Consider the following 56,874-nt stretch of genomic DNA (forward strand, 5'->3'; position numbering starts at 1 on the left):
GCTCGCCGCCGATGCCCTCGATGACCTCCCACAGCCGTTCGGGCGTCGCCTGCGCGTGGCGTTCGCGTTCGTCGGTGTACACCGAACCGCCGGACCAGCCGGGGTCGGTCGGCAGCGGCTCGCTCGGCGCGCCCGGCACGGAGGCGCCCGACCACCGGGTCTCCACGTCGGCGTCCCGGATCTTGTCCAGCGCGAGCTCGACCGCCCGGTCGTAGCCGACGTTCTCGCCGGGCAGCAGGTCGCGGATGTCGTTCTCGCGGCACACCACCTCGTGCACCAGCGACTCGATCAACGGCTTCGCGATCGACCCCGGCACGGGCGTGACCAGGTTGACCCAGTGCGAGGACAGGCCGGGCGTGAGCAGCGGCACGGGCAGCACGCGGCGCCTGGGCAGCCCGGCCACCCGCGCGTACCGGAGCATCATCTCCAGGTAGGTGAGCACGTCCGGCCCGCCGATGTCGAACGTCCGGTTCGCGTCGAGCGTCGTCGCGCCGACGAGGTAGCGCAGGACGTCCCGCACGGCGATCGGCTGGATCCGGTTGTGCACCCAGCGCGGCGTGACCATGACCGGCAGCCGTTCGGTCAGGTACCGCAGCATCTCGAACGACGCCGAGCCGGACCCGATGATCACCGCGGCCTGCAGCACCACGGCGGGCACCGGCGAGGCCAGGAAGACCTCGCCGACCTCCTTGCGGGAGGCGAGGTGCGGCGACAGCGGCACGTTCTCCGGGTGCAGCCCGCCCAGGTACACGATCCGGTGCACGCCGACGCGTTCCGCGGCCCTCGCCACGTTCACGGCGGCCTCGCGGTCGGCGTCCGCGAAGTCCTTCGAGTGCAACGAGTGCACGAGGTAGTGCACGACCTCGACGTCCCGCATGGCCTCGTCGAGGTCGCCGAGCACGTCACCGCGGACGATCTCGACCCGGTCCGCCCACGGCACGTCGCGCAGCTTCTCCGGCGACCGCACCAGGCAGCGCACCCGGTGCCCCTCGGCGAGCAGCCTGGGCACGAGCCGTCCGCCGAGGTACCCGGTCGCACCGGTCACGAGGCATCGCATGCCTCGATCCTGCGGGCTCGGCGGGGAGGTCGCAGATCAGCGCTTCCGCTTGATCACCACGGTGCCGCCGCGCACCGCGCCCCTGAGCTGGAAGTGCGGGTTGCCGACGGCGTTGTGGACCTTGTCCTTCAGCTCGCCCGCGGTGATCTCCACGGCGTTGACGTCGACCGACGACCCGGCGGGCAGCAGCAGCTTCACCGAGCCCAGCGACACGTCGAGGTCGACGGTGACGACCGGCGGCACGTCGGCCGCGGTGAAGTCGAGGTTCGTGCTGCCGAGGGTGTTGCGGATGACGAGCTCGCTCGGCACGATCCAATGTCCTTTGCGGACCGTGGTGCCCATCGTGTTCTTCAGCTCGGTGCGCGCGTGCGCGAGCTCGTTGTTGACCATGCCGGGCAGGTCGAGCAGCACGGCGTTGAGGTCGGCCCTGGTCACGGCGCCCAGCGCGGTGTCGGTGCGGGTGGTGAACTCGTCGAGCGTGAGCATGCCCCTGCCGACCGCCTTGTTCAGCAGGCTGACGACGTGCTCACGTTCCGCGTCGGACACGCGTAAGTCCCTGGGATCGGTCATCTCTGTGCCTCCGGTTCGCTGTCGAGACCGTGCTCAATGGCATAACGCGCCAGCTCCACCCGGTTGTGCAGCTGGAGTTTGCGCAAAGTCGACTGCACGTGGTTCTCGACCGTGCGGTGGGAGATCACCAGGCGGTTCGCGATCTGCCGGGCGGTCAGGCCCTTGGCCACGAGCCGCAGCACCTCGGTCTCCCGTTCGGTGAGCTGGGGCTTCTCCTCCGCGGAGTCGCCGGGCGCGGCGGCCATGCGGCGGTACTCGCCCAGCACCAGTCCGGCGAGACCGGCGGTGAACACGGCGTCTCCGGCGGCGGTGCGGGACACGGCGTCGACCAGTTCCTCCGCGGACGCGGACTTCACCAGGTAGCCGGACGCGCCCGCCTTCACGGCCTGGAGCACGTCGTCGTGCTCACCGGACGCGGACAGCACCAGCACCCGCGTGCCGGGCAGCTCGCCGGTGATCAGCAGGGTGGCGTCCACCCCGGACAGCTCGCCGAGGTTGAGGTCCATCAGCACCACGTCCGGCCGCACGGCCTTCGCGATGCGCACGGCCGAGGCGGCGTCACCGGCGGTCGCCACGACCTCGAAGCCCCGCTCCGCCAGGTCGCGCGCGACGCCTTCGCGCCACATCGGGTGGTCGTCCACGACCATCACCGAGACCGTCATCTTGCCGCCCCCTCCCTGAACACCCGGACCTCCCACTCCGTGCCCTCCCCCGGCCCGGTCTGGAGCTCGAGCGCACCCCCCAGCGCCTCCACCCGACCTTTGATCGACTTCTCGATCCCCATCCTGCCCTCCGCCGCGGCGGAGGCGATGCGACCGTCCGGGATGCCGGGACCATCGTCCCGGACGCTCAGCACGACCTCGTCGCCGAGGTCTTCCAGCAGCACCCACGCCCGCGCGCCCGGACCGGCGTGCTTGTCCACGTTGGACAGCGCCTCGCGGACGAGCGAGGTCAGCTCGCCCGCCGTCGCGGCGGCGAGCATGACCTGCGTGGCGGGGGTGGACACCTGGACCCTGGGCGTGGCGAGGAGCTGCAGGCCCGGCCGCAGGTCGACCTCGCCGTCCACAGTGGAGTCGGCGGGCGCGGCGGCCACCAGGTTGCGCAGGGCCACCTCCTGCTCGCCGGCGAGCTGGGCCAGTTCCGCCGCCTCGCCACCGACCTCCAGGCCGCGCTTGCGCACGCGGGCGAGCACTTGGAGCACGCTGTCGTGGATCGAACGGGCGAGCCGTTCCCGTTCCGCCGTCGCCGCTTCCGCGCGCAACGCCTGGGCGAGCCGCACCGCCGAGCGCCGCGCGGTGGCCGAGGCCATGCCGACGATCATGCCGGCGCCCGCCAGCAGCACGACGTCGCGCAGCAGGTCGAGACTCGGCACGCCCTTCGACAGGTAGGTGAAGAGGCCGACGGTCAGCCCGCCGACGAAACCCGCGGCCGCCCCGCCGAGCGCGCCGAGCGCCACCGCGGGCACGGACGCCCAGATCGTGGTGATCAGCGGGACGTTGAGGGTCAGGAGCTGGTGGTCGGACATGATCAGCGGTGACAGCGACATGAGACCGCAGGTCAGCGCCAAGTCGGCCAGCACGACCGGCCACCGCCTGCCCCACGTCGTGCTGTAGGCGCGGCTGGTGAAGACCGACCACAGCGCCATCACCCCGAGCGTGGTCCACGCGAGCCACGGCCGCTCGTAACCGGGTTGGCCGGACTGGTTCGCGATCACGTTCGCCGCCGCGAACAGGAATGTGACTATGCGTAGCGCGATCGCCCCGCGCCACAGGGGTGTGGCCGGGTCGTCGATCATCTTCGTCACACGTTCGGCAGGCTCGTCGGGCACGCTGTGCTCCTTTCAGGCACCATCCTGCCGCGAGAACGTGTGCTGGCTAACCCCCAGGTGGCCGTCTTCTGCCAAACGGAGGAATGTGCGACGCTCTCCGGGGTCAGGGTGGGGAGGGCGTACAGGTGCGCGACTGGCCGTTGTGGACGTTGCGGCGGCCCGCGCTCTGCTACTGGTTGCTCGTCGACGCCGCCGCGCTGGCCACCGTCGTGTACGCGATCGTCTCCTCGGCGACGCCGTCACCGTCCGAGATCGCCAGGTTCGCCGCCATCGCCGGCACCGCGGGCGCGGTGATCATCGGCAGTTCCATCTACAGCCACCGCATCGGCGAGACCGAGCGCAACCCGTGGGCGGCCCACCTGTCCTACCTGACGGCGGGCATCCTCGCCCTGCCGCCGAACCTGCTGGTGCTGCTGCTGTTCGGACCGGCCCTGCACTGCCTGCTGGAGCAACGCCCGGAGACCTACCGCTGGGTCTACACCCTGAGCGCGACGGCGCTCGCGGTCTTCGTGACCCGCTCCCTGCTCGGCTGGACCGACCCCCGGGCGAACCTGCTGCTCATGGTGATCGGCGCGACCGTCCTGCTGGCCCTGCGCGCGGCCCTGATCTCGTTCGGCATGAAGCTGCGCAGGCCGTCCTCCACCTTCGAGGAGAACGTCGGCGAGCCCATCGACGTCGTGCTCGGCATCGTCGCGGTGTCGATCGGCGGGCTGATGGGCTGCGTGACGGAGACCAACGCCGTGCACGCCCTGATCGCCGGCCCGTCGCTGGCCCTGCTGGAACGGGCGGCCCAGCTCCCGCAGTGGCGCCGCTCGGCCCAGCACGACGCCAAGACCGGCCTCGCCAACGCCGTGCACTGGGACAGCCGGGCCCGCTACGAGCTGGCCAAGGGCGCCGAGCGCACCCGGCCGATGGCCGTGATGCTGCTCGACCTCGACCACTTCAAGAGGGTCAACGACGAGGTGGGCCACCTGGCGGGCGACGCCGCCCTGGCCGCGATCTCCTTGCTGCTGCGCGGCACCGTCCGGCGCGGTGACCTGGTCGGGCGCTTCGGCGGCGAGGAGTTCGTCGTGCTGCTGCCCGACGCCACCCCCGACGAGGCGGAGTCGGTGGCCGAACGGGTGCGCAAGGCCGTGGCCGCGCTCCGGGTGCCCACGATGGCGACCGACGGCAAGCCGCACGAGCTGCACGGCCTCACGGTGTCGATCGGCGTGTCCTGCACGACCCGGTTCGGCTACCAGCTCCCGGACCTGCTCGTCGCGGCCGACGCGGCGTTGCTGGCGGCCAAGGCCTACGGCCGCAACCTCGTCTCGATGGCCTAGCACCGCGGTTTCGCGATCGATTCGGCCTCATCGGCCGGGGTCACGTGTCACGATCACCGCATGGGGGAGACCACCGCGCAGGCGCTCATCACCGTCCACCGCCCCGCCGCCGTGTGGCGCGACCGGGCCCGCGCGTACTGGATCGAGGTCGACGGTGTGCGCGTGGTCCGGATCGGCGCCGACGAGCAGCTCGACCTCCCGGTCCCGCCGGGCGTGCACGACGTCCGTGCCGCGATCGACTGGACCGGCAGCCCGGTCGTGCGCGTCGAGGTGGCTCCCGGCGGCAGGGCGCGGCTGACCGTCCGGCCCGCCGGCAGCTCGCTCCAGTTCTGGCAGGCGTTCACCAGGCGGGGCTACCTGGAGCGCACCGCGGACTAGAGCTCCTGGACCCGGTCGCTCCTGTCGTCCTTCGGGGCCGTGTCCTGCGGGTCGAGCACGTCCACCTTCTCCGGCTCCTGCACGGCGTCCGCCTCCGACACCAGTGACCGGATCCCGGAGTTCAGCACCGCCAGCAACGGCACGGCGAGCAACGCGCCGGCGATGCCGCCCACGACCAAGCCGCCCGCGATCGCGAGCACGACCGCCAGCGGGTGCAGCTTGACCGCCCGGCCCAACAGGATCGGTTGCAACACGTGCGACTCAAGCTGCATCACGCCGATGAGCACGGCCAGCACCACCAGTGCCGCGATCGGGCCGTTGGTCACCAACGCGATCAAGACCGCCACGGCGCCGGTGAACACCGCGCCAATGATCGGGATGAACGCGCCGAGGAACACCAACGCCGACAGCGGCACCACGAGCGGAACACCGATGATCGCCAGTCCGATGCCGACACCGACGGCGTCGACGACCGCGACCGCGGCCGTTGCGCGCACATAGGAAACGAGAGAGCTGAACCCGCGACGACCGGCGACGTCGACGCGCTGACGCACATCGCGGGGCACCGCGCGGGTCACGAAACGCCAGATGCCGTCACCGTCGTGCAAGAAGAAGATGAGGGTGAACAGCGCGAGCAGCAGGCCCGTCAACGCCTCGCCGACCGTCGCGGCCGTGGTGAGCGCGCCGGAGGTGATCTCGGCCTGGTTCTCCTTGATCGTGTTGACGATGTCGTTGAGGTAGTTCTGCAACTGCTGGTCGGACAGGTGCGCGGGCCCGTCCTTGAGCCACTGCTGGATCGTGTCGAGCGACGCCCCGACCTGGGTCTGCAGCTCGGGAAGGCCGCGGGAGAACTCGCTGATCACGAACGTCAGCACGCCGCCGAGCACGCCGATGCCGATGATCATCATCACGGTCACCGCCACACCGCGCGGGACGCGCCACTCCACGAGCTTCGAGACGCCCGGCGACAGCAGGGCGGCGAGCAGCAGGGCGATTGCGACCGGGATCACTATCGACGCGAGGAAGCCCAGCACGTAGGCGACCACGTACAGCGCGGCCACCACGACGACGAACCGCCAGCTCAGCGCGGCACTCACCCGCAGCAGCGAAGGGACGCGGCTGCTGATCTGCGACTCCGGTGTGCTCACAGGACTCACGTTAACTGTTCAGCCCCTCGCCAAGGTGGAAGCTCATTGGGGATGATCCGATTCGTCAGGGGAGGACGAGAGTGATCAAGCCGGAAGACTTGACCGAGGTCGAGCGCCAGGTCGCCGGGGCCTACGCGGGTGGCACCGAGATCGACCTGACCGGGCAGAGCGTGCGCGGCGAGGTCCTCACCGGGTTGCTGACCGGCATGTACCGGGTGCCGCGCAAGGGATTACCCGCCCTGCGCATGCGAAACGCGCGGATCACCGGCAGGTTCGAGCTGGAGGGCACCCGCGTCACGCGGGTCATCGACCTCACCCACTGCGCGTTCGAGGAGTCGCTCGACCTGCGCATGGCGCGGCTGATCGGGCTGCGCCTGCGCGGCACCCGCGTCCCGGGGATCCAGGGCCGCAACCTCCGCGTGTTCAGCGACCTCGTGCTGGAGGCCGGATTCACCTGCACCGGCACCGTCGACCTCACCGACGCCGCCGTCGACGGCACGCTGCGGCTCGCCGGCTCGGTGCTGCGCTCCGGCACCGAGCACGCGCTCCTCGGCGCGCGGCTGCGGGTGAGCGGATCCGTCCAGGCCATCGCGATGCGGGCCAACGGCGAGGTGCGGCTGCGCGGCGCGATGATCGGCGGCAGCGTCCACCTCGGCGGGGCCCGGCTGATCAACACCGGCCGGGACGCGCTGGAGGCGTCCGGGATCGTGGTGTCGGGCAACGTCTTCTGCAACGCCGAGGGCGGCCGGTTCACCGCCGACGGGCGGGTGCTGTTCGACGGCGCGCGCGTCGGCGGGAACCTCGAGTTCACCGGCGCCCGCCTGCACTCCGCGCACCGCGTCGACAACCAGGTCCTGGTCCTGCCGCACGGACTGGCCGACGAGGCGGCGACGCTCGTGGCCGACCGCATCCGGGTCGAGGGCAACGTCGAGCTCGACGACGGCTTCACCAGCACCGGCACGGTCCGGCTGCCGAACGCGAGCATCGGCGGGTACCTGCGCCTGTCCGGTGCGGTGATCGGGCCGCGCGACATCGCCGAGGAGCTCGCGGGCGACGTCACGAACCGCATCCCGGTCGCCATCCACGCGGACGGCATGCAGGTCCGCGGCGACGTCGAGGCGCGCAGCGCGCTCAACGGCGCGGGCGCCCGCTCGTCGCCGTTGCAGACCTACGGCCAGGTCCGGCTGTCGAACGCGACGATCATGGGCAGCGCCAGCATGTCCGGGGTGTCGCTGCACGGGCCCGGCATCGACGTCCTGTTCGCCGACCGCCTCCAGGTCGGCGGCACGCTGTTCCTGCGCGAGCTCAGGGCCAAGGGCTCGGTCCGCCTGCAGAACGCGAACATCGGCTCCACCCTCGACCTGTCCGGGGCCGAGCTGACGCTGCCGCGGCTGCGCGCGAACGGCACGCAGAAGCCGTCGCTCGACGCCCGCGCCATCACGATCGGCAAGGACCTGTTGTGCAGCCGCGGGTTCACCGCGGTCGGCGGCGTGCGGATCAGGCTGGGCGAGGTCGGCAAGATGGCGACGTTCAGCGACTCGCACCTCGGCTCGACCGCCGCGGACATCGCGCTCAACGCGTACGGGCTCACCGTGCACCAGTTCCGCCTGCACATCCCGCAGGGCCAGCAGCCCAAGGGGAAGGTCGTGCTGAGCAGGCTCAAGGCGGTCTCGGTGACCGACGGGCCGGGCCTGTGGGACGCCGAGGGCGGCGTCGCCGTCGACGACTTCACCTTCGAGGGCATCACCGCCGATCCCGACGTGCCGGTGCAGACGCGGCTGAAGTGGCTGCTCAAGGTGCAGCCGGACTTCGCGCCGGGACCGTACGAGCAGCTCGCCGCCGTCTACCAGCAGGGCGGCGAGGAGGAGCTCGCGCAGAAGGTCCAGCTCGAGAAGCAGCGCCGGCGCTACGCCGAGCTCGGCAAGGCCGGCCGGGTCTGGGGCGCGGTGCAGCGGTGGACCGTCGGCTACGGCTACCGGCCGTGGCTCGCGATCTGCTGGCTCGGCGTGTTCTGGCTGGGCGGTGCGCTCTGGTTCAACTGGCACCCGATGGTCAAGCTCAACGCCGACGAGGACCCGGTGTGGAACGCCTGGCTCCTCGCGCTCGACCTGCTGATCCCGATCATCGACTTCGGCCACGACGGGAAGTGGCAGTTCACCGGTGCGTCGCAATGGATCTCGGCGACGCTCGTCGCCGTGGGCTGGGTGCTCGCGTCGACCGCCGCGGCGGGAGCGGCACGGGTGCTCAAGCGGCTGTGACGGCGCCGGTGTTCACACGATGTAGTTAACCGAGCGCTCAGAGCGTGCGTTCGGGGTGGCCGGATGGCAGAGTCGCCGACGTCGACTTGATCAGACGATCGTCGGCGAATCCCTTGAGCGCCACCGAGTAGCGAGGTTCCCGCGTTGTCCTCTGCCGATCTGCGAGCGAAGACGGGAGCGAACGGCATCCGCCGGTTCGCCACCCGAGCGCTGCTCGCCGTCGGTGGTGCGATCGCGGGTACGGCCGTTGCCTGGGCGCTGTCCACGTCTGCGGCCACCGCGGCCGAGACGGTGCCCGCGGGGGACGGGCAGCAGTTCGACGTCGTCACCAAGATCGTCTCCATCGACGAGAAGCTGCCGGTCGTCGTGCCCGCCGCCAACGCGGTGCACAAGATCGATGAAACGCTGCGCGCCGAGCACCAGAAGGCGCGCGAAGCCCTGCCGGAGGTGCAGGTCTCCCAGGCGGTCGAGAAGATCGCCGAGCGGATCCTGCCCCAGGTCACCAGGACCGGTCAGTCCCCGGCCGCCGCCACGGCGCGGTCGGTGGACGTCACGTTCCCCGAGGACGTTCCGGCAGCCACCACCCCCGAGGCCGGACAGTCGCCGGTCACGCGGGTGACCTCGCACCTCACCGGCCCGTCCGGTGCCTCGTGGACGGACCTGCTGGAGCACAACGACCCCGTCGTGCCCTCCGAGCAGCACCCGTCCCTGCCGACCACCCCGTTCCCGAAGCTGCCCGTCCCGGCCCCCGCGCCGGTGCACTGCGCTTCGTGCTCCGACGGGTCTGGTACCGGCAACAGCGGCAAGTCCGCCGCTTTCGCTGCGTCCGGCAACGCCCACGGCACCTCGGTGACGCGCGCTCTCGCGCCGTCCACCGACGAGGTGACCGTGACGCCGGGCAAGCAGCCCGGTATCAACCCCGACTGATCTCAGCGCGCGGTCCGCGGCAGCCACCTCCCCTGGCTGTCCGGAAGTCGACCGTCGCGCTTTTTTTCTGCGCTCCTTCCGGTCGATCACCGCGTGCGACTCCCCCGGTGATGACGCGCCCTCCCCCGCGCGTCACGGCCCCACCCCCGTGAACCCCCCTGACAGCAGGGGAATTTGGAAGGAGACCCAATGCAGACCTGGGCAAAGCGCGGACTTCAGACCGCGTTTGTCACTGGTGGTTTGCTGATGCTCGGTACGGGCATCGCTTCTGCCCAGGAGAACGTCGACCCGGACGCCGCCCCGTCGGCGGTCGACGTCGCGGCTTCTATTCCGGTCAAGGCCGACCAGAACACGATCGGCACCCCGGCCAGGGAACTGAACGTTCCCAAGATTGACCGCACGGTCAGCACGGACCGCGTCACCAGCGCGGTGCCCACCCGCACGGCAGCGCCCGTCGCGAACCCGCTGATCCGCCAGACCGGTGAGCGCCTCAAGGGCACCGCGCTGCAGAACGTGGTGCGGGGCAACAGGATCCAGGGACACCTCGACGTCCCCATCAACATCTGCGGCAACGCGATCGCGGTTCTCGCGGACGCCGAGGCGTCCGGCGACTGCTCGCAGTTCACCCACCGCGACGGCAAGATCGCCACCAACGGCGGGGACCAGGCTCTCGCCGGCAACGTCGTCGCCGCCGGCCACGCCCTCCCGGTCCAGCTCACCGGCAACGCGTTCGGCGTGGGCGGCAACGCCACCACCTCGGGCAAGGCCGAGCAGGTCTCCACGACCGGTGGCGACATCACCACCAGCGGCCGCAAGGGCTCCCTCTCCGGCAACGTCGTCGCCGAGCAGGGCGCGACCCCGGTCCAGGTCACCGGCAACGGTGTGGGCGCGGCCGGCATCGCCGAGGCCAACTCGACCGCCGACACGTTCGCCTCCTCCGAAGGCGACATCACCACCGGTGGCGCCCGGAGCTCGCTCTCCGGCAACGCCGTGCCGGTCCCGGTGGCCCCGCTGTTCGAGGTGAACGGCAACTCGGTCTCCGGTGCGGGCAACTCCACCACCGACTCGGTGCAGACGGGCGCCGCCTACGCCGGCGGCAAGACGGCGACCAGCGGTGACCCCGGAACGCTCGCGGGCAACGTCGCCGCTCCCGCGCTCGCCGGCCCGATCACGGTCGACGACAACGCCGCGGCCGCGGTCGGCAACTCGACCGCCACCAGTGACACGTCCAACGAGTCGATCGCCGGCGGCGAGACCTACACCACCGGTGACGGCTCCACGGCGTCCGGCAACGTCGCCGGGGCACCCATCTCGCTGCCCGTCGCCGCGGGTGGCAACGGCGGGGCCGTCGTCGGCAACGCCCTCACCAACCACGCGAACAAGGCGACGTCGACCGCCGGCGGCAACGTCTTCACCCTGGGCGACAACTCGGTCCTGTCGGGCAACATCGCCGACGTCCCGCCGGCCACCGCCGTGGACGTGTGCGGCAACGGCCTCTCCGCCGCCGGCCAGTCGCTCGGCACGTGCGAGAACGACGTCAAGTCGACCACCGGCGGCTACCAGGGCACGCTCGGCAACGACTCCGTCGGCTCCGGCAACGTGGCGCAGACCCCGCTCGCCGCCCCGGTCGAGGCCTACGCCGTGGCCGGCACGGTCGCGGGCCAGGCCACCGGCACGGCCGACGAGGTCAAGGACGTCCGCTCCAGCGCCAAGCCGAACGCGCAGGACGACCGCGGCACGGTGTCGAGCAACATCGTGACCGCGCCCACCGCCGTCGCGCCGCAGGTCTTCGCGGTCACCGCGGGCGTCGTGGGCAACACCACGTCGGACGCGTCGAACGACACCTCGGTCACCGCGGGCGACGCTCCGGTCGCCTCCGGCAAGAAGAGCTCGGTGGCGGGCAACATCGTCCAGGTCCCGACCTCGACGCCGGCCCAGGTCTTCGGCGACGGCGTCACCGTGGTGGGCAACAACAACACCACGGCCGCCAACGCGACCGACATGAAGGCGGGCGGCGAGGCTCTCACCACCGGTGAGCGCGGCTCCATCGCCGGCAACGTCGTCTCGGCCCCGGTCGCCACCGGCACGCAGGTCGTCGGCTGGGCGGTCGGCGGCGGCAGCAACGTGGACGCCATCGCCACCAACGACCTCGACTCGGTCGCCGGTGGTGACGTCCACAGCAACGGTGACCGCGGTTCGGTCTCCGGCAACCTGGTCGGCGCGCAGCCGGCCGTGTTCCCGGCGGTTCCGGGCGACAGCGTCGCCGCCGGAGGCATCACGAACTCCGACGTGCTGACCGACACCAGGGTCGTCTCCGGTGGGGACAGCGCGTCGACGGCCGACGACGCCTCGGTCTCCGGCAACCTGGCCCACGCTCCCGCCAACGTCGCCGGCGGCGTGTACGCCGACGCGGTGGCGGTCGCGGGTAACGCCTCGACGGTCACCGAGAAGGTGTCGCACACCGAGGCCGGTGGCGACATGGCCACGAACGGCAGCGGCCCGTCGTCCGCCCGCGAGATGACCGTTCCGGTCGAGGGCGTCGCCAAGTTCGCGCGCGTCCCCGTCGAGGTCGTCGGCCAGGCGACCACGCTGGGCACGAGCGACGACGCCCAGCTCACCGGTGAGGAGGAGCCGGGCGCCATCCGCGCCTCGCAGCTCAAGGGTCTCGAGCTGCCCAAGGGCGTCGACCGCCTGCTGAAGGCCAACGAGGTTCCGGCGTTGAACGGCCTCGACAAGCTGCCGATCAACACGCTGCCGAACCCGGCCGCGCTGACCGGCATGGCGGGCCAGCTCCCGCTCTCGGGCCTGCCCATCTCGGGTCTGCCGACGTCGGGTCTGCCCCTCTCGGGCCTGCCCGTCAAGGGGCTGCCGACGAAGGGCCTGCCCACCCAGGCGCTGTCGGTCAAGGGCCTGTCCACCCAGGCGCTGCCCACGAAGGGTCTGCCCACGAAGGGTCTGCCCACGAAGGGTCTGCCCACCAAGGGTGTGCCGACCAAGGGCCTGCCCACCAAGGGGCTGCCGACCAAGGGCCTGCCGACCAAGGGCCTGCCCACCCAGGCGCTGCCCACCAGGGCACTGCCGACCCAGGCGCTGACCGGTGTCGCCAAGAAGCGCTCCGCTCTGCCGCTGAACGGTGGCGTCGCCAGCGTGACCCCGAACGTCCAGGGCCTGCCCCTGGCCCAGGTGCTGAAGGCCGCGCAGGGCCTGGTTCCCGGCGGTGTCACCCCGCGCTCGATGCCGACGGTGCCGTCCCTCCCGGTGACCGCCCCGGCCCTGCCGGTGCCGGTGCAGCTCCCCGCGCTGCCCACCGAGCGTTCGCTGCCCACGCTGCCCGTGGACGGTCCGGCCTCCATCTCGGGTCTCAACCTGAACCCGACCAAGGGCCTGACCCCCTCGCGTGAGCGCGCCCTGCCCGAGGTGCCGCTGAACGCCCCGGCGCTCTCCCTGATCGAGCCGGCCAACCAGTTCGACCGCGTCACCGGCTCGCTGTAACACCCGCTGGTTGTAACACCCTCCTCCGGTAAGAAGCCGAGCCCCGGCGACACGACGGTGTCGCCGGGGCTCGGTGCCGTTTCGAGGTGCCGTTTCACGGGGTCAGCGACGCTCGGCCGTCGCGATCACGTCCTCGGGACCGGTGTCGCCGTCGCTCGTCACCCAGTGGATCCGCGGGCTCTCCCCGACCAGTTCCCTGATCAGCGCCGCGATCGGGGAACCGTCGCCGAAGTCGTGCTCGGCGAGCACGGCCAGCACCGCGTCGTGGTAGCGGGCGACGGTGAAGTCCGGGCGCAGCCCCGTGCGCAGGGCGCGGGCCGCCTCCGGCAGGGAGCCCGGAACGGCGACGAGGACGAGCGTGACCAGGGTGCCGCGCGTGCGGGCGCGGATCAGCGACTGCCCCAGGCGATCCAGCAGCAGCGCGTGTCCGGGCAGGCCCGTGAGCGGGTCGTGCAGCACAGTGCGTGTCTAGCCGAGGCGGTTCTCGTTCACCAGCACCGCCACGTCATCCGAGTGCGTGGACGTCACCCTCCTCGCCGCCGCAGCGGCCAGACCGTCAGTCGCACGCCTTGCTCAGCAGGATGCCGCGCGGCCCGAACCCGGCGCCCGAGTAGAAGGCGAGGGCGTTCTCGTTGCTGGCGAAGATGTTCGCGAAGACGAGCGAGACACCGTGCTCCGCGGCCACCCGTTCCGCAGCCGCGACGAGTGCCGTCCCGACACCCCGGTCCCGGTGACCGTCCAGGACCACGGTGTGGATGTCCGCCGCACGGCGGGGCGTGAGGATCTGGTGGTCCGGCGGATCCGCGAGCGGCACCACCTCCGCCATCCCCACCACTTCGCCGTCCACCTCTGCGACCAGGATCAACGCGTGGCCGACGACGGCCTCGAAGTGCCGCCGCACCGCCGCCTCGTCCGGTACCCGGAAGAGGTCGGGCGCCAGTTCGACGTGCCGTTCCGCGTTGGCGAGGCGCAGCCGGACGAGAGCGGGCACGTCGGCGCGCCCGGCCCGCCTGATCAAGTTCTCCACCCCCTCAGCATGGCCCGGAGCTCGGGGCGGGCACGGCCTTTCTCGGCGGCGCGGCTCGTCGTCCCACCCCGCCCAGGTGTCCATCCGGCGCCGCGAGATGTCGAAGGCGAGGTCGTAGACCGTGCTGCCCAGCAGCAACCGCAACGGCGGCTCGTCACCCGCGACCAGTTCCAGCACCGCCTCGGCGGCCAGCCGCGGTTCGCTGTCGATCGACCCCTCGGCCCACTGCCGTTCGAGCTCCGCGCGCAACGCCTTCACGGGTCCTCCACAGCTCTGAGCCGACCGGGTGCACTCGGGCCGGAACGGTGAGGACGCGGGCACAAGCCCTGGCACGCTCGGGTGCATGACCTCGTTCGTGTGCCGGGTGAACATCGGCGGCACGGTGAAGTCTGTGACGATCACGGTGAAGTCGGCGAAGGGCGAGTACGAGGTGGGCCGGCCCACGAGCTGACCGCTGACCGTGGTCAGTGCTACAGCGTTTCCTCGGATGAGATGAGATCCAGGTGGTACAGCGGTACGAGTACTTCGCCATCGTCACGCCGGCCTGTCCACGACCGGAAGAACCCGGGATCATGCTCCGGCGCTGGGTGGACGAGAACGGGCAGGTGCACGAGGAGTCGTTCGTGTCCGACCTCGCCTGGGTGCCCAGCGCGGTGCTGACCAGTGCCACGTTCAGCAGCTCCGACGTGTACCGGGTGGACGAACAGGCGGCGGTGCGGTTCGAGAACGCGGTGCGCGACCGGGTGCGCCGCGGCGTGACCTTCGACGGTCGGCCGTACTCCTACCTCCTCCTGATCGACACGGGCGACACCGCGGACGATCCGTCCAGGCTGCTCCGCACGTGGACGAGTGCGAACGGCTACCACGAAGAGCAGCAGTACCTGCCCGGCACGGGCTGGCGGGGCAGCTACATCCGCGAAGACTGGCTGCGCGGGCGTTACGACGGCACGTTCCAGCCGATCGACAAGGCCGCCGCCGACCGGATCGTCGAACGCTGGGAGCAACAACGGCGTGCTGAGCAGGGCTGACGGAAGCTGCCCTCAGACCTGGGAGGTGTCGTGCGAATCGGAGAACAGCCCATGCCGCTCGCCGATCCGGTGCGCCGGCTCGCCATGCCGGCCGAAGCGCAACGCGCCTACCTGGAGGCCATCGGCACCGCGCCGTCGGCGGACGAGCTCGCGCTGGAGTTCGACGACGTCCGGCCCCACCTGATGACCCTCGACGCCGAGGCAGTCGCGCTGACCGGACGCATCGACGCCCTGCTCGACGCCATGAGCGGTCCGAGCCCCGTCTGGCACGTCGACGCCCTGGCCGTCTTCCCGCAGTGGGCGTCGCTCCGCGAGCTGGCCGCTGAACTCCTGCGGCTGCTGCCCTTCGACGGCCCGCGCCCGCTGGCCCCGTCCGAACACGCCGTGCTGGAGCGGGTCCTCGCCGTGGAGCTCCCCGGCGCCGCCGCCCTGCGCGCCCAGCTCGGCCACGTCCGCGTCCTGAAGCACTGGTACGAAGGCTCGGCCAGCCTCGACCTCAGCACGGGCGGCCCTGCCGCCGAGGTCGCCGACGGTGTCCTGCCGGTCGACGCCCGGGTGCACGAGGCAGGTGAGCCGGTCGGCGAGATCCTGCTGTGGATCGCAGACGGCCGGCTGTCAGCGATCGAGTACGCCTGGGTGACCGACGAGCCGCCGACGAGGCTGCCGCCCGCGGACCAGGTGACAGCACGGCTCCGGTGACCGGCGCGCCAGGCCTGGCGGTCTGGCCGGTGAGCGGTGGCGCTAGGCCGTTCGGGTCGGCGACCTGGTCTGGCTCGCGTCAGCGAACGTGGTGGCGGAACACACCGTCGTCGAACGTCAGCCACGCACCACTGCCGACCGGGATCACGCCGTACGCGTCCTGGGTGTGCGCGTCGAAGATGCCGAGGTGCGCGCCGGTGCGCACGTCGATCAGATGATGGCGGAACCTCTCCTCGTCATCATCCTCACCACCGGCGACCACAACCGCGGTGTCGGCGTCGAGGTAGCCACCCGCCCACTCCAGCCACGCGTCCTCGTCGTACCCGAGGTCTGCCACACCTACCCGGATGACCACTTCGCCATCCGGGTAAGTGTGGAACGCAACATCGTCCTGTTCGTGGTGGACGGTCATGAATTGGTGACCGTCCACCGCCAACGCCACCAGCACGCGGTTCTTCCACGAGTACGGGGCCACCTCGAGCGTGTCGCCGATGAGCCTGCCGCGGAACAGGGACGACCCGTCCTGCCCCTCGCCCACGTCGAGCAGCACGTCGGTGCCACCGGGATGGACGTGCTGGTGCCCACCGTGACCGGCGGTGTCCAGGTCAGCGCTGGCGATCACCGCCCCGGTAGCCGCGTCCAGCACGTGCCAGGTGTCGTTGCTGTCGTTCCAGTGCCCCATCGCGTCGGGCCGGAAAAGCCACACAGTCTTCCCGTTGAGCGAGAAAACGCACCCCGCCTGGACGTTGCGCGCCTTCTCCTGGAACGTGCCGAACGCACGCCGCCACCGCACCACACCAGCGCGGTCCACACACAGCAGTTCGTTGTCCGTCGTGTAGACCGCGCTTGTGAGGTCCGGCGCGACCGCCTGCTCTCTCGGCGCGACTGCGACGGGGAAGGAGATGCCGCCTGGAGCGAGGATGGCACCACCGCTGTACCTGGCCGGGATGATCATGTCCGCACGGTAGTAGAGCGACTCCGCCTGGACAGCCGAGTTGCACATCGACTGCACAAGCGCAGGTGCGGTGCAGCTCCGTCCGGGAAAGTGCTGCGGGGTTCGCGACCCCGCAGCGGCAGGCTCAGGTCTGGGCCAGGTCGGTGAAGCGGGAGTAGTGCAGCTGGTGCGCCACGGTGATCGTGGCGGTCGGGCCGGCGCGGTGCTTGGCGATGATCAGGTCGGCCTCGCCGGCGCGCGGGTCGTCGCGTTCCCAGGCGTCCGGGCGGTTGATCAGGATGACCATGTCGGCGTCCTGTTCCAGCGAGCCGGACTCGCGGAGGTCGGAGAGCATCGGCCGCTTGTCGGTGCGCTGTTCCGGGCCTCGGTTCAGCTGGGAGATCGCGATGACCGGGACTTCCAGCTCCTTCGCGATCAGCTTCAGTGATCGGGAGAACTCCGAGACCTCCTGCTGGCGCGACTCGGACTTCTTGCCCGACGACATCAGCTGGAGGTAGTCGACGACCATCAGCTTGAGGTCATGGCGCTGCTTGAGGCGACGGGCCTTGGCGCGGATCTCCATCATCGTCAGGTTGGGGCTGTCGTCGACGAACAGCGGTGCCTCGCTGATCTCGCTCATGCGGCGGGCCAGGCGGGTCCAGTCGTCGTCGCTCATCTTGCCGCCGCGCATGTCGCCGAGGCGGATGCGCGCCTCGGCGGAGAGCATGCGCATCACGATCTCGGTGCGGCTCATCTCCAGGCTGAAGATGGCGCTGGTCAGGCCGTGCTTCACCGAGCACGAGCGGGCGAAGTCGAGGCCCAGCGTCGAGTTGTGGGTCGGGATCATCGTCTCGCCCGCGAGGTACAGGTGGTCGTGGTTGTCGACCTCCACGCACCGCACCGGCACGGACGCGACCGGGCGCACCGCCACGACCTCCACCCGGTCGTGGTGGCCCAGGCCGGCCAGCAGCTCGTCCACGTCGCGGCGCAGGCGGGCGAAGCGGCCGTCGATCCGCAACGCCGCCAGCAGCTCCTCGCGCTGGCGGCGCGAGGAGCGCAGGTAGGCGGCGGGGATGTGCGGGTCGTCGGCCAGGCCCAGCTCCTTGGCCACGCGCAGCTCGTCGTCCGTCAGCTCCAGGTCGCCCAGACCGGACAGGAACTGGCCCAGCGCGCGGGGGGACAGCGGCAGCTCGGCCGCGGGCAGCTCCCAGGCGGCGGACATGCGCACGAACATGCGGCACAGGCCGACGCGCTCGAAGAGCTGCGTCGTCGTGCGGATCGCCCAGAAGCCGCCGGTCTCGCTGCGCGACTCCGTGAGCCACTGGTGGTCGGCGTCGGCCACGATCACCGTGCCGTCGGAGAACTCCACCTCGAAGCACGGGCGGCCCGTCATCACCTCGGTGGCGGCGACCACGCGGGTCGGGCGGCCGTCGGCGCCCATCAGGTACGAGCCGACCTCGACGGCGCCCATCGTGGTCCAGCCGGACGGGGTGGGCAGCGGGGTGTCGAGGGCCAGCGCCTTGCCGACACCGGGACGGGCGGCGACGATGATCATCTGGCCGCCGTGCAGGCCGTTGGTCAGCTCGTCGAGGTCGGCGAAGCCGGTGGGGATGCCCTGCGAGATGCCGCCGCGGGACGCGATGGCGTCGATCTCGTCCATCGTCGGCTGGAGCAGGTCCTCCAGCGCCACGTAGTCCTCGGTCGTGCGGCGGTCGGTGACCTCGTAGATCGCGGCCTGCGCGCGGTCGACCACCTCGTCGACGTCCGCGCCCTCGGCACCGTTGTAACCGAGCTGCACGATGCGCGTGCCCGCCTCGACCAGGCGGCGCAGCACGGCCTTCTCGGCCACGATCTCCGCGTAGTAGCCGGCGTTCGCCGCCGTCGGCACCGTCGCGATCAGCGTGTGCAGGTACGGCGCGCCGCCCACGCGCAGCAGCTCGCCGCGCCGTTCGAGCTCGGCGGAGATGGTGATCGGGTCGGCGGGCTCGCCGCGGCCGTACAGGTCGAGGATGCAGTCGTAGATCGCCTGGTGCGCGGGGCGGTAGAAGTCGTTCGGCGCGAGCGCCTCGATGACGTCCGCGATGGCGTCCTTGGACAGCAGCATGCCGCCGAGGACCGACTGCTCGGCGGCGAGGTCCTGGGGCGGCTGACGCTCGAAAGAGGGCTCCGCCATACCCCGGTCGTCCACCAGCGCCACTGCCAAATCACCCCTGCGAAGAGTCGAGAGCCGGTGCCATGTCCCCTAGTTGTACTCCGCGGCACCGACAATTCCGGGCGGCCACGCTGTGCGATGACGTCGCCCGAGTCGCGACGCTAGAGGGACCCGTCCGGAGCAAGCAAACCAGCGTGTGGATCGTCCTGTGGACAACTGGGGGACAACCTGTGGATGGTTGCCCACAGGGACGGAGACGCTGGGGACAACCTGTTGACAACCGGTGGAGTGACGGAAGTAACTCCAGCTCAGGGGCTGTGTACAACTTGTGGAAAAAGTTGTGGGCCACGTCCCCGGCGTGTCGCGTGAAACACCCTCTTCGGCGTGTCGCCAGTGGGGTGGACGTTCCGTTTATCCACAGGAAGTGGACAGCCGGGACTGGTCCGAACGAGCGAAAGCGCCACCCTCCCGGAGCACTCCGGGCAGGCGGCGCTTTCGCGTTCCGAACGAGCCGAGCTCGCTTCCGCGGTGACGCGGCGAGCAGGGCTGACTACTCGGCCGTGGTGACCTCGAGCGGCAGGGCGACGGTGACCTCCGGGTGGAGGCGAACCGTGACCGAGTGCTTGCCGGTGGTCTTGATGTGACCCGGCAGCTCGATCGCGCGCTTGTCCAGCACCGGGCCACCGGCGGACTTGACGGCAGCCGCCACGTCCGACGAGGTGACCGAGCCGAACAGCTTCTTCGAGCCGGCGGCCGCCTTGGCGGTCAGGGTCACGCCACCGAGGCCCTCGAGAGCGGCCTTGATCTCCTTGGCGTGGTCCAGGTCGCGCACGCGGCGGGTGTCCTGCGCGCGGGTGATGACCTGGATCTGCTTCTGCGCACCGCGGGTCGCGACGATCGCGAGACCGCGCGGGAGCAGGTAGTTGCGGCCGTAACCGTCCTTGACCTCGACGATGTCGCCGGGCGCGCCCAGGCCGGAAACGTCAGCGGTGAGGATGAGCTTCATCGTTGAGTCCCCTTTCCTTAGCGAGCGGTCGAGGTGTAGGGCAGCAGGGCCATCTCGCGGGCGTTCTTCACCGCAACGGCGACGTCGCGCTGGTGCTGCGAGCAGTTGCCGGTGACGCGGCGGGCACGGATCTTGCCGCGGTCGGAGATGAACTTCCGCAGCAGCGTCGTGTCCTTGTAGTCGATCAGGTTGGCGCTCTTGTCCTTGCAGAAGGCGCAGACCTTCTTCTTGGGCTTGCGCACAGGCGGCTTGGCCATGTGTCTCTAACTCCTGGAATACGCAGTGATCAGGTTCTGGATGACCGGTGCAGCGGTCTAGAAGGGGGGCTCGTCGGCGAAGCCACCCGAGCCGGCCGGCGGGGCGGAACCCCACGGGTCGTCCGCGGGCGCGCCGCCGCCACGAGACTGCTGACCGCCGCCGCCGCCGAAGCCGCCGCCACCGCCGCCGTCTCCACGGCTGACCTTGTTGACCTTCGCGGTCGCGTAGCGCAGCGAGGGGCCGATCTCGTCGACCTCAAGCTCCACGACGGTGCGCTTCTCGCCTTCCTTCGTCTCGAAGGAACGCTGGCGCAACCGTCCGGAGACGAGCACTCGCGAACCGCGGGTGAGCGACTCGGCCACGTTCTCCGCGACCTGCCGCCACACGTTGCACCGCAGGAACAGCGCTTCGCCGTCCTTCCACTCGCCGGACTGGCGGTCGAAGGTGCGGGGCGTGGAGGCGACCGTGAAGGACGCCACCGCGGCACCGCTCTGGGTGAAGCGGAGTTCCGGGTCGGCGGTCAGGTTTCCGACCACCGTGATCGTCGTCTCGCCAGCCATGTCTTGGGAGCTCCCCTAATCGAGGTTCGTCAGGCCTTGGCGGCCGACTTGGCGGGCTCGCGGCGCAGGACCTTCGTCCGGAGCACCGTCTCCTGCAGACCGAGCTGGCGGTCCAGTTCCTTCACCGCGTCCGGCGTCGAGGTCAGGTCGAGCACCGCGTAAATGCCTTCGGTGTTCTTGTTGATCTCGAAGCTGAGACGGCGCTTGCCCCAGACTTCAACCTTCTCGACGTTGCCGCCCGACGTCTTGATGACGTTGAGGAACGTGTCGAGGGACGGCGCGATCGTGCGCTCGTCGAGACTGGGGTCGAGGATGACCATCACTTCGTAATGACGCATGAGGACCACTCACCTCCTGTGGACTCGCGGCCACGGGCTCTCCGTGGCAGGAGGGTCGTCGCGTCAGCAACTGACAAAGGTTAACAGAGCGCGTCCGGCGGCTACGCAGGGGTGCGGCGGAGCACCCAGGTCCGCACCAGCGCGCCCGTCACCAGCGCCAGCATCAGCACCGCGACCAGCACCGGCGCGCCGACACCGCCGGGACCGCCGAGGCGGGGCAGCGCCGTCGCGCGGCCGGCGGCCTGCACCGAGTCGCCCTCGATGCCGTTGCCGTTGGACGCGCGCGGCACCTGTGAGCCGTAGCGCACGCCGGGCGACGGCGAGTACAGGCCGGGCATCGCGAACGGCAGCGAGCCGTAGCTGAACAGCGGCACGCGGCCGAAGTTCGCGCCGACCGGGTAGAGCGAGAAGTCGCGGTTGCTCGGCGCGCCCGCGCCGACGCCGGGGACACCGGGGGTCACCCCAGGCTGCTGACCGGGCGGGGTGCCCGGCTGCGGCTGGGGCTGCTGGCCGGGCGGCTTCGGCTGACCGGGCAACTGGGGCGTCCGGGCCTGCGAGTTGTCGGCGATCGCCCTGCTGCCGTCCTGGACGGGCGCGGCCACCTGGTTCACGCCGGTCACGACCACCTCGCACCCGCTGCTCAGCGTCGTGCGCACGGTCTTGTCGAGGGTGCCGAGGATCGGCCCGAGCAACGGCAGCTTCTGCAGCTCGGCCATCACCGCGTTCGCGATCGTGCCGCCGGTGATGGTCGTCGTGCCGACCTGCACCGCGCCGATCGGGATGGGCTTGGCCTGCGAGAACGCCTGCTTGAACGGCTCGGCGAGCGGCGGCCCGAGCACCGGGACGGCGCGCACGAGGTCCGTGATGGGCTGGGTGACCGCGGCGGGACTGAGCGAGACGGGTGTGCCGGGCGCGCCCTGGACCGACGTCGCACAGCTACCGACGACGATGGGCTCCGCGGCCACGGCCGGAGGCGCTCCCACCCCGGCGGAGGCCAGCGTCAGAAGCGTCGCGGCGGTCACGCTCAGCAGTCGCATGCCAACCCCTTCCCTACTCTCAAGTAACGACCGTAGGTCCTGGTGGTGACGCGAACCACCCCCAGTTTTCGCGATTACTCCTATCGGCGGCGGCTGCGGTCGCGTTGCGGACGCCGACTACCCTCCTGTTCCATGCGCATCGGGGCCCATGTACGCGACGACGACCCGGTCGGCGCCGCGGCCGAACGCGGGGCCGAGGTCGTCCAGTTCTTCCTGTCCGATCCCCAGGGCTGGAAGAAGCCCCAGCCCCACCCGCAGGCGGAGGCCCTGCTCGCCTCCGGCCTCGAGGTGTTCGTCCACGCGCCGTACCTGATCAACATCGCGTCGCTGAACAACAAGATCCGGATTCCGAGCCGGAAGAACGTGATCCAGCACGCGGAGGCCGCCGCCACGGTCGGCGCGAAGGGCCTGGTCGTGCACGGCGGGCACGTCACGAAGGGCGAGGACCCGGCGGAGGGCTTCGCGAACTGGCGCAAGTTCTTCGAGCGGCAGACCGCCGAGGGCGGCTTCGCGGTTCCGGTGCTGATCGAGAACACCGCGGGCGGCGACAACGCGATGGCCCGCTCGTTCGACAACCTCAAGCGCCTCTGGGACGCGGTCGGCGAGTTCGGCGCGGGCTTCTGCCTCGACACCTGCCACGCGTTCGCCGCCGGTGAGGACCTGGCCGGCGTCGTCGACCGGGTGAAGGCGATCACCGGCCGGATCGACCTGGTGCACCTCAACAGCTCGCGCGACGAGTTCGGTTCCGCGCGCGATCGGCACGACAACATCAAGACTGGCACCATCGACGCGGACCAGCTGGTGGCCGTCGTCGCCGGCGCCGGGTGCCCCGTCGTGGTGGAGACTCCGGACGAGGGCCAGGCCGACGACATCGCGTTCCTGCGCGACCACGCCGGCCGGTGAACACCGTGCACGAGGTGGTGAGCGTGACGTCCGAGCGACGCGACGCCGGGCGTTTCGCGAACCGCTTCGGCAGGCCAGCCGCTGCCGTGCTCGTGCTGCTGTGCGGCCTCACGCTGCTGCTGGGCTTCGTCAACAAGGACCGCTGCACCGGTCCCGCGTTCGACCAGTGGGGCCGCACGCAGCCCGACTACGACGAGCGCAACAAGGAAGAGGTCTGCTACTCCGACATCCAGCACCTCTGGATCGGGCGCGACATCGACCGGCACGTCTTCCCGTACGTCGACGGCGGCATCAACGACAAGGGCATCCTCGTCGGCGGCTCGGTCGAGTACCCGGTCCTCACCGGCCTGCTGATCTGGGCCGGCGCGATCTTCGCGCACAACGACGCGCAGTACCTGCTCTTCTCCTCGCTGCTGATGGTCCCGTTCGGCCTGCTCACGGGCTGGCTGCTGGGCAAGCTCGCCCGCTGGCGCGCGCTGCTGTGGGCGATCGGGCCACCGCTGGTGCTCTACGCGTTCCACAACTGGGACCTGCCGGTCGTGCTGTGCTCGGTCGCCGCGGTCTACGTGGTGCACCGCTGGAACCGGCCGCTGGTCGAACGGGCGACCGTCGCCTCGGTCCTGCTCGGGCTGGGCTTCGCGTTCAAGGTCTACCCGGCGATCTTCGTGCTGCCGCTGATGCTCTTCGTCGCCACCGGCGGCTGGCGCGGCCGGGAGCTGCCGGCCAGGCTCCGGGGAACCGGCAAGAAGGCCGACGTCGCCGGCGCGGTCAAGGTCGGCCTCGCCTCGATCGTCACGGTCGTGCTGGTCAACCTGCCGTTCGCCTTCGCGGGCTACGACGGCTGGCTCGCCTCGTTCGAGTTCCAGCAGCTGCGCAGGGTCGACATCACCACGAACTCGATCTGGTACTGGGGCCTGCGGCCGTTCATCGGCGACGACCCGATGCAGTCGCTGGTCAGCGTCCTCTCCCCGATCACGATCCTGATCTCGTTCGCGGTCGCCGCCGGCTACGGCTGGGTGCGGTTCCGGCGCGAGGGCAGCTACCCGTGGATCGCGGTGTCCGGCGCGATGCTGTGCGGCTTCATGCTGCTGCACAAGGTCCACTCGCCGCAGTACACGCTGTGGCTGGTGCCGTTCCTGGTGCTCCTGCGCGTGCGGCTGGTGTGGGCGTACGCCTACTTCGTGGCCGACCTGGCGATGGGGATCGGGATCTTCCGCTGGTTCTGGGCGATCGAGTTCGGCCAGCCGGCCGGGATCTACGACAGCTTCTCCGCGCAGGCCGTGATGATCGGCGTGTGGGGCCGCGCCGCGCTGCTGGTCGCGCTGTTCGTGGCGTTCCTGAGGGCCCGGGACGTCACCGAGGACGACCACGAAGATCTGAAGTTCATCCGCGGAGCAGTAGCCGCGAAGGGCTGATCGCCGCACACTTCACCTGTGAGGGTGATCATCGTGCTGGCGTTGTTGCTGGCCTGCGGTGCCTCCGGTCTGCCGGCGCGGTCGGAGGCGATCCGCTGGCTGCCCGTGTGGCAGGCCGTGCCCACCCTGCCGGCCGGCGTGCCGGACCACGTGGTGCGCACGACGGTCGACCTCACCGCCGGCGGCACGTCGGTCCGGGTGCGCCTGTCGAACTTGATGGGCATCAAGCCGGTGCGGGTCGAGCAGGTCACCGTCAAGGCCGGCGGCGAGACGCGGCAGCTCACGTTCGGCCGCTCCGGCGCCGTCACGATCGGCGCCCGCGACGAGGTCTACAGCGACGCCGTCCAACTGCCGGTCACCACCACGCTGGAGATCAGCACGCACGTTCCGAACGGCACTCCGTGCCAGGCACGCGCGTGGAACACCATCACGTCGGCGCGCGCGTACGTCTGCCTGATCTCGGCGGTCGAAGTCGCCGGGTTCACCGCGCCGGGCGCGGTGGTGATGCTCGGCGACTCGATCACCGAGGGCTACATGGAGGGCAGTTGGCCGTCGTTGGTCGAGACCGACCACGCCGTGCTGAACGCGGGCATCAGCGGCAACGGCGTGGTGTACGGCGACGCGTCGATGGTCACCCGCCTGCACCGTGACGTCCTCCACAGCCGTGAGGTGCGCAAGGTCGTGATGCTCGGCGGCATCAACGACCTCCAGAACGACGTCAGCGCGGAAGCGGTCATCGCCGGCATCCGCACCGTGCAGCTCAGGTGCCGGAACGCGGGTGTGCAGTTCGTCGTCGGCACCATCACGCCGTGGCGGGGCTGGATGAACTGGACCGACGACCGGGAGCGGCAGCGCCAGGCGGTGAACGCGTGGATCCGCGCCACCTTCCCCGACGCGATCGACTTCGACGCGGCCCTGCGCGACCCCGCCGACCCGCTCAGACTGCGTCCGGAGTTCGACTCCGGTGATCATCTGCATCCGAACGCGGCCGCATTCGGTGCGATGGCCCGCCTCGTGCGGGTGTGAGGATCCGCCGGTCCGGTGCATCGGCCATGACGCCCGCCAACGGGTCGTCGCCCGCCAACCGCACGAGGTCGCGCTCCGGACGGTAGATCTCCTTCACGATGAGCACGCACAGCACGATGACGGCCGCGTCGCGCAGCAGCACCGCGCCGAGGAACCAGTCGATCGGCAGGCCCTTGTTCTCCGTGCCGAGGTAGAAGTACATGCGCGGCACCCACACCAGCGCGTCGACCGCCATCCACGCCAGCAGCAGCTTCCAGCGCGGCAACGCCAGCACCGCGAGCGGCACCAGCCACAGCGAGTACTGCGGGCTCCACACCTTGTTGGTCAGCAGGAACGCCGCCACGACGAGGAACCCGAGCTGCGCGAGCCGCGGCCTGGTCGGCGCGGACAGGGCGACGTACGCGATGCCCGCGCAGCACGCGAGGAACAGCACCGAGCTCACGGTGTTGAGCACCGTCGGCGGCTGCCCCTGCGTCAGGCCGGGGTCGAAGCCCTGCCAGCCGGTCCACTGCACCAGCACGTTGTAGATCGTGTCCGGGTCCGCGTTGCGCTCGGTGTTGAGGCGGAAGAACTCCTTCCACCCCGTGTGCGAGGCCGGGTTGAGTGCGATCGGCGCGTTGACGAGCGCCCACGCCCCGACGGCCGACATGGTGGTGGTGAGCCCTGCCTTCAACCGGTCAGAACGCCAGCACAGCAAGAGCAACGGCCCGAGCAGGAACAACGGGTAGAGCTTCGCCGCGCCACCGAGACCCAGCAGCACGCCGGCGAGAACCGGTTTCCTCCGCGCCCACGCCAGCAGACCGGCCGTGGCGAACGCGGTCGCGATCGTGTCGAAGTTCGTGAACGCGTGGACGACCACCAGCGGCGACACCGCGACGAGCGCCGCGTCCCACGTCCGCCTGCGCGCGATCCTCGCCACCGAGAACACGGTCACGAGCCAGGCGATGGCCAGCCAGAACGCCGTGACGTTGAAGTACACGATCACCGTCATCGGCAGGCCGGGGACGAGCGCCACGAGCCCCTGCGCCACCCGCGCGTTGAGCCACTGGAAGATCCCGGTGACCACCGGGTACTCCATGTACCGGACGTGCTCGGTCGGCTTGCCCTCGTCGTCCTTCCACGACGTGATGTACGGGAAGGAACCGCGCTGGTCGAGCCGTTCCGCGGTGTAGAGCGGCACGGTGTCGGAGTAGCAGAGCGCGGTGAACTGCTTGCTGCCCCGCCAGTCGAGCTGCACGACACCCTTGTCGTCGGTGTACTGCTGGATGCACGGCGACTTCTGCACCCAGCCCGCCAGCAGCGTCAGCACGGCGAACAGCAGGACCACCCGCAGCGCCGTCCAGAAGTAGTTCCTGCCGACCAGGGCGTGCTCACCCAGCGGGCCGCCGAACGGTCTGCTCAGGGTGCGGGCGAGCGACTCGGTCCACGTGGGCGCGACCCGCTCCGCGCGGGTGAGCGAGTCGGTGTCCTCGGCGAGGTCCGTCGCGGTGTCCTCGGCGCGAAGCTCGGCAGGGCTGCTGGGCACCTCGCGGATGTTACGGCCATGACCGTTCCGCCGTGGTCAACATCCCTGGACCGGTGCGCGGCTCCCCGGCCCGGACAAGCCGAAGGGCCCGGTGCTCGTGCACCGGGCCCCTCAGCTCGTTCGGTTACGTGTCTCCGGGATCTCGCCCGTTACCGTTCCCGGGACCCGGCGGGGTGCTCGGGTCCGGCGTGTCGGACGGCGGGCAGATCAGCTGACCGCAGCCGGTGGGCCTGGTCGGCCTGGTGCTCGACGGCTTCGACGGCTCCGAGCTGCTGGTCTGCGGAACCGACGGCGGCGGGCTGGACGGCGGGACCGACGACGGCACGCTGACCTTCACCGGCGGGTTGTACTGGTTGAGCGGCTTGGCCTTCGGGAACTTCTCCATCTGCGTGCCGGCCAGCGCCTTGTTCATGAACGCCTGCCAGATCTTGCCCGGCACGCCGGAGCCGAAGATGTTGGCGCCGGACTTGTCGCGGATGGGCTGGTTGCCCTCGTTGCGGCCGACCCACACGGCGGCCGAGATGGACGGCGTGTAGCCGACCATCCAGGCCTTCGAGTTGAGGCCCGCACCCTGGCCGGCGCTCTCGGACAGCTCGTGGGTACCGGTCTTGCCCGCGCAGTCGCGGCCACCCGCGCACGGGATCTTGGAGTTGCCGGGGATCTCCTTGAGCACGTCGGTGACGTTGTCCGCGATGTCCTGGCTCTTCGTCTGGTCCGGGTCGAAGGCCGAGATCGGCTTGTCCGCGTGCTGGTAGAGCACGGTGCCGTCCGGTCCGGTGATCTTCACGATGAAGAACGGCGCGCGGTAGACACCACGGGCGGCGAACGTCGCGTACGCCGACGCCATGTCGAACGGCCGGACCACGGCCTGGTCACCACCGAGCGCGATACCGCCGTTCGGGGTGCCGCCGTCCTCACCGACCAGCAGCTTCTTCGGGCCGTTGCCGATGTTGACCTCTTCGGGGATGCCCGCCTGGTGCGCGGCCTTGACGGTCTTCGGGACACCGACGTCGTTCACGACCATGTCGTAGAACACGGTGTTCAGCGACTTGATCATGGCCGTGCGGACCGGGCACTCCTTGCCGCACGAGTTGTCGTTGCCGGAGTTGCGGATCGGCGTCGAGACGCCGGGGAACGTGCGGGGCGAGCGGCCGTCGTAGATCGTGCCGAGGCCCTTGCCGTCCTGCAGCGCCGCGACCAGGTCGAACGGCTTGAACGACGAACCGGGTTCCTGCAGCGTGCCCTTGGCGTAGTCGAAGGAACCGCGACCGTCCCGGCCGCCCCAGTAGGCGCGGACCGCACCCGTGGTCGGGTCGATGGCCGTCAGCGACGTCTTCAACGCCTCCGGCTGCGCACCCTTGATCATGATCTCGTCCACGGCCTCCTCGGCCGCGGTCTGCATCTTCGGGTCGATCGTGGTCGTGATGGTGACGCCGGTCTTCTGCGCCTGCTCGAACGAGACACCGGTCTGCTCGGCCTCGAGGGCCTCCTGGACCTGGTCGACGATCAGGCCGCGCGGGCCCTCGAGCGACTTCGGCTGGGTCTCGGCGAACGACAGCGGCTTCGGGAACTGCTGCGCGTCGACGTAGGCCTGGTCGACCCAGTTCTTCTGGCGCATCTGGTCGAGCACGAACTTCCAGCGCTTGGTCGCGTACTCGGTGTCCTCCGACCAGGACGGCGTCTGGATCATGCCCGCGATCAGCGCCGCCTCGGACGGCGTCAGGTCCTTCATGTCCTTCTTGTAGTAGACCTGCGACGCGGCCTTGAAGCCGTTCGCGCCACGACCGAAGTACACGGTGTTCAGGTAGGCCGTGAGGATCGTCTTGTGGTCCGACTCGTTGCTCATCTTGTAGGCCTTGACGAGCTCGGTGAACTTGCGGCTGATCGTCGGGGCCTCGTCACCGGTGGCCTTCTTGATGTACTGCTGCGTCAGACCGGAACCACCCGAGCTGCCGCCCGTCGCCTGGATCCAGACGGCGCGCACGATCGCCTTGACGTCGAAGCCGGGGTTCTCGAAGAAGTTCGCGTCCTCGGCCGCGAGCACCGCGTTCTTGACGTTGTCGGGGATCTCCTCGTACGTCAGCATCGTGCGGTTCTCGCCGGGGGAGGTGATCTTGGTCATCTCCTGGCCGTCGGCGTAGTGCAGGGTGATCGTCTTGTTCTGGGTGGCCGCGACGTCTTCCGGCTTGGGCCAGTCGACCAGCGGGTAGGCGACGGCGATGGCGATCACCGGGCCGAGGAACATGAGGGCGATCGCGACGAAGGCGCCGATCCGGACGCGCTTCCAGATCTTCTTCTTGCGCAGTCGGCGCTCCTCCTCCTGGGTGAGCTCCGGCTCGTCGTCGTAGTAATCGTCGTCGTCATCGTCGATCGGCGCGCCGGCCAGGAGGAACTCGTCGTCCGGCTCCCTGTGCGTGATGAGCTCGGGCTCGCGCTGCGTCGGCCGGTTCACCGGCGGCAGCTGCGTGGTCCGCTCCTCACCGGGCTTGCGCGGAGGCACGGCGGGACGGCCGGGGCCGCCCTGGGGGCCACCGGGACCGGTCGGACCACCGGGACGGCGGCCACCGGGGGGCGGTGCCATCGGCACGCCACCGGGAGGCGTCAGGGGACGGCCGCCGGGACCACCCGGTCCGGCGGGGCCGCCCTGGGGGCCGCCGGGTCCCTGGGGACGCGCCGGGCCGCCAGGAGCGCCCTGAGGTCCGCCCTGAGGTCCGCCTGGTCCGTTCGGGCGGCGTGGGGGCTGCTGCTGTGGGAAACCACCGGGTGGCGTGCCACCCTGGGGAGGGCGCACGAAACCGCCGGGCGGTGTGCCCGGTCGTGGCTGATTCGGGACATCGCGCCTCGTGCCGCCGCCGTCCGGGTCGTCCCCGGTCGGCCACTGCGGCTCGCCTCCGCGCTGCCGGTCATCATGCTGGTCGTTCACGTGAAAAGGCCTCCCAGACCGGCGTGCATCAGCACGCGGTTCGGTGGTCGTACTTCATTCGGAGCAGTGTCACCTGTCGGTCATTCCGCTGCGGTCCTCCTGCGTGGCTTCTCCAGCCCACGCTTCCCCAGGACGTATGACTGCACCAGGTGGTTCCAACTGCACGTGCGACAGACTTCTACGACGTACACCGTGAACTCGTCGAAGAGGGTTGCCATCTTCACCAGTTCTTCAGGTGCCCGCGCGGAGCCGGTCGCGTGCTTGAGCTCGTCACCGTAGACCCACGACACGTGCGTGAGCGGTTCCTTCCGGCACACCGGGCACGGCACCTCGGTCTGCGTCCCGTGGAACTTCGCAGCTCGCAACAGGTACGGGGACGCGTCGCAGACCTCCATGGTGCCCGTGCGGCCGGCGTAGACCTCCGCCAGCAGCGCACGCCGCTGCAGCGAGTAGTCCACCATCTGCCGTTGGGTCAACACGTCACCAGAGTACGTGCCGACCGCTTTGGCGAGATGGGCCGTTCAGGGCAGCGAGGTCCGACGCGGTATCACGGTGTGCCACATCCCACAGTGAAGAGGGGACACCGATGTATCGCAGCGATATAATCACCTTACCTATCGGTGCAGGCGCGAGGAGGTGACTCGTGTTCGAGTTCGCGCTGCTCGGCCTGCTGCACGAGGCGCCAATGCACGGCTACGAGCTGCGCAAGCGCTTGCATGACCTGCTCGGAGCGTTTCGCGCGTTCTCCTACGGATCGCTGTACCCAACATTGCGGCGACTCCAGCGGGCGGGCCTGATCGTGGAGGAGGGGCCGGAGGAGTCGGCTCTTTCTTGGGGACGTCGGGCGCGCAAGGTCTACAAGCTGACCCCGGAGGGGAAGGAGCGGTTCGCCGACCTCCTCGCCAACGCGGGCCCGCAGACCTGGGACGACGACTCGTTCGGAGTCCACCTGGCGTTCTTCTCACGCACGCCGGCCGACGTCAGGATGCGCATCCTGGAAGGCCGCCGGCGGTGTGTCGAAGAACGCAGGGAGGGACTTCGCGAGCGGCTCGCGAGAACGGGTGAGCAGATCGACCGCTACACCCGCGAGCTGCACAGGCAGGGCCTGGAGAGCACGGAGCGCGAGGTGCGGTGGCTCAACGAGCTCATCGCCCACGAACGGTCCGAGCAAGACGAGTAGCACCCAAAAGTTGATCAAGGAGGACTCGGCAATGGGCGAAAACCGCCGCACCGTTCGAGTGGCCATCGTCGGGGTTGGCAACTGCGCGGCGTCGCTGGTGCAGGGCGTCCACTACTACCGGGACGCCGACCCGAGCACCCGCGTGCCCGGCCTGATGCACGTGCAGTTCGGTGATTACCACGTGCGCGATGTCGAGTTCGTCGCGGCGTTCGACGTCGACGCGAAGAAGGTCGGTGTCGATCTGGCCGAGGCCATCGTGGCCAGCCGGAACAACACGATCAAGATCGCGGACGTGCCGCCGCTGGGCGTGGTCGTGCAGCGCGGGCACACCTTCGACGGTCTGGGCCGGTTCTACCGGGAGACCATCGAGGAGTCCGACGCGGAGCCGGTCGACGTCGTCGCCGCGTTGCGCGAGGCCGAGGTCGACGTGCTGGTGTCGTACCTGCCGGTGGGCTCGGAGGACGCGGACCGCTTCTACGCCCAGTGCGCGATCGACGCGGGTGTGGCGTTCGTCAACGCCCTGCCGGTCTTCATCGCCTCGGACCCGGAGTGGGCGGAGAAGTTCCGCGCGGCCGGGGTGCCGATCGTGGGTGACGACATCAAGTCGCAGGTGGGCGCGACCATCACGCACCGCGTGCTGGCCAAGCTGTTCGAGGACCGCGGTGTCCAGCTCGACCGCACCATGCAGCTCAACGTGGGCGGCAACATGGACTTCCTCAACATGAAGGAGCTGGAGCGCCTGGAGTCCAAGAAGGTCTCCAAGACCCAGTCGGTGACCTCGCAGCTCTCGCGGGACATCGGCAAGGACAACGTCCACATCGGCCCGTCGGACTACGTCGCGTGGCTCGACGACCGCAAGTGGGCCTACGTCCGGCTCGAGGGCCGTGCCTTCGGTGACGTGCCGCTGAACCTGGAGTACAAGCTCGAGGTCTGGGACTCGCCGAACTCGGCGGGCATCATCATCGACGCGGTCCGCGCGGCGAAGATCGCCCTGGACCGCGGCATCGGCGGCCCGGTCCTGTCGGCGTCGTCGTACTTCATGAAGTCCCCGCCCGAGCAGTACTCCGACGCCGAGGCCCACGAGGCCGTCGAGGCGTTCATCCGCGGCGAGGCCTGAGTTCGCGACGGGCCGCCCTCCCCGCGGAGGGCGGCCCTTCTCGTCAGCGCTCTTCCTGGCAGCGTTTCTGTCGTCAGCGCTTGGAGAGCCGCAGCTTCTGCCAGCTTCCGTCCGCGGTCCACCCGCCGTCGACCGGCAGCGCGACCCCGTTGACGTACCGCGCGTTGTCGCTCGCCAGGAACCGCACGGCCTGCGCGATGTCGTCCGGCGCCGCGAACCGGCCCGCCGGCACGTGGTCGGTGATGTCCTCGTCGACGTAGTACCCGCCGGCCTGCGACTCGACGTCCATCTCGGTCTTGACCCAGCCGGGGCACACGGCGTTGACCCTGATCCCCCGCCCACCCCACTCGACGGCGAGCGTCCGGGTGAGCCCGATCAGCCCGTGCTTCGTGGTGTTGTACGCCGCCCGGTCCGCCACCCCCCGCAGCCCGGCGACGGACGCGATGTTGACGACCGACCCCGACCGCTGGTCGAGCATGACCTTGCCCAGCGCCTGCGTGAGCAGGAACGGCCCGGTCAGGTTGACCGCCATGATCCGTTCCCACTGCTCGAGGGTGGTCTCCTCGAACGGCACGATGCCGGCGATCCCCGCGTTGTTGACCAGCACGTCCACCCGGCCGTGAGCGCGGGTGACGTGATCGGTCAGCCGCTGCACGTCCTCGGCGTCGGCGACGTTGCCGACGATCCCGCCTTCGCTCTCCTGGAGGTCGAACCCGACGACGGTGAACCCGTCCTCGCGCAGGACCTCCGCGATCCGCAGCCCCATGCCCTGCGCCGTGCCGGTGACCACGGCAACTCGTTGCGTCATGGGCGCCACGCTAGGCACAGTTCCGGCGCGGCGGGAGTCGTCCTTTCCGGTTCGTGCCCGGCATCAGCCCTGGCGGCAGAGAACGCAGGTGTCCCAGTCGAACGTGCCCGGCGCCCTCGTGTCGACCCGTCGCCCGATCACGAGACCGGTGACCCGCGCCGCACCCGCGCGTCGGAGCGCGATGGCCGATGACTGGAGGCTCGCCCCGGACGTCCACTGGTCGTCGACGAGCAGGATCCGCTCGCCCGCGACATCGGCGTGGACGACGTACTCGTCCGGCCGCAGCAGCCGGGTGTTGTCACCGGTCGTGGCGAGCACCTCGGCGAAGGCGGAACTGGTGGTGGTGAGGCGTCGTCCGAGGACGTCTGCCAGCGGATGGCCGTCCTTGCGCTGCTTGGTGCCGGGAACGATCGTCACGGTGTCGAACTCGCCGAGACAACGCCGGTGCCTGGCCAGGAAGGTCGCGAGAACGCCCGCCAGCTCGTTGGTGAACTGCCTGCGCACCGCTGGGTTCCTGCTGTACTTGTAGTTCCGGAGCACGTGGACGAGCTGACCGCTCTCCGCCGCCATCGAGATCGGCACCACCTCGTCGGCCAGCTCCGCGCCGCACGACTGGAAGTGCTGGTTGCATTGCCAGCAACGGGAGAACCCGCTCGTGGTCCTGCGGCAGACCAGGCACACGTCCGGTCCACGCGCTGGTGGAGGGACGAGGATGTTGCGGTAGCTCTCGGAGATGCGGCTGAGCGGGGTCACGTCAGAGGTCGATCAGGTCCGGGACTCCGGCGCGCAGCTCGTCCAGCACGCCCAGCAGGTGGTCGGGATCCCGGAGGACCGTCGTGTTCGGCCGCTCCGCCATCTCGCGGCCCCACGTCGTGCCGGAGACGACCTCGGGAAGCAGGAAGACGTGCCTGCCGTGTTCCAGCGCGAGCCGGGCCTGGATCCGGGTGCCGCTGCGCTCGCCGGCCTCCACGACGACGGTCGCGACGCTGCAGCCGCTCATGACGGCGTTGCGCATCGGGAAGTGGTGCTTCGCGGGGCCGGTGTCCGGCCAGAACTGGGACAGCACGGCTCCGGTCCTGGCGATTTCCTGCTGCAGACCGGCGTTCTCCGCCGGGTAGCAGCGACGCAGGCCCGTGCCGACCACGGACACCGTTCGTCCACCGGCGTCCACGACGGCCTGGTGCGCCGCCGTGTCGACGCCTGCCGCCAAGCCGCTGTAGACCGTGATGTCGTGCTTGGTGAGCGTCGTCGCGATCTCCCGGGTGATCTGCAGCCCTCGTGCGCCGGCGTGCCTGCTGCCGACGACGGCGACGCCGAGCTGGTCGGCCGGGTCGAGGAAGCCCTTGCACGTCAGGAAAGGTGGGCGCTGGTGCACCATGAGGAGCTGGACGGGGTACTGCTCGTCGAGCACGGTGACGAGGTGGATGCCCTCGCCGGCCCAGGACTCGATCTCCTGCTCGACCAGTTCCAGCCGGCCCGCCGCGTCGAAGGGCGTGTGGTCCAGCGTGGGCTGGTCGGGGGTGAACAGCGAGTCCAGCACGGCCAGGGCGGAGCCCGCCTCTTCGACGGCGTTCGTGACGTCGGCCCAGCCGCGTCCGCTGTCGCGCAGTGCGAGCAGGAGCGCCGCCTGTTCACGCCGGTTCACCATCGTCACATCCTATCGAACACAGGTTCGACACGCCGGTCCGAATCGCGCGGAAGTGGGCGAGTCTAGCCGGGGCGAAAGGGGTGCCCGATCACGTGACCGGCTACGCCAGCGCGTCCGGCAGGTCGGCGATCGACGACAGCACCCGCACCTGCGCCAGCACGTCCGCGGCGGGCGGGAAGTGCGGGTTCGGCACCGCGAGCACGGTCATCCCCGCGGCCAGCGCCGCCTTCAGCCCGTTGGTCGAGTCCTCGACGGCGTAGCAGGAGGCCGGAGGCACTCCGAGCCGCGAAGCCGCCAGCAGGTACACGTCCGGGGACGGCTTGCCCGCGGCGCACTCCTCGGACGACACCGCGACGGGCACCGGCAGCCCGGTCACGTCGAGGAACACCTTGATCAGCACGGCCGGCGCGGACGAGGCGATCGCGACCGGGTAGCGAGCGGCCACGGCCCGCACCGCGTCCACGGCGCCGGGGATCACCGGCAGGTGGGAGGCGTACGCCCGCTCCATCTCCGCAATCACACCCGCCGACGCCTCCGCGGCGGTCAGCCGGACGCCGACGGCGGACACGAGGTACTCGCCCCACTCCGGCGTCGACATGCCCTGCATGGCCCGTGTCGCCTCGGGGGTCCACACGCCGCCGTGCGCCGCGGCGAACGCCTGGCGCACCTCGTCCCACACCTGCTCGGAGTCGATCAGCACGCCGTCGAGGTCGAAGATCACCGCATCCACGCGGGCCACCGTACCTTGTGGCGCACGATACTTCGTGATGCTAACCAAAAGAGGTTAGGGTGGCTAAGTGAATGTGAAAGCTCAGCCCAAGCAGGTGTGGATCACGGCGTTCGCCGCGGTCATCGCCTTCATGGGGATCGGGCTGGTGGACCCGATCCTGTTGTCCATCGCCGAGGGTCTGCACGCGACGCCCTCGCAGGTCACCCTCCTCTTCTCGTCCTACCTCGGCGTCCAGGTCGTGGCGATGCTCTTCACGGGCGCCGCGACGGCGAGGTTCGGGGCGAAGCGCACGCTCGTCGGAGGGCTCGCGCTGATCGTCGCCGCGACGCTGGCGTGCTCCGCGGCCGGGAGCATCGGGCAGCTCGTGGCGCTGCGGGCCGGGTGGGGGCTCGGCAACGCGTTCTTCATCGCCACCGCGCTCAGCGTCATCGTCGGCGCGGCCAGCGGTGGGCAGAAGGGCGCGATCCTGCTCTACGAGGCCGCGCTCGGGCTGGGGCTGAGCGTCGGGCCGCTGCTCGGTGCGCTGCTCGGCAGCTTCTCGTGGCGCGGGCCGTTCCTCGGCACCGCGGTGCTGATGGCCGTCGCGCTGGTCCTCTGCGCGACGTTCCTGGCGAAGGACTCGCACCAGGAGCGTCCGAAGATCGGCGTCCTCGACCCGCTCAAGGCCCTCGGGCACCCGGCGCTGCTGCGGACCTCGATCGGCGCCGCGCTCTACACGGCCGCGTTCTTCACGGTTCTGGCCTGGTCGCCCTTCGTCCTGCGGTGGGGCGCTGTCGAGATCGGCCTCGTCTTCTTCGGCTGGGGCCTCTGTGTCGCGGTCTCCAGCGTCCTGCTCGCGCCCCGGCTCGCGGACCGCGTCGGCGAGAAGCGCGCGATCATCGGCTCCGTTCTGGCGTTCGCCGTGCTGATGCTGCTGATGGCCGTGCCGAACAAGGCGTCGCTGGTGGTCGCCGTGATCGTCAGCGGGCTGGTCAGCGGCCTGTTGAACACGCTGTTCACCGGTGCCGCGATGAGCGTGAGCGACGCGCCGCGACCGGTCGCGAGTGCCGGCTACAACTTCCTGCGCTGGCTCGGCGGTGCGCTGGCGGCGACGTTCGTGAGCCACCTCGCGCAGCCGTTCGTCGTGGCCGCTGTGCTCTGCGCGCTCGCGGCGGTGCTGCTCGCGTTCAACCGGGGCGACACGCGCGAGGTACCGACGGAAGTCGTGATTGCCGGCGAGCAGCTAGTCGGTTAACGCATGGTGAACTACGGTCGGTCGCGGTTCCCCACCGACCGTAGGAGGCCACCACATGATCCCCCTGCCGCTCGCCAACCACCGGATCGGCAGAGCAGCGGTGACCTGCGAGTACCGCTGCGGGGACGCGTGCTTCCACGACGTCCCCAACACCTCCGGCAACCCCTACTTCGGCGACCTGGTCAGCCGCCGCACCGCGCTCAAGGCCGGCGCCGTCGTCGCCGCCGCGGCCGCGTTGCCGGCCGGGACCGCGGTCACCGCCGCCGCCGAACCCGAGTCCCACGCCCGCCCGCCCAGGGGTCTCGACTTCACGCCCGTCGAGGTCAACACCAAGGACGAGGTCGTCGTCCCGGAGGGCTACCGGCAGGGCGTCGTGATCCGCTGGGGCGACCCGCTCTTCCCCGGCGTGCCGGAGTTCGACTTCGACGACCAGACCGCGGCCAAGCAGGAGAAGCAGTTCGGCTTCAACTGCGACTTCGCCGCGATCCTGCCGTTGGACCCGTTGGAGCTCAGCGGGATCATGGTCACGAACCACGAGTACACCAGCGAGCCGTTCATGTTCCGCGGCTACGACCCGAACAACCCCACCGAGGAACAGGTGAAGATCGCCTGGGCCGCGCACGGGCTCTCGGTGTTCATGATCAAGCGGTCGCTCTTCTCCGGCCACTACCGGCCGCGGTTCAGCCGGTACAACCGCCGCATCACGCTGCACACGCCGTTCGAGGTGCGCGGGCCGGTGGCGGGCAGCGACCTGCTCAAGACCTCCGCCGACCCCACCGGCCGCCGGGTCCTGGGCACGATCAACAACTGCGCCGGCGGCGTCACGCCGTGGGGCACGATCCTGTCCGGCGAGGAGAACTTCAACCAGTACTTCGCCAACGCCGCCGGCCGCAACGATCCGAAACTCGCCCGCTACGGCGTCACCGGCACGGCGACCACGCGCAAGTGGGAGCGCTTCGACAAGCGCTGGGACCTCGCGCAGGAACCCAACGAGGTCAACCGGTTCGGCTGGATCATCGAGCTCGACCCGCACGACCCGGACTCCACGCCGGTCAAGCACACCGCGCTCGGCCGGTTCAAGCACGAGACCGCGAACGTGCGCGTCGCCGACGACGGCCGCGTGGTCGCATACTCCGGTGACGACGAGCGGTTCGAGTACATCTACAAGTTCGTCTCGAACGGCAAGATGAAGCCCGGCAACAGCAAGGCCGCGCGCCGCCACAACATGACGCTGCTCGACGACGGCACGCTCTACGTCGCCAGGTTCACCGGCGACAGCCCCGCGGCGGAGATCGACGGCACGGGAAAGCCGCCCGGCGACGGCAGGTTCGACGGCACCGGCGAGTGGATCCCGCTGGCCGCGGGCAACCGGTCCTTCGTGCCGGGGATGACCGCCGAGGAGGTGTACGTCTTCACGCGCATCGCGGCGGACAAGGTCGGTGCGACCAAGATGGACCGCCCGGAGGACATCGAGTGCCACCCGCGCACCGGCACCGTCTACTGCGCGCTCAGCAACAACGTCGAACGCGGCGTCACCCCCGGCAAGGAAGGCGCGACCGAGCCGAACCCGCGGGTGAACAACCGGCACGGGCAGGTGCTGGAGCTCGTCGAACGCGGTGGCGACGCGCTCGCGCTGACGTTCGACTGGGGGCTGTTCCTGGTGTGCGGCTTCCCGGACGACCCGGGCACGTACTTCGGCGGCTACGACAAGTCGCAGGTCAGCCCGATCTCCAGTCCGGACAACGTGGCGTTCGACCGGCACGGCAACCTGTGGATCTCCACCGACGCCGACGGCAAGCTCGACGGGCTCAACGACGGCCTCTACGCCGTGCCGCTGGAAGGGCCGGAACGCGGGCACCTCAAGCTGTTCCTCACGGTGCCGCGCGGTGGTGAGACGTGCGGTCCGATCATCGGCGAACGGGTGGTCACCGTGTGCGTCCAGCACCCCGGCGAGGTGGACGGCGCGAGCGCCGACAAGCCGGTCTCGAACTGGCCGGACCGGGGCACCTCGCGACCGCGCCCGTCGGTCGTCGCGGTGTGGCGCGAGGGTCGTCGTCAGCTGGGTGAGATCGGTTGATCACCCAGCGTGCCGCGATCGTTGGGGAGTAGTACGAGTTCGCCTGCCGTTCACCTGCTGGACGGCAGGCGAACTCGTTGGGCTCTTAGGTTCGGCCAGTTCCCACACTGACCGATCTCGGAGGCCTGCGTGTCCTCACCCACCGATCGGGGCCGCCGCCTGCTGCCCCTGCTCCCGACGAACCACCCGCTCGGGCGTCAGGCCGTCACCTGCCAGTACCGCTGCGGCAACGCGTGTTCGCACGACGCTCCCAACACCTCGGCCAACGCCTACTTCGGCGACGTCGTCAAGGAGGTCGTGAGCCGCCGCGGCATGCTCAAGGCGGGAGCCGTGGTCGCCGCGGCCGGCGCCGGTGCGCTCGCCTTCTCCGGTGCGGCCGCCGCCGCTCCGGCGCACGCGGAGGCCGACCTCGACGCCGACCTGGACCTGCGGCTCGGCCGTGACCGCGACGGGCTGAACTTCGAGCCGGTGCAGCCCAACACCCTCGACGAGCTCGTGGTGCCGAAGGGCTACCAGTCCGACGTCGTCATCCGCTGGGGCGACCCGGTGCTGCCCGACGCGCCGAAGTTCGACTTCGGCAACCAGACCGCCGCCGCCCAGGCGAAGCAGTTCGGTTTCAACAACGACTTCTGCGGTCTCGTGCCGTTGCCGGGCTGGGACCGCTGGCTCATGGTGAGCAACCACGAGTACACGTCCGAAGAGTTCATGTTCTCCGACTGGGACGCGAACAACCCCACCGAGGAGCAGGTCAAGATCGCGTGGGCCGCGCACGGCCTGTCGGTCGTCCAGGTCGAGCGCGACCACCGCACCGGCAAGCTGGTGCCGTCCAAGGACCGCCGCAAGTACAACCGCCGCATCACGATGACCACGAAGTTCGAGGTGCGCGGCCCGGCCGCCGGCTCGAAGCACCTCAGGACCTCCGCGGACCCGTCCGGCAAGGTCGTGCTGGGCACGCAGAACAACTGCGCGGGCGGCGTCACGCCGTGGGGCACGATCCTGTCCGGCGAGGAGAACTTCAACCAGTACTTCGCCAACGCCAACCAGGTCGCGGACGCCACGACGAAGGCGCGCCTGGCCCGGTACGGCATGTCCGGCGGTGCCACCACCCGCAAGTGGGAGCGGTTCGACAAGCGCTTCGACCTCGCGCAGGAGCCGAACGAGGCCAACCGCTTCGGCTGGATCGTCGAGGTCGACCCGCTCGACCCGACCTCGACGCCGGTGAAGCACACCGCGCTCGGCCGCTTCAAGCACGAGGGCGCGAACGTCATCGTCGCGCGGGACGGCCGCGTCGTCGCGTACATGGGTGACGACGAGCGCTTCGACTACATGTACAAGTTCGTCACCGACGGCACGTACCAGAAGGGCGACTCGAAGCGCGCCCGCGAGCACAACAAGCGCCTGCTCGACTCGGGCACGCTCTACGTCGCCAAGTTCACCGGTGACAGCCCGGCCGCGGAGATCGACGGCACCGGCAAGCTGCCCTCCGACGGCGAGTTCGACGGTTCGGGTGAGTGGATCCCGCTGGCGCACAACGACAAGTCGTTCGTCGAGGGCTTCACCGCCGAGGAGGTGTACATCTTCACGCGCCTGGCCGCCGACAAGGTGGGCGCCACGAAGATGGACCGTCCCGAGGACGTCGAGCCGTCGCTGAAGAACCGCCGCGTCTACGCCGCGCTCACCAACAACACCGACCGCGGCAAGGCGGGCAAGGAAGGCGCCACCGAGGTCGCGCCGCGGCTGGGCAACAAGCACGGCCACGTGCTGGAGCTGGAGGAGCGCCGCGGCGACAACACGGCGACCACGTTTTCGTGGAAGCTGCTGCTGGTCTGCGGTGACCCCAACGACCCCGGCACCTACTTCGGCGGGTTCGACAAGACGCAGGTGAGCCCGATCTCCTGCCCGGACAACGTCGCGTTCGACTCGCAGGGCAACCTGTGGATCTCGACCGACGGCAACGCGCTCAAGTCCAACGACGGCCTCTTCGCGGTGCCGGTCGAGGGCAAGCGGCGCGGCCAGGTGAAGCAGTTCCTCACCGTGCCGCTCGGTGCGGAGACCTGCGGCCCGGTCATCACCGACGACTTCGTCCTGGTGTCCGTGCAGCACCCCGGTGAGATCGACGGCGCGTCGGCGAGCAACCCGGCGTCGCACTGGCCGGACGGTGGCACCTCGCAGCCGCGCCCGTCCGTCGCCGTGGTGTGGCGCAAGGACCGCCGCCGCATCTGCGGCTGACCTGAGCGCAGACGCCCCCGGCGGGGATGAACCCGGTGCAGCCGCCCGTTCTCGAACGGGCGGCTGCGCCTCTTCCGCCTGGCCTCACGCACAGCACCCGTCATCTCACTTGGCGAGGTCGTTTGAACCGGCCGCGCGACCACGCCGTATGCCCAGGTGGCTGCACCGCGGACAGCCGAGACACGTCGCACTGTCTGTCCACTTAGGAGCAAGTGATGATGAAGCGTGCTGGTCTCGTGCTCGTCGCAACGGCTTTGCTCGGCCTCGCCGCCGGAGCGGCGGGTTCCACGGCCGCGCCGACGCCCGCGGTGATGAACGGCGGTGATGCCCAGGTCGCGCCCGCCGTGCAGGTCCCGGCCGGCCACAAGGTCGTCGCCAAGCTCCAGGCCAAGGGCGTGCAGACCTACACCTGCGCCGCGGGGGCCTGGAAGGGGCTCGAGCCCGCCGCCACCCTGTCGGACCGGCTCGGCAGGGCCGTCGGCCTGCACTCGCGCGGTCCGATCTGGGTCTCCACGCTCGACGGCAGCGCCGTCGAGGCCGCCCCGGTCGACGGCGCCCGCAACGACGTCGCGGGAGCGGTTCCCGAGCTGCTGCTGAAGGCCAAGTCCACCAGGGGCGAGGGCGTGTTCGCCGGCGTCACCTACGTCCAGCGCCTCGCCACCAAGGGCGGCGTCGCACCGGCCGGCGGGTGCCAGGAGGGCGCCCAGACGTCCGTCCGCTACGAGGCCCTCTACACCTTCTCCGCGCCCGCCCTCTGAACCAGGGCGACCACGGCCGCGCTGACCATCGTGACGCCGACGACCCAGAGGCCCGTCTTCTGGGTCCCGGTGAGGTCCTGGAGCCAGCCGGTGACGTAGGGCGCGGCGAACCCGCTCACGTTGCCCAGTGAGTTGATCAACGCGATCCCGCCCGCCGCCGCCGTGCCGCCCAGGAAGCTCGTGGGAAGCGCCCAGAACGTGGGCAGCGCGGCGCAGACCCCGATGGCGCAGACCGAGACGGCCACCATCGCCGCGACCGGGTGGTCGAGGTGCAGCGCGACCGGGATGGCCGCCCCGCCGAGCAGCATCGGCGCGGCGACGTGCCACTTCCGCTCCCCGGTGCGGTCACCGTGCCTGGCCCACAGGACCATGGCGACCGCGCCGAGGACGTACGGGATCGCGTTGATCAGCCCGCGTTCGACGGCACCGGCCTGCGGCGCCAGGCCCTTGATGATCGTCGGCAGGAAGAACCCCAGCGTGTAGAGCCCGTACACGATTCCGAAGTAGACGAAGCTCAGCGCGAGGATCCGCGGGTGCGTCAGCGCCTTCCTGAGCGGCCAGTGCTCCTCGCGCGGCTGCTCGACGGCTTCCGCCGGCTTGTCCGGCAGCCAGAACCACGTGACGAACGCCAGCGCGATCGCCGGCAACCCTTCGACGAGGAACATCGTGCGCCAGTCCGTCCACTGGATCAGCAGCCCGCTGAACGTGGCCCCGAGCGCGGTCGAGATCGGCACCGCCACCATGAACAGCGCGACGATCCTGGCCCGGTCCTTCTGCGGGTACCAGTACGTCAGGTACAGGATGATCCCGGGGAAGAAACCGGCCTCCGCCACGCCCAGCAGGAACCGCAGCACGATCAGCACGGTCCCGTTGGGCACGAAGGCCATGGCCGTGGCGACGATCCCCCAGCTCACCATGATCCGGGCGATCCACCTGCGCGCTCCGAACCGGTGCAGCGCGAGGTTGCTGGGCACCTCGAGCAGCAGGTAGCCGATGAAGAACACCCCGGACGCGAACCCGAAGACCGTCGCCGACAGCCGGAGCTCCTCCGACATCCCGTTCGGCCCGGCGAACCCGATGTTGACCCGGTCCAGGTAGTTGATGAAGTACAGCAGGCACAAGTACGGCAGGACCAGCTTCTTGGGCACGGTTAGAGTTCCCCCATGAGTGATCGTCCGGTCGCCCTGGTCACCGGGGCATCCAGCGGAATCGGCTCGGCCATCGCCAGGAGTCTGGCCCCGACGCACGACCTCCTGCTAGGCGGCCGCGACGAGACCTCCCTGTCCCTGCTGGCAGCCGAGCTGCCGGGCGCGCAGCCCTGGGCCTTCGACCTGACCAACCTCGCCTCGGCCGACACGACCCACATCCCCCGCCTGGACGTGGTCGTGCACAGCGCCGGCGTGGCCCTGCTCGGTCCGGTCGGCGAGGCCTCGGCCGACGTCTGGCGCCGGACGTTCGAGCTGAACGTCGTGGCGGTCGCCGAGCTGACCCGCCTCCTGCTCCCGCAGCTCCGCGCGGCCTCCGGCCAGGTCGTCCTGCTCAACTCGGGCGCCGGCCTGCGCGTCAACCCGGGCTGGGGCGCGTACGCGGCGTCGAAGTTCGCGCTGCGGGCCTACGCCGATGCCCTGCGCGCCGACGAGCCGTCGCTGCGGGTGACCTCGGTGTTCCCGGGGCGGACGGACACGCCGATGCAGCGCGAGGTGCGGCGCCAGGAGGGCGGCGAGTACGACGCCACGCGGTACCTCGACCCCGCCTCGGTGGCGCGCGCGGTGGTGTCGGCGGTGCTGGCGACACCGGACGCGCACATCACCGAGATCGTCGTCCGTCCACAGCCCAGGTGAGTTGTCCACAGGCTGATCAACAGCCTGTGGCCAGGTGCTGACGGACGGTAAAATTGAAACTGGGGGAACCCGGCGCGCACCCTGCTGCTGCGTGCCGCCATCGCCCTTTTGCGCTGCTACGGCTCTGTGTACCGCCATCGTGCTGTGCGGCGCCACGGCCTGTGCAACGCCAGCCCGATGCAGACGCCATCAGCCCTCATGCGCTGCGCAGCCGCGCAGCCACGGCCGTGACGCCCGCCTGCGCCTCCCGCCGGTCCACCCTGGTGGACTCCCCACCGGCGACGACGTGGTCGCCGGCCACCCACACGTCGGTGACCCGGCGGGCCCCGGAAGCCCACACCAGGTTCGCCAGCAGCTGCGAGTCCGGCGCGTCCACCCCGGTGGCGAACGCGGGGTCGTCGACGTCGACGTGCACGACGTCCGCCCAGCGCCCGGCCTCCAGCGCCCCGATGTCGTCGCGTCCCAGGGCCGCTGCCCCGCCCCGCGTGGCCATCAGCAGCGCCTGAGCCGCGCCGAGCACCGTGGCGTCCATCGTGGACACCCGCGCGAGCAGACCGGCCAGCCTGGCCTCCTCGAAGAGGTCGAGGTCGTCGTTGGAGGCGGGCCCGTCCGTGCCCAGCCCCACCGCGATCCCGGCGGCCAGCATCTCCGGCACCCGTGCGATGCCCGAGGCGAGCTTCATGTTCGACCCGGGGCAGTGCGCCACGCCGACGCCGAACGACGCGTACAGGGCGATGTCGTCGTCGGACAGGTGGACCGAGTGCGCGGACAGCACCCGCCCGCCCAGCACGTCCGCGGCCTTCAGCAACGCGGGCACCGACCCGTGCTCGGCGCGCTGGGCCTCGTCCTCGAACGGCGACTCGGCGACGTGCACCATCAGCAGCGCGCCGCGCTCCCGCGCCTCGGCGGCGATCTCGGTGAGCTGGGCGGGGGAGAGCGTGTAGGCGGAGTGCGGCCCGTACGCCAGCTCGACGCGTCCGCCGGGGCCGGACACCAGGCCGTCGGCGTCGATCCAGGACGAGATCTCATCGGTCTGGGACCGCCACGACATCCCCGGCACGTCGAGGATCGCGCCGCCGAAGACGACCCGCGAACCGGCCGCGAGCACCGAGGACACCAGCTCGGGGCCGTGGAAGTACATCTCGGCGGACGTGGTGACGCCGTGCCGCAGCATCTCGACGGCGCCCAGCAGCATGCCCGTGCCGATGTCGGCCGCGGTCATCCGTGCCTCGTTCGGCCACATGTGCTCCTGCAGCCACCGCAGCAGCGGCAGGTCCGAGCCCAGGCCGCGCAGCACCGTCATCGGGCTGTGGGCGTGCGTGTTGACGAGGCCGGGCAGCAGGATCCCGGACAGCGAGCGCACCTCGCCGTCGAAAGCGGGTGCCGAGGCGGCCTCACCCACGTAGGTGATCCGGCCGTCGACGACGTCCACGACCGCGTCTCGCAGCACGGAGCAGGTCGGGTCGCAGGGCAGGACAACCGGGGCGTGCAGGCGGAGTGACATGCGGAGAATCCTGCCATTGTGACGCCAGTCACATTCATGCATAGGTCGGCGGCGGGTGGGCATCCTGGCTCCGTCGGGCGCGGGCCGACCCCCAGGGTCCGCCCCGGCCTAAAACTCCTCCCCAACCAAGGGGCCCGTCGTGCACGCCTCGATGGGCCCTTTGTGCTTTCCGGGCAACCACGACGAGAGCAAGGACGTCACTTGATCATGTCGAAGAAGCCGTGCACGTCCAGTGGAGACTTCCGGCGCGCGCAGAAGCCCGCGACCCCCAAGCCGCCGACCCGGCGCTGAGTTGGCATGATCACAGCCCACGGTACGGGCGTGATCACGCGGAGGCAGCAGTGGCCGACATCGACCCCCAGAACGACGACCAGTTCAGCGATGTCGAGATGACGCAGGAGTTCGACGTCATCCGCGACGAGCTCTAGGCGATCGGCAGCTCGGCGCGGACCGTCCACCCGGTCGGTTCGCGCCGGCCGGCGGAGAACGTTCCGCCCAGCAGTTCCACGCGCTCGCGCATGCCCACGAGCCCGTAGCCCCCGGAGCCGCCGACGGGGACACCCGAGGCCACGCCGTCGTCGAGCACGACCAAGCGCAGCAAACCGTCGCCCGAGGACAGTTCCAAGTCCACAGAGGACACCGACAGCGCGTGCTTCCGGGTGTTGGTCAGCGATTCCTGCACCAGCCGTAGCACCGAGCGGGCCAGTTCCTGCGGCACCGCGTCCCGCAGGTCGAACGACAGCCGCACCGGCAGCCCGGACTCCGCCGCCAGTGACCGCACGTCGTCCATCAACGACGAGGAAGCGGCCGGACCGGCGGAGTCCCCGTCCCGCATGGTGCCGACCAGACGCCGCATCGCCGTGAGCGCCTCGTTGCCCGAAGCGGCGATGACCGGCAGCACGTCCGCGTCGCGGTTCATCTGACCGGCCTGCGCGTGCACGACGATCGCCGTCACGTAATGCGCCACCACGTCGTGCAGTTCGCGCGCCAACGCCATCCGCTCGGCGTTCTGCGCCGCCGCGACGGATGCCGCGAGCTGAGACGCGCGTTCGGCGTCACGGGCGCGGAAGTACAGGCCGGTGCCGACGGCCAGCACGAGCATGATGCACGCGCCGAAGAGGTACGACGAGGGATCAGGTTCCCAGTCGCGGTACTCGACGGCCGAGACGACCGGCCACCCGAGGACCTCCGCGGCGATCATCGCCCCCACCACCAGCAGCGTGCCGATCACCGCTCGCCAGCGCGAGGACTCCCGCACGAGGACCGCGATGGTCGCCATCGCGGCGCCGGTGGTCGAGATGTTGGCACCGCTGATGAAGAAGTGCGGCTCGAACGCCACGCCGAGGAAGCGCAGGTAACCGGCCACGCAGGCGATCGAGAACGCCACCGCGAGCGCCGCGTCGAACGGCCGGCGCGGTGCCAGCACCGCGATCACGCAGATGACCAGCACCCCGGGGACCTGCCACCAGCCGGACGCGGTGTCGATCGACCCGGCCTCCGCCACGACGATCCCGGCGAGCGAGAGCGCCAGCGGCCACTGGCGCTTGGCGAGCAGCCGCCAGTCCAAGTCCGTGCTCTCCACGCGGGCAACAGTAGAGCCGGAAGGCCCACGGCGCGTCCGACTCGGGGATAACCCGGCATCAGCCGGAAGGCTGAGAGGGCGACCTGCGGAAATACCCTCCCGGCGGATGCCGGATCACGCGCCGGTCACGGACTCTGGAGGAGCGGAAGTCGGGAAACGGAGGACGCCATGTTGTCAGTTGTGTTCACTTGGGCCGCCGCTGTGGTCGGCCTGCTGGTCCTGGCGCTGATGGCCCTGTCGGGCGTGATGATCGACTCTCAGAGGTAGTTCCGGAACCTCGGGCCAGCGTGTGATGGGGAAGTCAGGCGCTGGTCAGGGCGTGTTGCTGGCGGAGCAGCTCCGCCAGCCTGCTCGTCGGCTGCGGCCGGGTCTCGTCCACCGCGGCGGTGAAGCGCGCCGGAGCACCGGTCCGCGCCCGCGCGGCGGCGGCGGTGTCGAGCCGGAACGCCGGACGCGCCGGTGACGGGCGTTGCCGGGAGCGCAGCCACGCGAGGCGGTGCAGCGCCTCCGCGTGGTGGTCCGTGATGGTGACGGCCGCCTTGTCGAACGAGTGCAGCACTGCCGCGTTCAGGTGAACGGTGGCGAAGTCGCGCCACAGCGTGCGTTCGGACGAGGTGTCCAGCCCCAGCGCTTCGGCGACCTCGCGCGCCACGCCGTAGGCACCTTCCTCGGCCAGTGACCGCGTGCCGATCTCGGCGCCGACGAACCACGAGTTGAACGGCGCGGCCGGGTAGTTGACGCCACCGATCGACAGCCGCATGTTCGAGATGACCGGGACCGCGTGCCAGCGCAGGCCCATCTCACCGAACCACGGCAGGTCCGGGTGCTCCAGCGGGACCTCGTGCACGATCTCGGGCGGCAGCGTGAACAGCCGCGGTCCCTCGTGCTGCGTCTCCACCACCAGCGGCAGCAGGTCGAAGCGCGACCGCCGCGCCGGCGGCCGCCACCCCATGCCCTGCATCGTCTCGGTGAACTGGGCGTACCGGCGGTCCCCCGTCCCGTCGGCGTACCCGGCGTACCGGATCAGCTGCTCGTTCCAGATCACCGGGCCGGGTGACCCCGGCGCGTCCGGCGCGAACACCGTGACGAGCGGCCGGATCTCACCGCCGTTGGTCGCGAGCCGCAGGTGCTCCACGCACTCGCCCGCGACGGCGGCGGCGTTGCGGTAGCCGCGCAGGTCGCGGACCTTCAGCCGGCGCCACGGCACACCCGAGGTGCACCAGCCGGAGTCCCGCAACGCGATCCGCGCGCCGTACGCGAGCTCGTCGGTGGTGTGGCGGTAGGTTCCGGTCTCGGCGATCTCGGCGCGCACGTGGGCGATGCGGGCGGACAGCGAGCCTGCGTCGGAGTGCGCCGCGTGGAACATGCGGACGAACTCCTCCGCGACGGGGAGGACGTCGGGGGTCACGGAGCGGAAACCTAAGGCCGGAGCGGCCTCACGCGTCACTGCCACTCGGGGCATTTCGGGTGATCAACACCTGCCACTCCAACGAGTGAAAGCCAGACCCGCAGTGGCGGTGGTCCCCGCTTGAGACCTCGATCAGGTGAGGTCGTTCCGCTTGAACATCAGGTCGTGCGAGACGCGGCCCTCGTTCACGGCGCGCTGCTCGAACTTCGTGACGGGCCGCCAGTCCGGTCGCGGCGCCCACCCGTCATACATGTTGGTCAGCAGCCGCTCGCCCGAGCACACCTCGAGCATCTGCTCGGCGTAGTGCTCCCAGTCCGTCGCGAGGTGCAGCACGCCACCGGGCTCCAGGCGCGAGGCGACCAGCGACACGAACTCCGGCTGCACGAGCCGGCGCTTGTGGTGCTTCTTCTTCGGCCACGGGTCCGGGAAGAAGATCCGCACGCCGTGCAACGACGCGGGCGCGATGTGGCCGGTCAACAGGTCGACGGCGTCACCGCGCAGCACGCGCAGGTTGTCCAGGCCGCCGAGGTGCTCGGCGCGCAGCAGGAGCTGGGCGAGGCCGGGCTTGTAGACCTCGACGGCCACGTAGTTCAGCTCGGGGGCGGCGGCGACGAGCTGCGAGGTGGTCTCGCCCATGCCGGAGCCGATCTCCAGTAGCACCGGGGCGGAGCGGCCGAACCACGACGAGAAGTCCAGCGGGCCCTCGGGCAACGACTTCACGTCGTTGCCCATCTTCTCCCAGTACGTGTCCCAGGCGCGCTCCTGCCCCACGGTCATGCGCTCGCCGCGCTGCACGAAGCTGACGATGGAACGGGGGAACTCAGGCCTGGTCACGACCGGACAGCCTACGCAATGAGTTCGATGTCCTCGATCTGAGCACGCAGGTCAGCGACCGTGAAGTCGATGGGCTGGGGGTCGCCGGGCCCGCGGTGCGCCGGGACGAGGTGGATCCAGCCGCGGTGCGAGTCGGTGAACTGCACGGTCGTGGGGGTGGCGGGCCCGTAGACACCGCTTTCGGAGGGCACGAACTCCCAGTAGCCCGTCTCGCCGAAGTCGGCCCACGGCACGAAGACCCAGCCGGGGCGGGACGACAGCAGGTCGGTCACCGCGTCCTCGACGGCATGACCTTCGGCGCGCGAGCGCAGCCGGCCGCGGTCGAGCGCGCGCAGCCACCAGGGCGCGGGGGCGTCCTCCACGGAGCGCACCGCGCGGTACATCTCGAGCACCTCGCTCTCGTGGGCGTGGTTCACCCAGGAGCGACGAGCTTCCGCCGGCGTGTTCACCAGCACGGCGGAGTTGGGGGCTTCGAGGGCGTCCGCCCACTCGAGGCCGAGCATTGCTTCGACACGGACCACTGGCCACCTCCGGCACCGGGATAACCCAATTGAACGCGAAGTCAAACGCCATGGATGTCCAATTTGCCCTTTTTCACGGCTTGTTAACAGCCCTCTTACTCAACTTGTGACACCGGGCACGTTGCGCTGTGACGTGGAAAAACGATGTAGGGAGCGTGCCTTTGCTGCCCGCGCTCGCCGTCGCGCTGCCGTTGCTGCTCGCCGCGCAGACGATCGAGGAGCAGGAGTGGCACCTCGACGCGCTCGACGTCCACTCCGCGCAGGCCCGGGCGCGCGGGGACGGCGTGATCGTCGCGGTGATCGACTCCGGGGTCGACGCGCGGCACCCCGACCTCGCCGGACGGGTCCTCCCCGGCACGGGTTTCGGCAGCTCCAAGGGCACCGACGGCACGACGGACACCGACGGCCACGGCACCGGGATGGCCGGGATCATCGCGGCGACCGGGCGCAACGGCGGCGCGCTGGGCATCGCGCCCGGCGCCAAGATCCTGCCGATCGCGAGCTCCGAGCAGGAGCAGTTCACGCTCGACGTGGTCGCGGAGAGCATCAGGTGGGCGGCCGACCACGGTGCCAAGGTCGTCAACATGTCGCTGGGCTTCTCCAGCTCGATGACGCCCAGCCTGGTCAGGGCCGTGAACTACGCGATCGAGAAGGACGTCGTCCTCGTCGCCGCCACGGGCAACGAGGGCGAGGAGGTCTCCGCGCCCGCCAACATCCGCGGCGTGGTCGCGGTCACGGGAACGAACCGCGAGGGCAAGCCGTGGAAGTCGTCCAACGTCGGCGCGGACACGGTGCTCGCGGCGCCGGCGGAGGGCATCGTCACCACCGCGCCGGTGAGCGTCTACGCGAGCGGGTACGCCGAGATGGACGGCACGAGCGCGGCGTCGGCGATCGTCGCGGGAGTGGCCGCGCTGGTGCGCGCGAAGCACCCGGCGATGCCCGCCAAGGACGTGGTCAACGCGCTGGTCAAGACCGCGAAGGACCTGGCGGAGCCCGGCCGTGACGACACGACCGGGTTCGGCATGGTCAACCCGGTGGGCGCGCTCACCGCGCAGCTTCCGCCGGTGGAGCGCAACCCGTTGCTGCCGCCCCCGGCGCCCTCGACCGCGCAGACCGCTCCCACGCTCGCCGCGAGCCGTCCCGCGCAGCCGGCCGAGCCGATCGAGGACCGGCTGCCGTTCGTCGCCGCCGTCGCCGGTGGCACCGCGCTGATGACCGGACTGCTGATCGCCCTGCCCGCCATCAGGTCCAGGCGCCCCGAGCCCGTCAGTGCGCGTGATACTCCACCGACTCCTTGGTGAGCTGCATGAAGGCCTCCTCCAGCGACCCGCGCTGAGGGCTGAGCTCGTGCAGCACGATCTGGTGCTCCGCCGCGATCTCCCCGATCTGCTCCGCCGGGATGCCGTGCACCACGAGGGCCCCGTCCACCGCGTCCTCGGTGATCGTCGCGTCGGCGGCGAGGATCTCGCGCAGCTTGACGGCGTGCGGTGACCGCACCCGGACGTGGTCCTTGGTGGCGTCGCTGATGAACTGCTCGGTGGTGGTCTGCGAGATCAGCTGCCCCTTGCCGATCACGATGAGGTCCTGCGCGGTCTGCGCCATCTCCGAGAGCAGGTGGCTCGACACGAACACCGTGCGGCCCTCGCCCGCGAGCCGGTGCATGAACTGCCGGATCCAGACGATCCCCTCGGGGTCGAGGCCGTTGACCGGTTCGTCGAACAGCAGCACCTCGGGGTCGCCGAGCAGCGCGCCCGCGATGCCGAGCCGCTGCGACATGCCGAGCGAGAAGCCACCGGCGTTCTTGTGCGCGACCTCGCTCAGGCCGACGATCTCCAGCACCTCCGCGACGCGGCTGGCGGGGATCTTGTTGGAGACCGCGAGCCACTTGAGGTGGGCGCGCGCCGAACGGTTGGGGTGCACCCACTTCGCGTCGAGCAGCGCGCCGACCTTGCGCAGCGGCTCCTTGAACTCGGTGTAGTGCTTCCCGTCGATCTTGACGTCGCCCCCGGTGGGGGTGTCGAGGCCGAGGATCATCCGCATGGTCGTGGACTTGCCGGCGCCGTTGGGACCGAGGAACCCGGTCACGCGGCCGGGCCGGACGGTGAACGACAGGTCGTCGACGGCCTTGGTCCGGCCGTAGTGCTTGCGCAACCGCACTGCTTCGATCATGGCCTCTGCTCCCGTTCGCTCAGAAGAACCGACCGGGACGCAGGTCATCCCCCCGAAGGATGACCTGCGTCCCGCTCCCCCTTTATTCGGAACAGGTCACGCGTCCCGCCGCTTCGCGACGATCAGTGCGACCACCAGCAGCGCCACCGCGATGCCGGCGAAGTAGGCCAGCGACCCCCACTGGCTCAGCTTGAAGTCGATGCCCGCCGCCATCCCCTCGCCGGGGTCGCTGCCCGCGGGCAGGGCGAGGAAGTTGTTGGCGTTCTGGAAGGGCAGCCACGCCTGGATCTTGGTGCCGACCTTGGGGATGATTCCGATCAGGCCTTCGAGCAGCATGTTCCACACCAGCAGGATCGCCACGGCGCCCGCGGTCTGGCGGACCAGGATGCCGACCGCGATCGCGAGGACCGCGCCGATGCCGTAGAGCAGGCCGATGCCCGCCACGTGCCGCCACTCGCCACCGGTGTTGATCGCGAGGTCGGAGGCCGGCGAGAGCAGCTTCGCGACGCCCCACGAGCCGAACGCGATGATCTCGCCCAGCACACCGGCGATGAACGCGACCACGACGGTCTTGGCGACCAGCGCGGACGTCCGGTTCGGCACCGCGAGGAACGTGGCGCGGATCGTGCTGAAGCGGTACTCGGTGGTGACCGCGAGGGCCGCCATGACGAGCACGACGGACAGCGCGAGCTGGCTGCTGCCGAACTGGGTGACGCCGATGGACAGCTGGCCGTCGTCGGTCGAGGCCGCGATGATCGCGGTGAGGCCGACGCCCAGGACCAGTGCGAGCGCGCTGCACCAGTACGGCGAGCGGGTCGAGAAGAGCTTGATTCTCTCAACTGCCAACAGGGTCATCAGACTCACTTCCCGATCTCTGCGTGGTACTCGACAGCATCGCCGGTCAGCTGCATGAACGCCTCTTCGAGCGAGCCGCGCTGCGGGCTGAGCTCGTGCAGGACGACCCCGTTGGCCGCGGCGACGTCACCGATCTGGTCGCTGGTGGCGCCGGACACGGTCAACGCGCCGTCCGCGCCGTCGTGGACGGTGAAGCCCTTGTCGACGAGCAGCGGGCCGAGCTTGGCCAACTGGGGACTGCGCACGAGAACGGTGTTACCCGTTGAGCGGTCGATGAACTCCGAGGTGGTGCTCTGCGAGATCAGCTTCCCCCGGCCGATCACCACGAGCTCGCTGGCCGTCAGGGCCATCTCGGACAGCAGGTGGCTCGACACCAGGACCGTGCGGCCCTCGGCGGCGAGGTTCTGCATGAACGTGCGGATCCAGACGATGCCCTCGGGGTCGAGGCCGTTGACCGGCTCGTCGAACAGCAGCACCTTCGGGTCGCCCAGCAGTGCCGCGGCGATCCCCAGCCGCTGCGACATGCCGAGCGAGAACCCGCCGGCGTTCTTCCCGGCGACCTGAGTCAGGCCGACGGCGTCGAGCACCTCGTCCACGCGCTTGGCGGGCAGGCCGTTGGACTTGGCGAGCCAGCGCAGGTGAGCGCGGGCGGAGCGGTTGGGGTGCACCCACTTGGCGTCGAGGAGCGCGCCGACCGTCCGCAATGGACGGTGGAGCTCGGCGTAGGGCTTCCCGTCGATCAGCACGCGGCCTGCCGTCGGACGGTCGAGCCCCAGCATCATCCGCATCGTCGTGGACTTGCCGGCGCCGTTCGGACCGAGGAACCCGGTCACCCGTCCAGGCTGGACGGTGAACGACAGGTCGTCGACCGCGACCGTCCTGCCGTATCTCTTGGTGAGGCCGATTGCCTCGATCATGAGCTTTCCCCTCTCGCTGACGGGGACAACTCTCCTGCTCCGAGGGGGTCCGGCACATCGCCCTGGAGTCTGCGATCGGCGTCAACTTCCGTCGCCCGGTGCCGCTACCTCGGTCGTAGTTGAATGAGCCACATGGGATACACGGAAGCTCCCGAAGGCTGGTGGCGCGAGTTCGTGCTGGCCACGCCCGCCCGCACCGGCAAACTGGCCGTCACCCGCAAGGACGGTTCACCGCACGTCGCACCGGTGTGGGTGGACCTCGACGGCCCCGACGTCGTCTTCCTGACCTCGCGCGACACCGTCAAGGGCAGGTCGATCCTGCGCGACGGCCGGGTGGCCCTGTGCTTCGACGACGAGACACCGCCGTTCCACTTCGTGACGATCACCGGCACGGCGGTGGTCGACGAGGACCCCGAGCAGCTCAGGTACTGGGCCGGCCGCACCGCCGCCCGCTACATGGGCGCCGACCAGGCCGACGTCTACGCCGAGCGCAACGGCGTGCCCGGCGAGATGGTCGTCCGGGTCAAGGTCGGCAAGGTCATCGCCAAGACGAACGTGGCGGACTAGCGGTACTAGGCCGGGAAGATCCGGTCCAACGCCTGCGCGGCACCGTCCTCCAGGACGGTGCCGGTCACCTCGTCGGCCGCCGCCTGCACGACCGCCGGTGCCTGCCCCATCGCGATCCCCCGCGCCGCCCACCGCAGCATCTCGACGTCGTTGGACCCGTCGCCGATCGCCAGCGTGTCCTGGGCGCCGATTCCCAGCGAGACGCGCAGCTCCTCCAACGCCCAGCCCTTCGTGACGCCCGCGGGCACGACGGTGAGCCAGGCCTCGGTGTGGTCGACGTGCCACGAGACACCGGGCAGTTCCAGCTCCCGCACCGCGAACGCCAGCTCCGCCGGGGTGTGGTCGAGCCAGCGCATCACCAGTCGCGGGGTCGGGGTGGCGGCGAGTTCGTCGAACGTCGCCTCGGTCGTCTCGCCCCACAGGTCGTGGGGCAGGAAGCGGCCGAGCGAGAGGTTGCCGACGCCGGTCCGCTCGACCGCGAACACCGAGTTCGGCAGCAGGGCCTGGAGGGTCTTGACCGTCGGGCCGGGCTCGAAGGTCGTGCGGCGGGTGACCTCGCGGGTCTCCGGATCCCACCACACCGCGCCGTTCGAGCACAGCGCGAGCGAGACCGGCAGCTGCGGTGCGACCGGGGTGGTGCCGATGAGGCTGCGTCCGGTGCACAGCACGATGTGCGTGCCGTGGCCGGCGGCTCGGGTGACGGCCGCCCGGACAGCGGGTGAGACATCGTTCGAGCCGACCCCGGTGAGGGTGCCGTCGATGTCCAGCGCGACCAGGCGCGGTCTCCAGTTCACGTGGAGCCACCCTATGCGAAGGTTAGTGAATTGTGATTCACTAACGGTGTGGCACGGCCTCGCACGATCTCCGACGAACGCATCCTGACCGCGGTCGCGACGGTCATCGACCGGCGTGGGCCCGAGTTCACGGTGGCCGACGTCGCCGCGGAGGCCGGGGTGTCCGTCGGCGCGGTGGCGAAGCGGTTCGGGTCGAAGAGCGGTCTGCTCCAGGCGCTCACCCGAGCCGGCACCGAGGAGGTCGTCAGCCGGATGCGGGCGGCGGGCAGCGTCCGCGCGGCGCTGCTGACGTGGTTCGACCGCCTGGCCGACCCGGTGGTGGCGACGAACAACCTGGCGCAGCTGGGGGTCGACCTGATCGACCCGGAGCTGCGGGCGTTGCTGGCCAGGCACTACGCCGGGATGGAGGCCGAGCTGGAGGTCCTGTGCGCGGCCGAGGACCTGCCGCCGACCGCGGCGCGCGTGCTCGCCGCGCTGGTGTACGGGACCGCGATGGACTGGTCGGTGCGGCCGCGCGGAGAGCTGTCGGCACGTATGGAGGAAGACATCGACCTGGTGTTGAGGGGGATGCGCTGAATGGCAACCTGGGCGGAGTTCGCGGCCGAGCAGCCGGAGCTGGCCGCGTTCGTGGAGGGCCGGTTCGCCGCTGACCGGCACGCGTTGATCGCGACGCTGCGCAAGGACGGCGCACCGCGGATCAGCGGTGTGGAACCGGACTTCGCGCGCGGTCAGCTGTGGGCCGGCATGATGCTCGACTCGCTGAAGTCGCGCGACCTGCGCCGCGACCCGAGGTTCTCGTTGCACTGCAACACCACCGTGGCCTCGATGACCACGAGCGGCGACGCGAAGATCAGTGGGACGGCCGAGTTCTGGACCGACAAGGAGGACTACCTGAAGGACCTGTACGACCGCACCGGCTGGATGCCGGAAGGCGGTGAGCTGGACCTCTTCCGTTTCGACGTCAGCGAGGTCGTGTCGCTCACCGTGGAAGGGGACGGCATGGTCGTCCTGTCGTGGCGCGAGGGAAGGGGAGTTCGTCGTGTCACCAAGAAGTGAGCCGGACCTGAGCGGGAAGGTCGCCGTCGTCACCGGCGCCACGCGCGGCGCCGGCCGGGCGATCGCGGTGGAGCTGGGCGCGGCCGGCGCGACGGTGTTCGTCGGCGGGCGGACCACCCGGTCGCAGCGGTCCGAGATCGGGCGGTCGGAGACCATCGAGGAGACCGCGGAGCTGGTGGACGCCGCCGGTGGCAAGGGGATCGCCATCCGCTGCGACTTCACCGTTCCGTCCGAAGTGGACGCTTTCGCGGCGCGGATCGACCGGCTCGACGTCTTCGTCAACGACGTCTGGGGCGGCGAGAACCTCGTCGAGTGGGGGAAGTTCTGGGAGCACGACCTCGACCGGCAGCTCCGCATGTGGCGCAACGGCCTCGAGTCGCACCTCGTCGCGCTGCACCGGTTGATGCCCCTCGTCCTGCGCTCCGACGACGGGCTCGTGGTCGAGGTGACCGACGGGGAGGACGGCGAGGCCTACTTCGTCAACCTCACCTACGACGCGGTCAAGTCGTCGGTCCGCCGGTTCGGCGAGGTGCTGGCCAAGGACCTGAAGGACCACCCGAACGTGACCGCCGTCTCCGCCACGCCGGGGTTCCTGCGGTCCGAGCAGATGCTGGAGGAGTTCGGGGTCACCGAGGCCAACTGGCGCGACGCCATCGAGAAGGTGCCGGACTACGCGTTGTCCGAGACGCCTCACTACCTGGGGCGCGGGCTCGCGCACCTCGCGGCCGACCCCGGGCGGCGGCGGTTCGCCGGGCAGTGCCTGTCGTCCTGGCGGCTCAAGCGCGAGTACGGGTTCACGGATCTGGACGGGTCGCAGCCTGATTGGGGGCGGTGGTACGAGGAGGTCGTGAAGCCTCGGATGGGTGGGGCTGTGGTGGAGGCTGATCCGGAGGAGTACCGGTAGGTCTTGGGGTTGCGTTTCGCTGGTCGGGTTGCGGTTTCAGGGCGCGGGGCTCCGCCGATCTGATCCAGGACCGGCCAGCGCCGTGGGCGGGTTGATGGCACGCCTGTTGGTGTGGCGGCTTGCTGTTGCGTGGGTGTTCGCGGTGTGGCGTGGTGCCGGCACGACTCGTGCCGGGACCACGCCACCCGCCTCGTGTGAGGAAAGACGGCTCGGCTTCGCCGTTGCCCTCGTCAGGCGTCGCCGGGGCGGACCAGGCCCGTTTCGTAGGCCAGAACCACGGCCTGGACCCGGTCTCGCAGCTCCAGCTTCGCGAGGATCCGGCCCACGTGG

Annotated in this window: 54 protein-coding genes (2 of these 54 running past the window's edge); 22 read left to right on the forward strand and 32 right to left on the reverse strand. The window is 70.3% G+C overall.

The window, feature by feature from the left end; genetic code table 11:
- The 4 genes in view from BMW88_RS01140 to macS are tightly spaced (at most 36 nt apart) and all read right to left on the reverse strand, a layout consistent with a single transcriptional unit that may run on beyond the window.
- Positions 1–1,057, reverse strand: partial view of an SDR family oxidoreductase gene (locus BMW88_RS01140; protein WP_089948370.1) — the 5' portion only. The gene continues 395 nt to the left of window position 1, outside the view; the window shows 1,057 of its 1,452 coding nt (coding positions 1–1,057); the start codon lies at positions 1,055–1,057; its stop codon lies off the left edge, out of view.
- 36 nt (positions 1,058–1,093) lie between these two features.
- Positions 1,094–1,603 (reverse strand): DUF1707 SHOCT-like domain-containing protein, encoded by a 510-nt coding sequence (locus tag BMW88_RS01145; protein WP_245777502.1) that lies wholly within the window; start codon positions 1,601–1,603, stop codon positions 1,094–1,096.
- Positions 1,604–1,623: 20 nt separating this feature from the next.
- Entirely contained in the window at positions 1,624–2,289 is a 666-nt protein-coding gene (locus BMW88_RS01150) for a response regulator (protein ID WP_089948373.1), read from the reverse strand.
- The gene (gene macS, locus BMW88_RS01155) at positions 2,286–3,422 is read right to left on the reverse strand and encodes a MacS family sensor histidine kinase (RefSeq protein ID WP_089949393.1); all 1,137 of its coding nucleotides are present in this window, start codon (positions 3,420–3,422) and stop codon (positions 2,286–2,288) included. The genes BMW88_RS01150 and macS overlap by 4 nt, the downstream gene beginning before the upstream one ends.
- A 158-nt stretch (positions 3,423–3,580) precedes the next feature.
- Between macS and BMW88_RS01160 the strand changes: the two genes are divergently transcribed.
- Entirely contained in the window at positions 3,581–4,777 is a 1,197-nt protein-coding gene (locus BMW88_RS01160; protein WP_089948375.1) for a GGDEF domain-containing protein, read from the forward strand.
- Between the two features lie 60 nt (positions 4,778–4,837).
- Positions 4,838–5,155: a hypothetical protein gene (locus tag BMW88_RS01165; RefSeq protein ID WP_089948376.1), complete on the forward strand. Its 318-nt coding sequence runs from the start codon at positions 4,838–4,840 to the stop codon at positions 5,153–5,155.
- Here the strand turns inward: BMW88_RS01165 and BMW88_RS01170 are convergent.
- Positions 5,152–6,303 carry an AI-2E family transporter gene (locus BMW88_RS01170; RefSeq protein WP_089948378.1) on the reverse strand — a complete coding sequence of 384 codons (1,152 nt, stop codon included), beginning with the start codon at positions 6,301–6,303 and terminating at the stop codon, positions 5,152–5,154. The genes BMW88_RS01165 and BMW88_RS01170 overlap by 4 nt on opposite strands.
- Before the next feature lie 80 nt (positions 6,304–6,383).
- Between BMW88_RS01170 and BMW88_RS01175 the strand changes: the two genes are divergently transcribed.
- The 3 genes from BMW88_RS01175 to BMW88_RS01185 all read left to right on the forward strand — a co-directional run bounded on the left by BMW88_RS01175 (position 6,384) and on the right by BMW88_RS01185 (position 12,980).
- Positions 6,384–8,561 (forward strand): translocation/assembly module TamB domain-containing protein, encoded by a 2,178-nt coding sequence (locus tag BMW88_RS01175; protein WP_245777503.1) that lies wholly within the window; start codon positions 6,384–6,386, stop codon positions 8,559–8,561.
- A gap of 144 nt (positions 8,562–8,705) precedes the next feature.
- On the forward strand, positions 8,706–9,488 hold the full coding sequence (locus tag BMW88_RS01180; protein ID WP_089948380.1) for a hypothetical protein: 783 nt from the start codon (positions 8,706–8,708) through the stop codon (positions 9,486–9,488).
- Between the two features lie 189 nt (positions 9,489–9,677).
- The gene (locus BMW88_RS01185; RefSeq protein ID WP_089948382.1) at positions 9,678–12,980 is read left to right on the forward strand and encodes a beta strand repeat-containing protein; all 3,303 of its coding nucleotides are present in this window, start codon (positions 9,678–9,680) and stop codon (positions 12,978–12,980) included.
- A gap of 102 nt (positions 12,981–13,082) precedes the next feature.
- On the opposite strand, the gene BMW88_RS01190 is transcribed toward BMW88_RS01185, so the two are convergent.
- Positions 13,083–13,439 (reverse strand): nucleotidyl cyclase domain-containing protein, encoded by a 357-nt coding sequence (locus BMW88_RS01190; RefSeq protein ID WP_089948383.1) that lies wholly within the window; start codon positions 13,437–13,439, stop codon positions 13,083–13,085.
- 97 nt (positions 13,440–13,536) lie between these two features.
- Positions 13,537–14,265: a GNAT family N-acetyltransferase gene (locus BMW88_RS01195; RefSeq protein WP_089948385.1), complete on the reverse strand. Its 729-nt coding sequence runs from the start codon at positions 14,263–14,265 to the stop codon at positions 13,537–13,539.
- 245 nt (positions 14,266–14,510) lie between these two features.
- On the opposite strand from BMW88_RS01195, the gene BMW88_RS01200 reads away from it, so the two are divergent.
- Positions 14,511–15,035 (forward strand): hypothetical protein, encoded by a 525-nt coding sequence (locus tag BMW88_RS01200; protein ID WP_089948386.1) that lies wholly within the window; start codon positions 14,511–14,513, stop codon positions 15,033–15,035.
- Between the two features lie 30 nt (positions 15,036–15,065).
- Positions 15,066–15,734 carry a hypothetical protein gene (locus tag BMW88_RS42625; protein WP_218147972.1) on the forward strand — a complete coding sequence of 223 codons (669 nt, stop codon included), beginning with the start codon at positions 15,066–15,068 and terminating at the stop codon, positions 15,732–15,734.
- 79 nt (positions 15,735–15,813) lie between these two features.
- Here BMW88_RS42625 and BMW88_RS01215 read toward each other — a convergent pair whose 3' ends face one another.
- From BMW88_RS01215 to BMW88_RS01245, 7 genes are all read right to left on the reverse strand, one after another.
- Positions 15,814–16,689 carry a hypothetical protein gene (locus BMW88_RS01215; RefSeq protein ID WP_143115933.1) on the reverse strand — a complete coding sequence of 292 codons (876 nt, stop codon included), beginning with the start codon at positions 16,687–16,689 and terminating at the stop codon, positions 15,814–15,816.
- Between the two features lie 124 nt (positions 16,690–16,813).
- Positions 16,814–18,841, reverse strand: coding sequence for a replicative DNA helicase (gene dnaB / locus BMW88_RS01220; protein WP_218147973.1), 2,028 nt, complete (start codon positions 18,839–18,841; stop codon positions 16,814–16,816).
- 529 nt (positions 18,842–19,370) lie between these two features.
- Positions 19,371–19,826, reverse strand: coding sequence for a 50S ribosomal protein L9 (gene rplI, locus BMW88_RS01225; RefSeq protein WP_089948391.1), 456 nt, complete (start codon positions 19,824–19,826; stop codon positions 19,371–19,373).
- Between the two features lie 17 nt (positions 19,827–19,843).
- Positions 19,844–20,083, reverse strand: coding sequence for a 30S ribosomal protein S18 (rpsR, locus tag BMW88_RS01230; protein WP_030465683.1), 240 nt, complete (start codon positions 20,081–20,083; stop codon positions 19,844–19,846).
- Positions 20,084–20,140: 57 nt separating this feature from the next.
- On the reverse strand, positions 20,141–20,644 hold the full coding sequence (locus BMW88_RS01235; protein ID WP_086666964.1) for a single-stranded DNA-binding protein: 504 nt from the start codon (positions 20,642–20,644) through the stop codon (positions 20,141–20,143).
- Between the two features lie 29 nt (positions 20,645–20,673).
- The gene (gene rpsF, locus BMW88_RS01240; protein WP_086666963.1) at positions 20,674–20,982 is read right to left on the reverse strand and encodes a 30S ribosomal protein S6; all 309 of its coding nucleotides are present in this window, start codon (positions 20,980–20,982) and stop codon (positions 20,674–20,676) included.
- A 101-nt stretch (positions 20,983–21,083) separates the two neighbouring features.
- A complete protein-coding gene (locus BMW88_RS01245; RefSeq protein ID WP_089948393.1) occupies positions 21,084–22,019 on the reverse strand; it encodes a hypothetical protein in 936 nt (311 codons plus the stop codon).
- 132 nt (positions 22,020–22,151) lie between these two features.
- Between BMW88_RS01245 and BMW88_RS01250 the strand changes: the two genes are divergently transcribed.
- The 3 genes from BMW88_RS01250 to BMW88_RS01260 are packed head-to-tail and all read left to right on the forward strand — an operon-like array spanning position 22,152 to position 25,363.
- Positions 22,152–22,922 (forward strand): deoxyribonuclease IV, encoded by a 771-nt coding sequence (locus tag BMW88_RS01250; protein ID WP_089948395.1) that lies wholly within the window; start codon positions 22,152–22,154, stop codon positions 22,920–22,922.
- 17 nt (positions 22,923–22,939) lie between these two features.
- On the forward strand, positions 22,940–24,337 hold the full coding sequence (locus BMW88_RS01255; RefSeq protein WP_425434604.1) for a glycosyltransferase family 87 protein: 1,398 nt from the start codon (positions 22,940–22,942) through the stop codon (positions 24,335–24,337).
- A gap of 18 nt (positions 24,338–24,355) precedes the next feature.
- Entirely contained in the window at positions 24,356–25,363 is a 1,008-nt protein-coding gene (locus BMW88_RS01260) for a GDSL-type esterase/lipase family protein (RefSeq protein ID WP_089948396.1), read from the forward strand.
- Here BMW88_RS01260 and BMW88_RS01265 read toward each other — a convergent pair.
- The 3 genes from BMW88_RS01265 to BMW88_RS01280 form a co-directional block, all read right to left on the reverse strand.
- The gene (locus BMW88_RS01265; protein ID WP_089948398.1) at positions 25,275–26,888 is read right to left on the reverse strand and encodes a glycosyltransferase family 87 protein; all 1,614 of its coding nucleotides are present in this window, start codon (positions 26,886–26,888) and stop codon (positions 25,275–25,277) included. The two genes, BMW88_RS01260 and BMW88_RS01265, sit on opposite strands and share 89 nt — an antisense overlap.
- A gap of 124 nt (positions 26,889–27,012) precedes the next feature.
- The gene (locus tag BMW88_RS01270) at positions 27,013–29,469 is read right to left on the reverse strand and encodes a transglycosylase domain-containing protein (RefSeq protein WP_089948399.1); all 2,457 of its coding nucleotides are present in this window, start codon (positions 29,467–29,469) and stop codon (positions 27,013–27,015) included.
- Positions 29,470–29,891: 422 nt separating this feature from the next.
- The gene (locus tag BMW88_RS01280) at positions 29,892–30,290 is read right to left on the reverse strand and encodes a DUF5318 domain-containing protein (RefSeq protein ID WP_177220864.1); all 399 of its coding nucleotides are present in this window, start codon (positions 30,288–30,290) and stop codon (positions 29,892–29,894) included.
- A gap of 164 nt (positions 30,291–30,454) precedes the next feature.
- Here BMW88_RS01280 and BMW88_RS01285 point away from each other — a divergent pair, with 164 nt between their 5' ends.
- On the forward strand, positions 30,455–30,991 hold the full coding sequence (locus BMW88_RS01285) for a PadR family transcriptional regulator (protein ID WP_089948401.1): 537 nt from the start codon (positions 30,455–30,457) through the stop codon (positions 30,989–30,991).
- Positions 30,992–31,022: 31 nt separating this feature from the next.
- Complete coding sequence (locus tag BMW88_RS01290) at positions 31,023–32,108, forward strand: inositol-3-phosphate synthase (RefSeq protein WP_089948402.1); 1,086 nt, start codon at positions 31,023–31,025, stop codon at positions 32,106–32,108.
- A gap of 73 nt (positions 32,109–32,181) precedes the next feature.
- Here BMW88_RS01290 and BMW88_RS01295 read toward each other — a convergent pair whose 3' ends face one another.
- The 4 genes from BMW88_RS01295 to BMW88_RS01310 form a co-directional block, all read right to left on the reverse strand.
- Positions 32,182–32,916 (reverse strand): SDR family NAD(P)-dependent oxidoreductase, encoded by a 735-nt coding sequence (locus BMW88_RS01295; RefSeq protein WP_089948404.1) that lies wholly within the window; start codon positions 32,914–32,916, stop codon positions 32,182–32,184.
- A 63-nt stretch (positions 32,917–32,979) separates the two neighbouring features.
- Positions 32,980–33,669 carry a ComF family protein gene (locus BMW88_RS01300; RefSeq protein ID WP_089948405.1) on the reverse strand — a complete coding sequence of 230 codons (690 nt, stop codon included), beginning with the start codon at positions 33,667–33,669 and terminating at the stop codon, positions 32,980–32,982.
- Position 33,670: 1 nt separating this feature from the next.
- Positions 33,671–34,564 (reverse strand): DNA-processing protein DprA, encoded by an 894-nt coding sequence (locus BMW88_RS01305; RefSeq protein ID WP_089949398.1) that lies wholly within the window; start codon positions 34,562–34,564, stop codon positions 33,671–33,673.
- Between the two features lie 100 nt (positions 34,565–34,664).
- On the reverse strand, positions 34,665–35,294 hold the full coding sequence (locus BMW88_RS01310; RefSeq protein WP_089949399.1) for an HAD family hydrolase: 630 nt from the start codon (positions 35,292–35,294) through the stop codon (positions 34,665–34,667).
- A 67-nt stretch (positions 35,295–35,361) separates the two neighbouring features.
- Between BMW88_RS01310 and BMW88_RS01315 the strand changes: the two genes are divergently transcribed.
- From BMW88_RS01315 to BMW88_RS01330, 4 genes are all read left to right on the forward strand, one after another.
- Positions 35,362–36,528 carry an MFS transporter gene (locus BMW88_RS01315; RefSeq protein ID WP_089948407.1) on the forward strand — a complete coding sequence of 389 codons (1,167 nt, stop codon included), beginning with the start codon at positions 35,362–35,364 and terminating at the stop codon, positions 36,526–36,528.
- A 55-nt stretch (positions 36,529–36,583) separates the two neighbouring features.
- A complete protein-coding gene (locus tag BMW88_RS01320; RefSeq protein WP_177220866.1) occupies positions 36,584–38,605 on the forward strand; it encodes a PhoX family protein in 2,022 nt (673 codons plus the stop codon).
- A gap of 129 nt (positions 38,606–38,734) precedes the next feature.
- The gene (locus BMW88_RS01325) at positions 38,735–40,834 is read left to right on the forward strand and encodes a PhoX family protein (protein ID WP_089948408.1); all 2,100 of its coding nucleotides are present in this window, start codon (positions 38,735–38,737) and stop codon (positions 40,832–40,834) included.
- 215 nt (positions 40,835–41,049) lie between these two features.
- Positions 41,050–41,592 (forward strand): DUF3455 domain-containing protein, encoded by a 543-nt coding sequence (locus tag BMW88_RS01330; RefSeq protein WP_245777504.1) that lies wholly within the window; start codon positions 41,050–41,052, stop codon positions 41,590–41,592.
- Here BMW88_RS01330 and BMW88_RS01335 read toward each other — a convergent pair.
- Complete coding sequence (locus tag BMW88_RS01335) at positions 41,565–42,740, reverse strand: MFS transporter (protein ID WP_245777505.1); 1,176 nt, start codon at positions 42,738–42,740, stop codon at positions 41,565–41,567. The two genes, BMW88_RS01330 and BMW88_RS01335, sit on opposite strands and share 28 nt — an antisense overlap.
- A 15-nt stretch (positions 42,741–42,755) precedes the next feature.
- On the opposite strand from BMW88_RS01335, the gene BMW88_RS01340 reads away from it, so the two are divergent.
- On the forward strand, positions 42,756–43,433 hold the full coding sequence (locus tag BMW88_RS01340) for an SDR family oxidoreductase (protein ID WP_089948410.1): 678 nt from the start codon (positions 42,756–42,758) through the stop codon (positions 43,431–43,433).
- Between the two features lie 196 nt (positions 43,434–43,629).
- Here BMW88_RS01340 and BMW88_RS01345 read toward each other — a convergent pair whose 3' ends face one another.
- From BMW88_RS01345 to BMW88_RS01365, 5 genes are all read right to left on the reverse strand, one after another.
- Positions 43,630–44,937: an amidohydrolase family protein gene (locus tag BMW88_RS01345; protein ID WP_089948412.1), complete on the reverse strand. Its 1,308-nt coding sequence runs from the start codon at positions 44,935–44,937 to the stop codon at positions 43,630–43,632.
- Between the two features lie 424 nt (positions 44,938–45,361).
- Positions 45,362–46,519 (reverse strand): sensor histidine kinase, encoded by a 1,158-nt coding sequence (locus BMW88_RS01350; protein WP_089948414.1) that lies wholly within the window; start codon positions 46,517–46,519, stop codon positions 45,362–45,364.
- A gap of 301 nt (positions 46,520–46,820) precedes the next feature.
- The gene (locus tag BMW88_RS01355) at positions 46,821–47,927 is read right to left on the reverse strand and encodes a nitric oxide synthase oxygenase (RefSeq protein WP_281249353.1); all 1,107 of its coding nucleotides are present in this window, start codon (positions 47,925–47,927) and stop codon (positions 46,821–46,823) included.
- 132 nt (positions 47,928–48,059) lie between these two features.
- Entirely contained in the window at positions 48,060–48,704 is a 645-nt protein-coding gene (gene trmB / locus BMW88_RS01360) for a tRNA (guanosine(46)-N7)-methyltransferase TrmB (protein ID WP_218147989.1), read from the reverse strand.
- Between the two features lie 68 nt (positions 48,705–48,772).
- Positions 48,773–49,282, reverse strand: a complete 510-nt coding sequence (locus tag BMW88_RS01365) for a hypothetical protein (RefSeq protein ID WP_245777506.1) — start codon at positions 49,280–49,282, stop codon at positions 48,773–48,775.
- A gap of 155 nt (positions 49,283–49,437) precedes the next feature.
- Here BMW88_RS01365 and mycP point away from each other — a divergent pair, with 155 nt between their 5' ends.
- Positions 49,438–50,583, forward strand: coding sequence for a type VII secretion-associated serine protease mycosin (gene mycP, locus BMW88_RS01370; protein ID WP_245777507.1), 1,146 nt, complete (start codon positions 49,438–49,440; stop codon positions 50,581–50,583).
- Here the strand turns inward: mycP and BMW88_RS01375 are convergent.
- The 3 genes from BMW88_RS01375 to BMW88_RS01385 all read right to left on the reverse strand — a co-directional run bounded on the left by BMW88_RS01375 (position 50,549) and on the right by BMW88_RS01385 (position 53,223).
- Positions 50,549–51,451 carry an ABC transporter ATP-binding protein gene (locus BMW88_RS01375; protein WP_089948422.1) on the reverse strand — a complete coding sequence of 301 codons (903 nt, stop codon included), beginning with the start codon at positions 51,449–51,451 and terminating at the stop codon, positions 50,549–50,551. The two genes, mycP and BMW88_RS01375, sit on opposite strands and share 35 nt — an antisense overlap.
- Before the next feature lie 96 nt (positions 51,452–51,547).
- Entirely contained in the window at positions 51,548–52,306 is a 759-nt protein-coding gene (locus tag BMW88_RS01380) for a hypothetical protein (protein ID WP_089948423.1), read from the reverse strand.
- Between the two features lie 5 nt (positions 52,307–52,311).
- Positions 52,312–53,223: an ABC transporter ATP-binding protein gene (locus BMW88_RS01385; RefSeq protein WP_089948425.1), complete on the reverse strand. Its 912-nt coding sequence runs from the start codon at positions 53,221–53,223 to the stop codon at positions 52,312–52,314.
- A 132-nt stretch (positions 53,224–53,355) separates the two neighbouring features.
- Between BMW88_RS01385 and BMW88_RS01390 the strand changes: the two genes are divergently transcribed.
- The gene (locus BMW88_RS01390) at positions 53,356–53,790 is read left to right on the forward strand and encodes a PPOX class F420-dependent oxidoreductase (RefSeq protein ID WP_089948427.1); all 435 of its coding nucleotides are present in this window, start codon (positions 53,356–53,358) and stop codon (positions 53,788–53,790) included.
- A 5-nt stretch (positions 53,791–53,795) separates the two neighbouring features.
- On the opposite strand, the gene BMW88_RS01395 is transcribed toward BMW88_RS01390, so the two are convergent.
- Positions 53,796–54,584 (reverse strand): HAD family hydrolase, encoded by a 789-nt coding sequence (locus BMW88_RS01395; RefSeq protein WP_089948428.1) that lies wholly within the window; start codon positions 54,582–54,584, stop codon positions 53,796–53,798.
- A 48-nt stretch (positions 54,585–54,632) separates the two neighbouring features.
- On the opposite strand from BMW88_RS01395, the gene BMW88_RS01400 reads away from it, so the two are divergent.
- Genes BMW88_RS01400 through BMW88_RS01410 form a run of 3 tightly spaced genes read left to right on the forward strand, consistent with a single transcriptional unit; the run spans position 54,633 to position 56,544 of the window.
- On the forward strand, positions 54,633–55,160 hold the full coding sequence (locus BMW88_RS01400) for a TetR/AcrR family transcriptional regulator (RefSeq protein ID WP_089948430.1): 528 nt from the start codon (positions 54,633–54,635) through the stop codon (positions 55,158–55,160).
- Positions 55,161–55,640 carry a pyridoxamine 5'-phosphate oxidase family protein gene (locus tag BMW88_RS01405; RefSeq protein ID WP_089948432.1) on the forward strand — a complete coding sequence of 160 codons (480 nt, stop codon included), beginning with the start codon at positions 55,161–55,163 and terminating at the stop codon, positions 55,638–55,640. It abuts the gene before it with no gap.
- Positions 55,624–56,544, forward strand: a complete 921-nt coding sequence (locus BMW88_RS01410) for an SDR family oxidoreductase (RefSeq protein WP_245777508.1) — start codon at positions 55,624–55,626, stop codon at positions 56,542–56,544. Before BMW88_RS01405 ends, BMW88_RS01410 begins: the two co-directional genes overlap by 17 nt.
- 230 nt (positions 56,545–56,774) lie before the next feature.
- Here the strand turns inward: BMW88_RS01410 and BMW88_RS01415 are convergent, their stop codons facing one another.
- On the reverse strand, positions 56,775–56,874 hold the 3' portion of the coding sequence (locus BMW88_RS01415) for a response regulator (protein ID WP_089948433.1). It continues 557 nt past the right edge of the window; only the last 100 of its 657 coding nucleotides appear in the window; its start codon lies beyond the right edge, outside the window; it ends in the stop codon at positions 56,775–56,777.

Source organism: Lentzea xinjiangensis (assembly GCF_900110955.1).
Lineage (GTDB): Bacteria > Actinomycetota > Actinomycetes > Mycobacteriales > Pseudonocardiaceae > Lentzea > Lentzea xinjiangensis.

Excerpts from the sequence above, each read along its gene's own strand:
- BMW88_RS01150 (WP_089948373.1), bottom strand. The coding sequence starts at position 2,289 with ATGACGGTCTCGGTGATGGTCGTGGACGACCACCCGATGTGGCGCGAA.
- macS (WP_089949393.1), bottom strand. The coding sequence starts at position 3,422 with ATGATCGACGACCCGGCCACACCCCTGTGGCGCGGGGCGATCGCGCTA.
- BMW88_RS01165 (WP_089948376.1), top strand. The coding sequence starts at position 4,838 with ATGGGGGAGACCACCGCGCAGGCGCTCATCACCGTCCACCGCCCCGCC.
- BMW88_RS01185 (WP_089948382.1), top strand. The coding sequence starts at position 9,678 with ATGCAGACCTGGGCAAAGCGCGGACTTCAGACCGCGTTTGTCACTGGT.
- BMW88_RS01215 (WP_143115933.1), bottom strand. The coding sequence starts at position 16,689 with ATGATCATCCCGGCCAGGTACAGCGGTGGTGCCATCCTCGCTCCAGGC.
- dnaB (WP_218147973.1), bottom strand. The coding sequence starts at position 18,841 with ATGGCGGAGCCCTCTTTCGAGCGTCAGCCGCCCCAGGACCTCGCCGCC.
- rplI (WP_089948391.1), bottom strand. The coding sequence starts at position 19,826 with ATGAAGCTCATCCTCACCGCTGACGTTTCCGGCCTGGGCGCGCCCGGC.
- rpsR (WP_030465683.1), bottom strand. The coding sequence starts at position 20,083 with ATGGCCAAGCCGCCTGTGCGCAAGCCCAAGAAGAAGGTCTGCGCCTTC.
- BMW88_RS01235 (WP_086666964.1), bottom strand. The coding sequence starts at position 20,644 with ATGGCTGGCGAGACGACGATCACGGTGGTCGGAAACCTGACCGCCGAC.
- rpsF (WP_086666963.1), bottom strand. The coding sequence starts at position 20,982 with ATGCGTCATTACGAAGTGATGGTCATCCTCGACCCCAGTCTCGACGAG.
- BMW88_RS01245 (WP_089948393.1), bottom strand. The coding sequence starts at position 22,019 with ATGCGACTGCTGAGCGTGACCGCCGCGACGCTTCTGACGCTGGCCTCC.
- BMW88_RS01250 (WP_089948395.1), top strand. The coding sequence starts at position 22,152 with ATGCGCATCGGGGCCCATGTACGCGACGACGACCCGGTCGGCGCCGCG.
- BMW88_RS01270 (WP_089948399.1), bottom strand. The coding sequence starts at position 29,469 with ATGGCACCGCCCCCCGGTGGCCGCCGTCCCGGTGGTCCGACCGGTCCC.
- BMW88_RS01290 (WP_089948402.1), top strand. The coding sequence starts at position 31,023 with ATGGGCGAAAACCGCCGCACCGTTCGAGTGGCCATCGTCGGGGTTGGC.
- BMW88_RS01295 (WP_089948404.1), bottom strand. The coding sequence starts at position 32,916 with ATGACGCAACGAGTTGCCGTGGTCACCGGCACGGCGCAGGGCATGGGG.
- BMW88_RS01305 (WP_089949398.1), bottom strand. The coding sequence starts at position 34,564 with ATGGTGAACCGGCGTGAACAGGCGGCGCTCCTGCTCGCACTGCGCGAC.
- BMW88_RS01320 (WP_177220866.1), top strand. The coding sequence starts at position 36,584 with ATGATCCCCCTGCCGCTCGCCAACCACCGGATCGGCAGAGCAGCGGTG.
- BMW88_RS01330 (WP_245777504.1), top strand. The coding sequence starts at position 41,050 with ATGATGAAGCGTGCTGGTCTCGTGCTCGTCGCAACGGCTTTGCTCGGC.
- BMW88_RS01340 (WP_089948410.1), top strand. The coding sequence starts at position 42,756 with ATGAGTGATCGTCCGGTCGCCCTGGTCACCGGGGCATCCAGCGGAATC.
- BMW88_RS01345 (WP_089948412.1), bottom strand. The coding sequence starts at position 44,937 with ATGTCACTCCGCCTGCACGCCCCGGTTGTCCTGCCCTGCGACCCGACC.
- trmB (WP_218147989.1), bottom strand. The coding sequence starts at position 48,704 with ATGACCGTGGGGCAGGAGCGCGCCTGGGACACGTACTGGGAGAAGATG.
- BMW88_RS01375 (WP_089948422.1), bottom strand. The coding sequence starts at position 51,451 with ATGATCGAAGCAGTGCGGTTGCGCAAGCACTACGGCCGGACCAAGGCC.
- BMW88_RS01380 (WP_089948423.1), bottom strand. The coding sequence starts at position 52,306 with ATGACCCTGTTGGCAGTTGAGAGAATCAAGCTCTTCTCGACCCGCTCG.
- BMW88_RS01385 (WP_089948425.1), bottom strand. The coding sequence starts at position 53,223 with ATGATCGAGGCAATCGGCCTCACCAAGAGATACGGCAGGACGGTCGCG.
- BMW88_RS01390 (WP_089948427.1), top strand. The coding sequence starts at position 53,356 with ATGGGATACACGGAAGCTCCCGAAGGCTGGTGGCGCGAGTTCGTGCTG.
- BMW88_RS01405 (WP_089948432.1), top strand. The coding sequence starts at position 55,161 with ATGGCAACCTGGGCGGAGTTCGCGGCCGAGCAGCCGGAGCTGGCCGCG.